Raw genomic sequence first — 57,671 nt, 5'->3', positions numbered from 1 at the left:
TTGCGTAGACAAGTTATATTGATAAAATACTACAAGGAAAGAACGGAAAAGCGCATTGAAGAAGTAAATGCTGACATTGATAAGCTTAAGTTAGTTAAAGACCTGGCTGAGCAGGGGAGTGTTTATTTTTTATCAAAATTCAAAAGCCTGCATCCTTATTTTTGTGACAGGTTGGTTGAAATTCAGCCGACTATAGTTGCAAGTGAAATGGAATTCTGTGCATATATAAAATTAGGATTTTCGACAAAGGAAATTGCCGTAGCCACCCGTAGCAGTGTGAGGAGTGTTGAAGGTAAAAAATACAGGATTCGGAAAAAATATAATATAAGTGAAAAAATAGATATTTATGTATGGATGACCAATTTATAAAAGGTAGCAGGAGCCTACAAAATCATTTACTTTCTGTTGCAACCCTACAACCAACAAAGTAGTTTTTTATGGTTCTGTCGCATCTAAGAATAAGTTTTACCCTTAGTATTCTAAATTCTTAATGAACACCAAAAGTTGGCATAAATAAAGAAACGTAAACTAAGAGTTAGCAATAGTTGGAGAATAGATGAAACGTATATTCAAATTAAAAGATAGTGGGGTTATTTGTATAGAGCAGTTGATAAACTGGGAAACACTATTGATTTTTTGCTGACAAAAAGGAGACTGAGGATAAGACCATAATTTGCTGTTGCAGGATTTTAAGATTTTAGGGTGGTTAAAATAGCTTTTTTAACAAAAATTCTACCAAAGTATTAATATTCGTCGAAAAATGTAATATTTGGATACTCGTTTACTACTTAAAAAGGTAATAATTCTGTATTCATTTTATATATAAAATATTTTTAACAGCCTAATTGTTTTTTTTAAGTAATTAAAAATCAAGTATTTGAAAATTTTAGATATACACATGTATATGTGCGTATATCAATTTGTTTTTCATTTTCAACTAAATCCTTCTTTTGTTTCATCAAATAGTTTAAGACTATACCCGGTCAAAACTAATATCCATTTATCCGTTTTCCTAGTAAAATGTTTTTAAAAGTTTGCAGCACATAAAAATGCTTAATGGCTTTTTCCCAATGCTTTGTAATAGTGTGGATTGTATGAATATATTTTCTAGATGTTATAAATTATACTGTATAACAGTATTGCAAGTAGTGTATAGTACTAAAATTTAAAAAAGAAAAGATGAAAAACAAGTTGATCCCATTAATTGTTGCCTTGGGGGCAAGCTATGGTGTATATGGACAGGTGGGGATAGGCACACCAAATCCGAACAATTCCTCACAGTTGGAGATTGTTGCGAGTGACAGGGGTATTCTCATCCCAAATGTTTCCTTGACCAGTACAGTTGATGTTGCTACTATAACAAACGGTAATATTAATAGTTTGCTGGTATTCAATATTTCTACTATAGCTGATATTAAGCCAGGCTATTACTACTGGTATGTGGATAGATGGCATAGGATTATTACCTCGACAGATCTAGATAATACAGGAGGAAATGTAACTTACAATCCTATAACCAACCAGTTTACTTATATCGATAATGATGGCAATGTTCAGGTTATTAATTTTGAAGAGATAGTTCAGAATAACGAGACCATTACAACTTTTGTTGACAATGGGGATGGAACTGTTACCTATACGAATGAAGCAGGAGTAGCTGTAACTGTTAATATGGGACAAGGTTTGCAAGGACCGGCAGGTCCTGCGGGACCCCAAGGTCCAGCAGGAACAGTTGGAGTCGAGGGCCAGCCTGGCCAGAGCGGTACCCCGGGAATCCCGGGATCGGGTACTCCTGGTGCACCAGGCGATGGCGTTACAATAGTTACCAACGACAGCGGTACATGGGTATACAACCCTACAACCAATACATGGACAAATATAAATGGACCAGCGGGACCACAGGGTCCAGCGGGAACAGTTGGAGTTGAGGGTCAGCCTGGCCAGAGCGGTACCCCGGGAATCCCGGGATCGGGTACTCCTGGCGCACCAGGGGATGGCGTTACAATAGTTACCAACGACAGTGGTACATGGGTATTCAACCCTACAACCAATACATGGACAAACATCAACGGACCGGCGGGACCACAGGGTCCAGCGGGAACAGTTGGAGTTGAGGGCCAGCCTGGCCAGAGCGGTACCCCGGGAATCCCAGGATCGGGTACTCCGGGTGCACCAGGGGATGGCGTTACAATAGTTACCAACGACAGCGGTACATGGGTATTCAACCCAACGACCAATACATGGACGAACATCAACGGACCGGCGGGACCACAGGGCCCAGCAGGAACAGTTGGAGTCGAGGGCCAGCCTGGCCAGAGCGGTACTCCTGGAATCCCGGGATCGGGTACTCCGGGTGCACCAGGGGATGGCGTTACAATAGTTACCAACGACAGTGGTACGTGGGTATTCAACCCAACGACCAATACATGGACGAACATCAACGGACCGGCGGGACCACAGGGCCCAGCAGGAACTGTTGGAGTTGAGGGCCAGCCTGGCCAGAGCGGTACCCCAGGAATCCCAGGATCGGGTACTCCGGGTGCACCAGGGGATGGCGTTACAATAGTTACCAACGACAGTGGTACATGGGTATTCAACCCTACAACCAATACATGGACAAACATCAACGGTCCCGCAGGGGCAACGGGACCACAGGGTCCAGCGGGAACAGTTGGAGTCGAGGGCCAGCCTGGCCAGAGCGGTACCCCTGGAATCCCGGGATCGGGTACTCCGGGTGCACCAGGGGATGGCGTTACGATAGTTACGAATGACAGCGGTACATGGGTATACAACCCTACAACCAATACATGGACGAACATCAACGGACCGGTAGGTCCTGCAGGGGCAACAGGACCACAAGGACCTCAAGGATTAGCTGGGGCTGATGGAACCGACGGTATTGACGGAGCAACTGGTCCACAGGGACCAGCAGGACTTCAAGGACCAGCAGGTGCCGATGGGCAAGGTGGTGTAACTACTGCAGGAACTGGAATTTCAGTTACAGGAGCAGGAACATCAGGAGATCCTTATGTAGTAGCTACTACCGTTACCGATACAGATGATCAGCAAATTGAAGTGTTTGATTTTGATACAGCTACAAAGGAGTTGACACTTACTTTGGAAGATGGCGGTTCGGGAACAGTTGACCTTTCAGTACTGGCGGCAACAGCTTCAAACGGTACAGATATCGACGATACATTAGGTGATGTGAAATTGGGAGGCCCATTGACAGAAGTTACCACAATAACAGCTTCTGTAGCGAATACGCTTGCAATAGCTGGACTTCAGGATGCAACGGCAACCGATAAGATTGTGATGGCAGATGCTGTAACGGGTGTACTAAGGGTCAAGGATGCAAATGCAAGCAAGGTAGTGAAAGTTACTGCTGCTTACAGCGCCCTGGCGAATGATGCTACTATTTTAGCGGATGCTTCAGGAGCACCGTTTACGCTGACCCTACCAACTGCGGCAAGCAGTACAGGGAGGACCATAGTAATCAGTAAGGTAGATGACACGGCAAACCTGCTCACTTTTAGCGAAAGCATTAAATTGAATGAGATTGACACCTTTACGGGGATTAACTATAACACAACAATCCGTATCCAGAGTGATGGTACTGATTGGTATATGATTGACTAAAGAAGTTATAAGTTACGGGTTGCCCTTTATGTTAATCAAGGCAATCAGTGATACATAACTTATAACTCCTAAAATCTTTTTAAAAAATCAATTGGTTCATAAATAAACAGGAACGATGAAAAAAAATACGATAAGAACAGCACTATTTATAGCCCTATTGTCAATGGGAGGCTATAGTGTAAACGCACAGAATAAGGAATTAAAGGTGGGAACCAACCCTACCATCAAACAGCCATCTGCTGTATTGGAAGTAGAAAGTGCAAACAAAGGAGTGTTGATGCCACGTGTGGCTTTGACAGATATTGAAGATACTGTTACCATAGCCTCTCCGGCAAATGCCTTAACCGTATTCAATACAGTCACGGCAGGAACTACACCAAATGATGTAACGCCAGGTTACTACTATTGGAGTACGGCAGAAAGCAAGTGGATCAGGCTTTTAAATCAAAATGATGCAGTAGAGCCTTGGCAAGTGGAAGGGACTGCGAATAAAGCAACTAACAATACGCAAAACATCTACCAAATGGGTAATGTAGGTATCGGCACAGCCACGCCTGAGGGCAGGCTGCATGTCTACGCTAATTCATTAGCTACCACACCTATATTTGAAAAGGCAACAACTAATGTTCCTGCAACAAATTTTGGCTTGGGGATAGTGAGTGTTAGACATTTGGCAAATTTGACTTCTGCTAGCCTGGCAGGTTACACAGGACATGGTTCCTGGGTTGCAGGAGGTGTCACTTTGGGACAGAATTACTCGTTTAAGAGCGGTACCGACGCACAAATAGATATTGCAGGTATTTCTGCTGGCCTGATAGATTATAATAACAAGAAAGGGCAACTAAACTTTTTTGTAAATAGCGGTATATCAGGATTTAAAAGCGCTCCACTTTCTGGTTTAAACCCACCAGAAATGGTATTGTCAACTGATGGCTATTTGGGTCTGGGCACTGCCACTGCTAATAATTTTGCCACTTACTTGCCACCTACTAATAAATTGCACGTAAAAACGACAGGCACAGTAAATCCTGTACGCTTCGAAAACTTGCAGGCAAGTGTGACACCAGGCACAGATAAAATTGTAGTAGCCGATGCGACAGGTGTTTTGAAGACAGTAACAGCAGCCGATATCGCCGCCCCTGAGACCAATACCACTTTATCTATTGCAGCAGGAGAGCTGGTGTATGCGAATGAACAGGCCAACAATGTAAACGTAAACCTTATATCGGCAGATGCAGATAATGCTTTGATAGCAGGTACAGATGGTCGTCTTTTTACTCCTGTCATTGAAAATATTTATACTGCTGATGGCTTACTTACATCAGATCGTACGCTTGGTATAAATAATCATCAACTTACTTTTAACGGTACCGAGCAGCAAACTTTTTGGAGTGCCGATGGTAGCATGAATCAATCTGGTTCTGGCGGAAGAGCTTCGCTATCGATCTATGGCGGGGACGACAGTAATTTGTTTATCCAGCAATTCCAAAACTCTAATGCGCAGATCACTACGGGAGGCAATAGTACCAGTTTATATTTAGGTACAGCTGATACTAATGTTTCTGCACCAATCATCTTTAGTACGTCTGCAGGTGGTGGTGCTAATGGTATAGAAAAAATGCGCATTACGGGAGAAGGAAACATAGGGATTGACCAAAATTTTCCTACTGAAAGATTGGATATCGGTACCGGAAATGTTCGTGTTCGTGGTATTAATGCCAATGCAGGAACAGCAGGAGACAAGATTGTAGTGGCAGATGCAAATGGAATTTTAAAAACCATAGCTGCTCCAACAACTACGGCCATCAGAACCGAATCAGCCAATTATGCGGCTGCAGCTGCGGACGAAACCATCCTGGTAAATGCTGCTGGGGGAACCGTAATCGTAACGCTTCCTTCAGCGCCAACTGTAGGAAAAAAATACAACGTAAAAAAAGTTGACAGTACAGCCAATACCGTTACGGTAAATGGTAACGGACATAACATTGATGGTACGGCAACTATTTCGGGCACCTTGCCTTACCAAGGATGGGTAATGCAATATGACGGAAGCAACTGGTTTATCATCAGTAGGATATAATAAGCTTAAAAGCAGTTCTGAACCCTGTTGATTCAGATTCAGAACTGCTATAATGATTAGTTGAAGTGCTTTTAAAACTAAAAAAGGATTTAGTAAACAAGTTGGATAAAGCCCTTCTACTTTATTCCCCACATTAGTTGGCCATCAGAAGGTGCTGACTTAATAAAAAGAAAATAGCAGAATACTTCCGGCTGTAAGTTCTGGACTGATTTTGAGTAAGAAAAACAATAATTTGTAATGTTAAATACAAAAGCAATGAAAAATAAAAATCTACTTTTTGTAACGATTATGGCTTTGTTTGGCACCGTTAGAGCAAACGCACAAGAAGGTTTTGGAACAAATAGTCCGGCACCGTCGTCCGTTATAGACATGACGGCAACAAATAAGGGCGCTTTATTACCTAGGGTTGCTTTGACCAGTACCATTGCCGCCGCACCAGTAACTGCACCAGCAGATGCCCTGACGGTATTTAATACTGCTACGGCTGGAGTGGCACCCAACGATGTAACCCCTGGCTACTACTATTGGAGCACGGCAGGCAGCCAATGGATCAGGCTTTTGAACCAGAATGATGCCGTTAGCCTTGAACCATGGCAGATACAGGCGGGTACTGCCAAGGCGGGTACCAATGCCCAAAGCATCTATCAAACGGGTAGTGTTGCGGTGGGGGATTTTAGCGGTGCGGCATCCACGAAAAAAATGGAGGTGAAAGGAACTTTCAAATCAGAAGTTGCGGACGGGAACATCACTTACGGGACAGAGATGGACCATCCTATCTTACCTGCCCAATCCATCCTTAATTACCGGATCGACAACTCAACAGGAGATTACAAGATGATGGCTGTTCATCCTTTTGCTTCGGTGATGCAAGCCAAAACTTCTACGACGGAATCTACAATGGCTGTGAATGACGTGCAGTCGGAAATGTCCTCCCGGCTGGTAACGGGTGCTATTGAAACGGCAAGATCTACTGTAAGGACGGCAAGCTCAGGTAACTTTTTTATGGAAACCTATAATGTTACCAATGATTATGGATCTACCATATCCCTGCAAAACGACGGTCTCCGTTTGGTACACTCTACAACCGATGCACCTACGACCTTTCTAAGTGAAAACGACCGATCTGAGATTATGGTACAAAAGGCAGAGGGTGTACGCTTTGACTTTAAGGATGCGGTGGGGGTTTCCAAGGGACAATACTGGTTTCCTGTGACATCTGGTACTGCTGGACAAGTAATGACGCAAAGTGTGGGTAATAAGATAGTTTGGACAACCCCATCGGGTTTTGCTTTGGCCAACAACGGTCTGACCAAGAATGCAACAACGAATGAAATTGAATTGGGCGGTACGCTAAACAGGACAACTGTAATAACTACCCGAAATGGGGCTACTGACCACCCCTTTAGGTTTTCAGGAAATGGCAATACTGTATCTGTGTCTAATGCAGGAACAGAAGGCAGGATTACAGCCACAGGTACAGGAAGGGGATCAATAGCAGTTACTGGTGGGAATTCAATAGTGGATATTTATGCAGATAATAATGCTGTTGGACAGATAGCAAGTCGCGGAACGGGAAGTACAGGATTGATAGTGAGAACAGAGACGGCAACTCCTTTATCTTTTCAAACGGCGAATTCAGAAAGGATGAGGATTTCGGGTGCAGGAACCGTGGGCATTGGAATAATTTCCCCTGCAACCAATACAAGGCTCCATATCGTGAAAGATGCGGCCGATCTTACTCCAGCAATTATTGTAGGCTGTAATACGTATGCAGATAATGCTGCCGCCGTAACAGCAGGACTTCCTGTGGGGGGATTATACAGAAAAGCCGATGGTACTTTGATGGTAAGATATTGATAACAGTTATTGGAAACATAGAATAGAAGTATCTACAATACTAAGAGTGAGGTACATTAAAAAATCCCGAAAGTAATACTGTTTTTTTTATATGGGTAAAAAAACTAGGCATAGAGAGCAGATGAAATTTATGATAGGGATCGAGTCCTACAAATACCGTTAATTCTTTGCGGGTACTACTGAATGTCATCCTCTTTAATTTAAGAAACAAATAAGATAAAAAGTAAAATGATATGAATAAGTTGTTGACACATAGGATAATACTTGGGGTATCTCTGATAGTAGGCGTATGCCAGGGACAAACGGTAAACACGGGTATCATGGCCGTGAAGCCGGGTACCATTGTGAGCACTTTGTTTGATTTTGACAATAAGCCTACGGGTGATTTTGTCAACGACGGAGAGTTCTACGTGTATGCCAACTTCAATAACGACGGCTTGGTGACTTTCACGCCTGGACCGATGACAGATGGATATACCCGTTTCCAAGGAAGCAGCATTCAGAAAATATCAGGAGCCATGCCCAGTGAATTTCTGGATGTGCTTTTCTATAATGAAAGTACCCAACCCGCTTTTCAGTTGTCCGGCGATATCAGCATCTATGGAAATTCTGAATTCAATCAAGGAGTGGTGGACAATGACGGCTTTGGAGGTACAATTTCATTCGAACAGGATGCCGCACACACGGGGACTTGGAATGGCAGCCATGTTGATGGTGAAGTGATCAAGAATGGAAGCACGGATTTTATCTACCCGATTGGAGACAAGAATCTTTACCGCTATGCAAGGATTTCAGCTCCAGCCGAAGTGGCTTCAACTTTTACAGGAAAATACTTTTTTGAAAACTCAAACGGACTGTATCCGCATACCAGCAAACAACCAGAGATAGAACTGATCAATAACAAAGAATACTGGACACTGACAAAGGATGGCGGCACCTCAGATATCCTCTTGACCCTAAGTTGGGATGAACTTACCACTACACCGGCAGATGTTATCGCTTCTCCAGAAAGTGACATCCATATAGTGAGGTGGGACGAAGTGCAGAACAGGTGGGTAGATGAAGGCGGAATAGCCGATGCCGCTTCGAGAACAGTGTCAACTCCGGTTGAAGTGTCGGGTTATGGAGTATTTACACTTGCAAGAGTGAAAACAATTACTCCAGACTGTATTACCATTTATAATGCTGTTACACCAGATACACCAGATGGTTTGAATGATTATTTCTTTATAGAATGTTTGGAGAATTATCCGGACAATACTATAGAGATATATAATCGTTGGGGTGTTAAAGTATTTGAAACAGAACATTATGATACCAAAGGAAATGTATTTCGTGGTTATTCAGATGGAAGGGTAACAATCGACGGTAGTAAGAAATTACCTTCAGGAACATATTTCTATATACTTACCTATAAAGTCCCGCAAGGTAACGATACCCATACCAGACGAAAAGCCGGTTATTTATACCTACAGACCAAATAAGAGACTAATCAAAAAAGAAATATATAATGAGAACAAATAAAAAGATGAGATCTATTTTTTCTTTATGGTTAATGCTAGCTGTAGGAATAAGTTTTGCCCAGCAGGATTCACAATTTACACAATATATGTATAACCCTGTAAATTTCAATCCCGCCTATGCCGGTTCAAGGGAAGTGTTGAGTATTTTTGGGATGCACAGAACACAATGGGTTGGTCTTGACGGGGCACCTGTTACCAACACTGTATCTGTTCACACGCCTATAGAAAACAGTAATGTAGGTATAGGGTTGTCTTTTATCAATGATAGGATAGGGCCTTCTGATGAAAACACCATTTCTGTAGATTTTTCCTATACGATATATACGTCAGATTATTATAAGCTTGCTTTTGGATTAAAAGCCACTGCAAACTTACTGAATGTTGATTTTACAAAACTGACACAACAACCAGGTGATCCGGAATTACAGTACAATATTGATAACAGGTTTTCACCCAACATAGGAGCAGGTATTTTTTGGTATTCTGATCGTTCCTATTTTGGATTGTCTGTTCCTAATTTTTTAGAAACCAAACATTTTGATGGTGGAGACAACTCTGTTGCGAAGGAAAAAATGCATTATTATCTTATAGGAGGTTATGTTTTTGACTTAAGTCCAGAACTGAAATTTAAGCCATCAGTGCTTACAAAATTAGTAAAGCAAGCTCCTTTGCAAGTGGATTTTTCAGCCAATTTTTTATTCAACGAAAAACTGACTTTGGGAGTTGCCTACAGGTGGAGTGCGGCGCTTAGTGCAATGGTAGGCTTCCAGATTACAGATGGGCTGTTGGCAGGCTATTCCTATGATGCAGAAACGACAAAACTGGCCAACTATAATTCAGGATCCCATGAAATCTTTCTAAGATTTGAATTGTTCAAGAATTATGATAAGATTATTTCTCCAAGATTTTTCTAAATAAAAAAGTATGAAACACAAATACCTATTCATAGCACTATTGAGCATAACTTCTTTTGTATTGAATGCCCAACAGGCTAAAATCAAAAGGGCAGACAAGGATTATGATAATTTTGCCTATATCGATGCGATAAAAACCTACGAACGTGTAGCCGAAAAGGGCTATAAGGATGTCGAAATGTTCAAAAAACTGGGCAATGCCTATTATTTCAATGCCGAATTTGACAAGGCAGAGAAATGGTATGCCGAACTTTTTGCGATGGTACTGGAAGTAGAGCCGGAATACTATTACCGCTATTCCCAGTCCTTAAAGGCAATAGGAAAGTACGATCAAGCCAATACGATGCTTGATGCGTTCAATGAGAAGAGCGGTAATGATTTAAGGGCAAGATTGTACAACCAGCAAAAGGATTATCTCAAGGTAATTGAAGAAAACTCGGGTAGATTTGTTATAGAAAATGCAGGAATCAATTCAGGATACCAGGACTACGGGACAGCCTTTTTTAAAAACCAGTTGGTTTTTGCCAGCTCCAGAACATCAAAGGGTGTGAGTATGAAAATCCATAAGTGGAACAACCAGCCATTTACAAGTATGTTTGCTTCGAATGTGGATGGTGGTGGTAATCTGCAAGAACCGGAAAGATTTCAGCCAAACATTGATACAAAATTTGACGAGGCCACACCTGTTTTTACCAATGATGGCACTACCCTATATTTTACGAGAAGCAATTATACCGATGGCAAGAAACGAAAAAGCGATGACAGGGTAACAAAGTTGAAATTATACAAGGCTACCTTGAACGAAAACGGAAATTTTACCAATGTAAAGGAACTCCCTTTCAACAGCGATCAATACAGTACGGCACATCCCGCTTTGAGCCCTGATGAAAAGACGCTTTATTTTGCTTCCGATATGCCGGGAACTTATGGACAGTCAGATCTGTATAAGGTAAGCATCAACGAGGATGGAAGTTTTGGTACGCCTGAAAACCTCGGAACAGGAATTAATACGGAAGGGAAGGAAACATTCCCGTTTATCTCTAATGACCATGAACTGTATTTTTCATCTGATGGACATCCGGGGCTGGGAGGTTTGGATGTATTTGTTTCAAAGATTGGGGATAGCTTTAAGGAAGTAATCAATATTGGAGCACCTATAAACTGCCCTATGGATGATTTCGCTTTTTTGATTGATACCAAAACGCAAGTTGGTTTTTTCTCATCAAATAGAGAAGGAGGCTTAGGCTATGATGATATATACAAATTCAAGGAGCTTAAAAAATTGAGCTGTGAACAATTATTGACAGGTATTGTAACAGATGTAAAGACTGGGGCAATTTTGACAGACACAAAGGTTACCCTGTTTGATGAAAAAATGAACAAGATTACTGAAGTCTACAGTGATGCGAAAGGAACCTATACTTTTGATGTAGTGGAATGCAAGAAAGTATACTATGTAAGGGCCAATAAGAAAGACTATAATCCGGTTGAACAAACGGTTGTCATTGGCAGTGAGACAGGAGAGACCAAGTTGCCGTTTGAAATGGAACCTTATGTAATTCCTGTAAAAGTTGGAGATGATTTGGCAAAGGTGTTCAAAATCAAGATCATTTATTTTGATTTGGACAAATGGAACATCAGACCGGATGCCGCATTTGATCTTGCAAAGATTGTTGACGTAATGAAGGAACATCCGACAATGAAGATTGATGTGCGTTCGCATACGGACAGCCAACAGTCACACAGATACAATGAAAAATTATCAGACAGGAGGGCAAAATCTACTATTGCTTGGATGATAGGACAAGGCATTGAAGCCAATAGACTTACGGGAAGAGGATACGGTGAAACACAGCTCATAAATAAATGCAGCGATAATGTAGAATGCACTGAGGATGAACACCAAGCCAATAGGAGGAGTGAGTTTATTATAATGTCCTTATAATATTGAGGGGTTCTGTCGCATCTAAGAATAAGTTTTACCTTTAGTTTTCTAAATTCTATAATGAACACCAAAGGTCATTGTGATCCTAAATCTATAATTCTTCAGGCAGTATATTTAAAGCTTAGGTTTACTTTAAGCTATCGGGATGTTGAAGAAATAATGAAGATGTATGGCTTTCGGGTAGACCATGTTACAATCCAAAGATGGATATATAATTTACGCCTTTTACTGTGACAAAGATGAAAAAAGCAACCTCAGAGTTGGAGTAGTTGGAGAAGGGATGAAACTTATATAAAAGTTAAAAGGCAGTGGTGTCATCTCTGTAGAGCAGCTGATAAACTGGGAAATAGTGTTGATTTATTCTGATAAAAAGCAGTGAGAAGATTGAGTTCCTAGTGTTTTCTAATAAAGGTAATCAATAATAATTATAAGTCTAGAGTAATTACTATTCATAAAAGTGGTTCTAATACTGGAGCTATTTATGTTTACAATAATCGTTTTTTCAAAGATAGATTCGACCATGTAATATCTAAATAATATATTTATATAACCAGCTACAGGAAAACTATTTTATTATTAATATTGTGCTTATTTTCTTATATTTTAAATAAAAAAATGTACACTAATAGGTGCACTTAGGTTTTGATAATTTGTATGTTGTGATAAAAGAAAGACAAAAGAAAAATTTGGGAAGTCCCATTTTTACTGGATTTTTAAAAAGAAAGACTTTTTTTGATTAGAAGGTTCCGGAGTTTTAGGCTCCGGCCAAAAACACTGCGAGCACTAATGTTTATTAGTGCTCGCGTTTTAAGCGGAGAAAGAGGCTCCGAAACCTTTATATTTTTCCCAGCAAAATAGGGCTTTCACAATCTTCTCTAAAAACAGGGTCACCTATAGGTTCACTTAACTTTCAGCTTATTAAATAATAATAACGTAAAGATAACTAATATCTGTTTAAACTTGTAATTTTGGTCTTATTTTCACATAGATACGTTGGGAGAAATATTTCACATGACTTATGATGTTTAACTCATTTTAGATCCAACAGATTTGACATAATGATGGGTAATTAAATTTTAATGTTAAGTTTGTCGATGTATAATAATAAAAGATTCTGATCTAAATCAAGGATATGGGGATATTATTCGTTAAAAACATGGTCTGCAGCCGTTGTATAATGGTAGTTCAAAATGAACTCGAAAAACTTGGTTTTGAGTTTACAAATATTAAGCTGGGGGAAGTTACCCTTACAAGGGAGCTAAACTTAGATGAAAGAAATTCATTGGAAGCAGTACTAATTCCTTTAGGTTTTGAAGTGATTGATGATAAAAAGAGTAGAATAATTGAAAAGATAAAAAATATAATCATTGATTTAGTGCATCATCAAGATAATGATGTAAAAAACAATCTATCTGACATATTAGGTGAAAAACTCAATCATGATTACAATTACCTTTCTAATCTGTTCTCTGAGGTAGAGGGTACTACAATAGAAAAATATTTTATAGCTCAAAAGATCGAAAAGATAAAAGAGCTTTTAGTTTATGATGAATTATCATTAAGCGAAATTGCTATCCGTTTAAATTATTCAAGTGTTGCTTATCTCAGTAATCAGTTTAAAAAAGTAACTGGTTTAACACCAAGTCATTTCAAACAAATTCGCGAAGAGAAAAGAAAGCCACTGGATAAGGTGTAAGTAAATATTACAAATCAAATCCATAATTCCACAATTCAATTCATAGGTATTGTTGCCAACTTTGCATGTATAATACAACAAGCGAATTATGGCGACAAATAAGACTAAGGAAATAATTTACATCCCGCTGGAAGATGTAGAAAGCGAACACTGTGCATTGATCGTAGAAAAAGGATTAGCAGAGGTTAAAGGCGTTGAAACCCAAAAAGTAGAACTGAATAATCGCAGGGTAGCCATTACTGTTACTGATAATGAAATAGTAGGCAAAGCCGTAAAGGTTGTTAAAGATCTGGGGTATGGCATTCCAACAGTTAAAGGCACTTTTCCGGTTCTTGGAATGACTTGTGCATCTTGTGCAGGCAGCGCGGAAAGTATTGTAACTTATGAGCCTGGAGTAGTTGACGCTTCTGTAAACTTTGCGACGGGAAATTTAACCGTGGAGTACCTTTCTAATCTTACAAATGCTTCTAAGCTGCAAAAAGCTGTTCAGGCCGTTGGTTATGATTTACTTATTGTAGACGAAACGAAACAGCAGGAATCTTTAGAGGCCATCCATGCAGAGAAATTCAAAAAATTAAAAAATAAAACCATTTGGGCCGTTATACTGTCTTTACCCGTAGTAGCCATTGGTATGTTTTTTATGGATATTCCTTATGCCAATGAGATCATGTGGTTCTTTTCCACACCTGTAATCCTTTGGCTGGGTAAAGATTTCTTTATAAATGCATGGAAGCAAACCAAATATCGTTCTGCCAATATGGATACATTGGTAGCTTTGAGTACGGGAATTGCTTATCTGTTTAGTGTATTCAATATGTTATTTATGGATTTTTGGCATCAACGTGGATTACATGCCCACGTTTATTTTGAAGCCGCCGCCGTAGTTATCGCATTCATTCTCCTTGGTAAATTGTTAGAAGAAAAGGCTAAAGGCAATACCTCTTCAGCCATTAAAAAATTAATGGGTCTGCAACCCAAAACAGTGATGGTTATTCAACCGGATGGCACAGAAAAACAGGTAGCTATTGAAGATGTTAATGTTGGAGCTGTTATCCTGGTAAAGCCTGGTGAAAAAATTGCTGTGGATGGAATGGTTATTTCCGGTAATTCTTATGTAGATGAAAGTATGTTGAGTGGAGAGCCCGTTCCTGTACTGAAAACAGAAAACGAAAAAGTATTTGCCGGCACGATTAACCAAAAAGGAAGTTTCCATTTCAAGGCGGTTAAAGTAGGTAAAGAAACTATGCTTGCCCAGATTATAAAGATGGTGCAGGATGCTCAGGGAAGTAAAGCCCCAGTACAAAAATTAGTAGATAAAATTGCTGGTATTTTTGTTCCTGTAGTTATCAGTATTGCTATTGTTACTTTTGCGCTTTGGTTAATCCTGGGTGGTGATAATGCTGTAGCGCAAGCATTGTTGGCAGCTGTTACTGTATTGGTTATTGCATGTCCTTGTGCTTTGGGTCTAGCTACACCTACAGCGATTATGGTAGGTGTAGGTAAAGGTGCCGAAAATGGAATATTAATAAAGGATGCCGAAAGTTTAGAACTATCAAGAAAGGTGACTGCTATTGTTTTGGATAAAACTGGAACCATTACCGAAGGTAGACCACAAGTTACCGGTATTAAATGGCTAAACGATGATGACGCAACCAAAGGCGTTTTATTGAGCATTGAAAAGCAATCAGAACATCCATTGGCGGAAGCCGTAGTGAAAAACCTGGAAGGTGTGTCAAGTATTATTTTGTCTGATTTTGAAAGTATTACGGGCAAAGGTGCTAAAGGAGATTACAATGGAAAAACTTATTTTGTAGGTAATAAGAAATTGTTAGCCGAGAATAATATTGCTATTCCAAATTCATTATTGAATCAAGCGGATGAATGGGGCAAAGAGTCTAAGACTGTAATTTGGTTTGCCGATAGTAAACAGGCACTTTCTGTAATCGCAATTTCCGATAAGATTAAAGATACATCAGTTCAAGCGATTAAAGAAATGCAGGATATGGGCATTGAACTGTATATGCTTACCGGGGATAATGAAGCTACCGCAAAAGCTATCGCTTCGCAAACTGGGATCAAACATTATAAAGCAGAGGTATTACCACAACACAAAGCAGATTTTGTAAAAGAGTTACAACAGCAAGGTAAAGTTGTAGCAATGGTAGGTGATGGTATTAATGACAGTACTGCACTGGCAACGGCAGATGTAAGTATAGCAATGGGTAAGGGAAGTGACATCGCAATGGATGTAGCTAAAATGACCATTATTTCATCAGATCTTACCAAGATCCCTCAAGCTATTCGTTTGTCCAAACAAACGGTATCAACAATCAAGCAAAATTTATTCTGGGCATTTATTTATAATCTTATTGGTATTCCTCTTGCTGCAGGTATATTGTATCCGATTAATGGATTCTTGCTAAACCCTATGATAGCCGGAGCTGCTATGGCTTTGAGTAGTGTAAGCGTGGTAAGTAACAGTTTGCGCTTGAAGTGGAAAAAATAATCTAACAACTGGAAGTGATGGAGAAAACTTTGAAGCTATTAATCAAAGGGATGGTATGTAACAGGTGTATTTATGTTCTATCTGAAGAGTTCTCCAAGCTTGATCTGGAAATTTCAGAAATTCGCCTAGGTGAGGTAATTCTAAAAATGACCGATAAAACGATCTTTGAAGAAGGTATTGTGAGAGCGATGCTGGAAAAAAATGGATTTGATCTGTTATACGATAAGAATCAAAAAATAATCGATCAGATTAAAAATGCTGTTGAAAAAGGTATTCAGGAACAATTGGACAACGGTGAGCCTGTCAAGTTTTCAACGCTTATCAGTAATGAATTAAACAAAGATTATGATTCGGTAAGTTCTTTGTTTTCATCTTCGGAGGGATATACTCTTGAAAAGTTTATTATATCAAGAAAGGTTGAAAAAATAAAAGAGCTTTTAGTTTATACAGATCAATCTATGTCGGAAATTGCGTATTCTTTAGGCTACAGCAGTCCGGCACATCTATCCAATCAATTAAAAAAACATACTGGCTTTACTTCGTCCTATTATAAACGAGTAAGATTTGATAAGATGGCTATTGCGCAGGAACAACCACATACAAATAATCCTTCCTGAAAATTGAGGTAGATTTCTCATAAACAAAAGCCCCTAACAAGTAAAGTGATTTAGCGAAACCCCGTTTGTTTATACGAACGGGGTTTCGCTTTTTTATTCCGTACATCCATTTACAGTTGGTAAAGGCATAAAGTAAATCTCACAACTCTTAGCCGTAATTGTGTAGAAAACACGATGGCATCTGTGCATAATTTTGACAGTACAATTTAATAGTTAGTTGGATAATTAAAAAAAAGACCATGTTATACAAACATACCACACAAAGGTTAGGGATTTTAATTCCTTTATTGGGCATCTTATTGATTTCTTGTGAAATCAAAACTGATAAATCGCCAGAAACAACAACAGCTAATGCAGATGCCAGCAAACTGCCGGTAGACATTATCATCGCACTGGAAGAGCAGCTCAACCAAGAAGAAGCTGTGGTAGGAACAATGATGCCTTATCGTGAAGTTTCTATCGTGAGTGAATTGCCTCAAAAAATTACACAGGTAGCTTTTAAAGAAGGTAGTTACGTTGACCAGGGAGCTGTGCTTTACAGATTGTATGATGCCGACATCCGATCCCGCTTAAAACAGGTTGGTGCCGAATTGGAGCTGGCTCGGCTGAATAAAGAGAGGATGGGCAATCTCTTAAAGACCGAAACGGTTAGGCCTCAGGAAAATGACGAGGCGGTCATGCGTTTCCAATCCTTAGTTGCACAGCAAGAACTACTTCTTGTAGATCTAAGTAAGACTGTAATCCGGGCTCCATTTTCAGGAAAAATCGGTATTTCAAAAGTGCATTTGGGTGCTTATGTATCGCCTGGCGTAGAGCTGGTGATGCTGCAGGATCAAAGCAGGATCAAAGCAGGATCAAAATTAATTTCTCTGTTCCGGAAAAATATATACCACTGATACAGGCAGGGAATACTGTCAGGTTTACTTCCGAATTGTCCGGCCAAGAGTATTCGGCAACCATAAGTGCTACCGAACCGGGTCTGGACGTTCAAGGCAGGAGCTTGCAGGTACAAGCTATTGCAAATAATGCTGATGGACAATTTAGGGCAGGTTTGTCTGCTAAAGTCCATTTCCGTGTTACCAATAAGGGAGCAAAAGGCATAATGGTGCCAACAGAAGCCTTAGCACCCGGCGAGAAAGGATATACTGTTTTTGTGATAAAAAACGGCATGGCTAAACCTTTGGGCGTAACCATAAGCAACAGGACAGAAACGGATGCAGTTATCACATCGGGTATCACGACTGGCGATAGTATCATTGTATCTAACATGCTACGTCTAGGTGAAGGAACTCCTGTAAAAGCTGTTGTATCCAAATAATTTATTTCAAATCTTAGTATTATGAGTATATCATCTTTAAGTATAAAAAAACCGGTTTTAGCCGGGGTGTTTTCCCTCCTGCTTATTATTTTAGGAATAGTAGGATGGAAACAATTAGGCGTTCGGGAATTTCCCTTAACAGAACCGCCTGTGATTTCGGTAATTACTTTCTATCCCGGTGCAAGCCCGGATGTGATTGCATCCAAACTTACCCGCCCAATGGAAGAATCTATTGCAGAAGCGAACGGAATACGTACCATTTCTTCGGAATCCAGAGAACAGGTAAGTGTTATTTCGATAGAATTTGACCGTGAAGTGGACATTGAGGATGCGCTGAATGATGTCCGGGACAAAGTTGCAAAATCTCGCAAACAACTCCCTACGGATGTGGATCCGCCAATTGTGCAAAAAGCGTCTTCACCAGACAATCTGGTGGCATTCCTGGAAGTGGAAAGTGACACCAAAGACATAAAAGAAGTAAGTCATCTCGCATCTACTACGATCAAGGATAAAATGCAATCTATCCCCGGAATCAGTAACGTAGCTATTGTGGGAGAACATAAATACGCAATGCGTCTTCGATTTGATCCTGCAAAGCTTGCCGCCTATCAGCTTACTCCCGCAGATATTCGCAAAGCCTTGATGAGGGAGAATATTGATTTGCCTGCCGGGCGTATAGAAGGAAGCAACAGTGAGCTGAGCATCCGTACAATGGGTCGTCTTACTTCGGTAAAAGATTTTGAAGAAATGCTCATCAAGCAAGTGGGCAATACGGTAATTCATCTCAAGGATATTGGCTCGGCCGAGTTGGGTGAAGTGAACGAACGTACCGCTATCATCAACGAAACTGGAAACCTTAACCGTGTTGGTATCGGAGTGGCTATTCAGATACAGCGTGGTGCGAATGCTATTGAAGTGGTGGATGAATTTTACAAGCGGTTAGATCAGCTGCGCAAGGAAGTCCCGTCTGAATACCGTTTGATTATCGGCTTCGACTATACCCGTTCTGTGCGGGAATCTATCAAAGAAGTAGAAGAAACCCTGTTCATCGCCTTCGGACTGGTGGTATTGATTATTTTTCTATTCCTAAGGGATTGGCGATCTACCATTATTCCGGTATTGGCTATTCCAGTATCCATACTCTCTGCCTTTTTCATAATGTATGTAGCTGGTTTTTCTATCAATATATTGACCCTTTTGGGATTGGTGCTTGCCATAGGACTGGTGGTGGATGATGCCATTGTTGTACTTGAAAATATCTATAAAAAGATAGAAGAGGGAATGACGCCCATACAGGCTGCATTTAAAGGTTCCAAAGAAATTTATTTTGCGGTTATTTCCACTACGATTACATTGGCAGCCGTTTTTCTTCCAATTGTTTTCATGGGAGGAATCAGCGGGCAGCTTTTCAAAGAGTTTGCTATTGTGGTATCGGGTTCCGTAATGATATCGGCTTTTGTAGCATTGACACTTACACCGATGTTAAGTGCTTATTTTTTAAAAAAGAAAGTAAGGCCAAGTTGGTTTTACCGTGTTACCGAGCCCTTTTTCGTCCGTTTAAATAATGGATATGCTCGTTTGCTTACCACATTTATGAAAGCCAGGTGGTTAGCTTGGGTATTCTTGGGAGGCACTACCGCACTTATTTATTTTGTAGGCAAAGGGCTTCCTTCAGAATTGGCACCAATAGAAGATCGTTCTAATATGAATCTTATTGCCGTAGCCCCTGAGGGAGTTTCTTTCGACTATATGAAAAAACATATGATCGAAGTTGGGAAATATGTGAATGATTCTACCGATGGACTATATCAAACCTATTCGATGGTCGCTATTTCTTTCATTCCCGCTCCGGCACCAGTGAATGTGGCTGTGCAAAGTATCTATCTTAAAGATCCAAAAGACAGAAAGCACAGTGTTCAGGACTTATACAATCAATATGGTGCTGCCTCTGGGCAATTCAGGGGATTTCTTTTGTTTCCTTATCTGCCACCAACTATCGGAAGCCGTTATGGAGGAGGTATGCCTATACAATTTGTATTGCAATCACAAAACCTCGATACCCTGACAGCTGTACTTCCTAAATTTTTGGCAGAGGCACGCAAAAGTAAAAAACTTATGTTTATTGATGCCGATCTTAAAATAAATAAACCAGAGGTAAAAATAAATATAGATCGTCAGAAAGCCGCGTTAATGGGCGTATCAATGGAGGAAGTAGCTCACACATTGCAGCTCTCTTTCTCTGGTCAGCGATATGGGTATTTCCTGCGAGATGATCGTCAATATGAAGTAATAGGGCAGCTAGACCGTAAATATAGAAATGATAAAAGTGATTTAAGCGCGATCTATGTTCGTTCGGCAACAGGTAAAATGATCCCTTTGAACAACCTGATAACAACAGAAGAATCCGTAAGTCCTGCCGCCATTTACCGTTATGATCAATATACATCTGCTACCGTTTCGGCAGCAATGGCTCCAGGAGTGAGCCTTGCCGAAGGTATACAGGAAATTGAGATGATAAAGAAAAAGGTATTGGGTGAAAATTTCAAGGCTACACTAGCCGGCCAGTCACGAGATTATACAGAAAGCCAGGGAAATATAACCTTTACCCTAATCCTGGCTTTGCTGCTTATTTATATGATTCTGGCAGCCCAGTTTGGAAACCTTCGTGATCCACTTACCATTATGCTTACTGTACCAATGGCAATAACAGGAGCTATTCTCAGCCTGTCGTGGTTTGGGCAGAGTTTAAATGTATTCAGCCAGATCGGGATTATTACATTGATAGGTTTAATTACCAAAAATGGGATATTGATCGTTGAATTTGCCAACCATCTTAAGAATACAGGGCTTTCAAAACGAGAGGCAGCCATACAGGCAGCTGAGCAGCGTTTCCGTCCTATTTTGATGACATCGTTAGCGATGATATTCGGAGCATTGCCTATTGCACTTACAGTTAACAGCCGTCAGTCATTAGGGATCGTTATTGTCGGAGGACTTGTCTTTTCAGGAATATTAACCTTGTTCATTATCCCGGCTGTTTACTCTTATTTGTCAAGCAAAAAAGGTGAAAAAGTTATTATGGAAGAAGATGACGAGAAGGTGAGCAGACCTGTTGTAGAATTATGATTTTAAATATCAAAGAAGATAAAATGAAAACAAAAATCTTATATATAGTTACAGTATTGCTATTGACAAGCAGCGTTAATGTACTATATGCACAAAAAAGAACGCTGGCTCTTACCGATGCATTGGAAATGGCAAAGCAAGGAAATAAAACACTGCAGATACAGGTTTTAGAAGAAATAAATGCCAAAGAAATGACACGGGAAACAAAAGGTGGCTTGCTACCTAGTATTTCGGCAAACGCTGGTTATTCCCATTACTTTGACAGGCAGGTTATATTTCTTCCGGGATCATTTGCAGGTACAAGTAAGCCAGTGCAGGACATAACCGTTGGCGGAAAAAATACGTACAATGCTTTTGTATCGTTATATCAGCCTGTTTTTGCACCAACCAAGTACCAACTCACAAAAGCCTCAAAAATTAATGAGAAGATTCAGAATGAAAAAACGGCTGATCTTAAAAGCCGTGTAGCACTTCAGGTTTCTACCCGCTATCTTGATATACTGATGATGAACCGACAGCTTGGTTTACTAGAACAAAGCCTTGAACGGAATATCAAAGCACTGCAAGATTCCCGGTCGCTATTGGCACAGGGGAGAGGATTGAAATCTGATACATTGAGGAGCTTTATTGCTGTTGCAAATTTAAAATCCTCTGTTTCCTATTTAAAAAACAATATAGAGGTATCCGGCATTGGACTTAAAAAGCTTATAGGCCTGGAAGATGTAGGCGAAATTGAACTGACTGACCAACTGGATTTTGATGTTACAACAAACAGCAGTGCGTTTTATCAAGTTGAGGAAGCATTGCAGATTGCTGAAGTGAATAGAAAAGATCTGAATATCCAAAAATTGACTATTGATCTTCAGCAAAAAAGGTTAAAGGCAGCTCAGGCAGAACTGTTGCCACAGTTGGCATTGATAGGACAGTATCAGATGCAGGCACAAGACGATGAAATGAAATTTAGCGAATACGCCTGGCCAAGAACCTCTTTCTTGGGCTTGCAGCTTAGCGTACCTATTTTTAATGGTAACCATACCAGATCTCAGATAAACCAAGCTAAAATTAAAACACAACAGGAAGAGATACGGTTAAATGATTTAAAAGATGAGGTTAAGACTGAATTGGCCACCATTATAAGCAAATGGAAAGAAGCCATTTCACAATTGGATATACAAAAAACAACAGTGAAGTCTGCAGAACTGAACCATCAGATGATCGATAATCGTTTTAAAAACAGTTTAGGTTCAAGGCTTGAACTTACAGATGCTGAGTTGGCATTGACACAAGCCAAGATAAATTATCTGAATGCTGTATACAATTTGCGAATGCTTCATGTTGAGTTACAACATGCTCTCGGGCTTTTAAGCCTATAACTACTCACCGATAATTAAATAAAAAAACATGAATAAAATTAATAAACAACCCATGGACAATCCTGCTCCATACAGCAAACGCTGGTCGGCACTTTTTTTACTATGTACAGCTCAATTTGTAGTGATTATGGACACCTCTATTATTGGGGTAGCCCTGCCGGCAATACAAGCGGACCTTGGTTATTCACAGAGTGGCCTGCAATGGATTTTTAACGCATACGTTATTTTACTTGGCGGCTTTTTGCTGCTGGGCGGTCGCTTGTCGGATCTGTTTGGTGCCCGTAAGGTTTTTATGTGGGGTTTTGCCATACTTTCTGGCGCATCACTTTTGGCAGGCGTAGCTTGGTCTGAAGCAGTACTCAATACAGGAAGAGGTTTGCAAGGCTTAGGATCAGCGCTTATTGCTCCGGCTGCACTTACTTTAGTGTTATCTAAGTTTACAGATCCTAAAGAGCTCAATAAAGCATTGGGCTTTTGGGGTGCTTCTGCCGCAGCGGGAGGTTCTGCCGGAGTTTTTCTAGGTGGGGCAATTACCGAATGGCTTTCTTGGCATTGGGTATTTCTTATTAACATTCCAATAGGACTCGCAGTGTTGTTTTATAGCCGAAGCCTGCTGTTTAAAGGTACTACCCAAAAAGGGAAAGTGGATATTGCAGGTGCAATTTTGGCAACAGCGGCATTGGTGTTGGCGGTATATGCTATCGTATCTGCAGAGGGGGCTGGATGGAAATCGCCGCAAACTATAGGATTACTTGGTCTCTCTTTACTGTTGTTTATTATCTTCTTTGTTATCCAAAAGCAGAAAAAGGAACCATTGGTACCTATGACTATTTTTAAAGTTCCCAATCTTTCAGGAGGCAATTTGGTGATGGCTTTAATGGCTGCGGCCTGGATACCGTTATGGTTCTTTCTAAATCTCTACTTACAACAAACCTTGAATTATTCTGCCTTCAATAGTGGGTTAGCGCTGCTACCTATGACTCTTGCTATCATGTTTTTGATGGTTGGTGTTACAGGAAAGCTGGTAGCCAAATTTGGTTTTAAAACAAATCTAATAGTCGGATTAATAGCGCTTACTGGTTCGCTTCTTTTGTTTAGTGCTATTCCGCCTGACGGAACATTTCTTATCAATGTATTGCCAGCATCTCTATTGGGAGCGATCGGAATGTCATTAGCTTATATTCCGGGAACTATTGCTTCAATGTCGGGTGCCAAACCTGAAGAAATGGGTTTGGCTTCGGGATTGGTCAATACCAGCTATCAAGTTGGCTCGGCTTTAGGTTTGGCCATTGTAGTAGCCATCGCTGCAGCAAAAACCAATGCTGTTAAAACGGATGGCGCTACTGATATTATTGCACTTAACGCAGGTTTTCAAACCGCCTTTTTCTCGGCAGCTATTGTATGTGCCATCGCTGTAGTCGTTGCATCTTTTTCTATAAAAACGCTTAAACAGTAATTAGTACCATTTATTAATTAATATTATGAAAGAATTTACTGCTCAATATGGAACAGGAATGGTGATGATTCCGGATATATCCGGTTTTACAGATTTTGTTATAAATACAAATATGACTATTGGGAAATACATAACTGAAAACCTCCTGAAGTCAATAATAGACAGTAATAAACTTTCACTCGAAGTTTCTGAGATTGAAGGAGATGCCGTATTGTTTTACAAGTATGATAAAATACCCTCGTTTGATGATACAATAGCTCAAATAGTAGAAATGTATAACAATTTTAAAGAAGAGGTGGACAGGCTATCAATAGTGCTTGCTATGGAAATCCCCTTGTCATTGAAAATTATCGTACACTATGGTGCTTTTATCCAATATAAAATTGGCAGATTTGAGAAACTTTATGGTGCGCCTGTGGTGGAAGCTCATAAAATGCTCAAAAATCATATTGCAAAGTTTCCGCCATATGCTTTATTTTCTGAAACCTTTTTAAAAGCTAATTTTGAACAACCTGCTAAATCTACTATTGAATATGATAACTGCGACAACTGTATGTACCTGGCTGAAATTGGTTACATACATTACCTGTAACTAGCAATGTCAGTCTCGTATAATACCTTTCATTGGATTGGCAGCAACAGCCATTTACAGTACGCTTTTCTTAGATATGTTATGGAAGTATAAATAAAGTATAAAGATGGAAAGTTTGGAAGAAAAATTATCAAACAGGAATATAAAGCCCACATCGGTAAGATTGTTGATATTCAGGACAATGTCTGAGTTTGAAAAAGCATTTAGCTTAACCGATCTAGAAACCAAATTAGAGACTGTCAGCAAATCAACTATTTTCAGGACCTTAGCCTTGTTTCATGAAAATTTGCTTATCCACAGCATTGACGACGGTTCCGGTTCAATGAAATATTCTATTTGTGTTGAAACATGTATGTGTACGCTTGGCGAGCTGCACATACATTTCAATTGTAATCGATGCCACAACACCTACTGCCTTGAAAGTATTTCTATACCAACTATTCAACTTCCTGAAAAATTCTTACTGGAAAGCATCAATTTTGTTATGAAAGGAATTTGCGAAAATTGTTCCAGGTTCTTTTAGATCCTGCTAACGAAAACGCTACTCTTTATTTTGAGCAATCAGTTACTAAAGACTACATAAAATCTGTTTTGTATTTGCAACCAGGTTCCCAATACAGACTGATAATTTTGCTTTAGAATTAAAACCATTATGTATGTCAAAGCAATGCTGCAGTATAGATGATCATTTAAAACCTCAAAAAAATGAGGCGCACCAACATAAGTACGATGCCCTAGGAGGCCAGTTGTGTTGTTTAAGAACGGAGAAAATTTATGGAAAAGAACATGGACAGAATGAACACCATGAGCACAAGAATCATGATCATAGCCATGGACACGATCATGATCATGATCATAGCCATGATATTGAAGGCAAAACTGTATTTGAATTATTTTTGCCAGCGGCAGTTTCACTAATTTTATTGTTAACCGCCATTAGCTTGGATAATTATTTCCCACAGGATTGGTTTTCCGGAGGGTTAAGATTGGGATGGTTTATAGTGGCATATATTCCGGTTGGATTGCCCGTAATTAAAGAAGCTATTGAGAGTATCCGTTACAAAGATTTCTTTTCGGAATTCTTCCTTATGGTTATTGCCACAATGGGTGCTTTTGCCATAGGTGAATATCCCGAAGCAGTAGCCGTTATGTTATTTTATGCAGTAGGTGAAGTGTTTCAAACACTTGCCGTATCGAGAGCTAAAGGAAATATTAAATCATTATTAGATCAACGCCCGGATGAAGTTACCGTACTCAAAGAGAGAAGACCAGTAGTTATAAAGGCTGAAGATGCAAAAATAGGAGATATTATTCAATTAAAACCGGGTGAAAAATTAGGACTTGATGGTGAACTGATTTCTGAAAGTGCCTCATATAATACTTCCGCACTTACCGGAGAAAGTAAACCTGACACTAAATTGAAAGGTGACGCTGTATTGGCGGGTATGATTAATCTTACTACTGTAAGCCAAATAAGAGTAACTGCTGCTTACTCTGATAGTAAGCTAAGTAAAATATTGGAACTGGTACAGGATGCAGCCGCTCAAAAAGCACCAACGGAATTGTTCATTCGCAAGTTTGCCAAGGTATATACGCCTATTATAGTATTTCTTTCTATCGGCATTACGCTTCTACCGGCTCTCTTTGTAGATAACTATCTGTTTAACGACTGGTTGTATAGAGCATTGGTGTTTTTGGTTATTTCTTGCCCTTGTGCTTTAGTAATCTCTATTCCTTTAGGATATTTTGGGGGTATAGGAGCGGCAAGCCATAATGGTATCCTTTTTAAAGGTTCTAATTTTTTGGATATTCTTGCTAATGTTCAGAATGTGGTAATCGATAAAACCGGAACAATGACGGAAGGCGTTTTCAAAGTTCAGGAAGTGATAATAAACCCCGGATTTGACAAAGATGAAATTCTTAAAATAGTCAATGCTTTAGAAAGTCAGAGTACACATCCGGTGGCAACTGCGATTCACAATTATGTAGGCGAAGTAGATGACACTATCAAGCTGGTGGGGACGGAGGAAATAGCCGGACATGGGCTGAAAACTACTGTGAATGGAAATGAACTGCTGGTTGGCAATTTCAAGTTACTTGACAAATTCAATATCAGTCATGATACTGACACTTCGAACATAGTGTATACAGTAATCGCTATTTCTTACAATGGAAAATTTGCGGGTTATCTCACAATCTCGGATAGCATTAAAGTTGATGCAAAAGCTGCTGTGGATAAGTTACACAGAATGAACATTAGAGTTACTATGCTAAGCGGTGATAAAAGTGCCGTTGTAGATCATGTTGCCAGGCAATTAGGAATAGATAATGCTTATGGGGATTTACTGCCTGAAGATAAAGTTAAAAAAGTAAAAGAAATCAGAGACCGTAATGGTAGCGTGGCATTTGTGGGAGATGGAGTGAACGATGCACCAGTAATTGCTTTAAGTGATGCAGGTATTGCGATGGGTGGTCTTGGTAGTGATGCTGTAATTGAAACAGCCAATATTGTAATACAAGACGATATGCCTTCAAAAATACCTATGGCAATAAATATTAGTAAGCAAACTAAAAAAATTGTTTGGCAAAATATTGTACTGGCATTTTCTATAAAAGCCATCGTACTTATACTTGGTGCAGGTGGTCTTGCCAATATGTGGGAAGCTGTGTTTGCTGATGTAGGTGTAGCTTTACTGGCTATACTGAATGCTGTTCGGATACAAAGAATGAAATTTTAAAGTTAATAAGAAACTGAGGGTTTAATCAGTAAATCTCACAAATCTGTCAAGGAATAATGTAAACAAGTTTGGATGCAATCGTCGGAAATTTGCTGAATAAAATAACGACAAAAGCATCAATAAAATGGAAAAGCAAGATCTTCTATTCAAAACAAATCTTAATTGTAGTGGTTGTGTAGCGAAAGTAACATCTGATTTGGATAATGCCGAAGGTATCGGCAAATGGAATGTAGACACAGACAATAATGACAAAATCCTCACTGTTCAATCAGAGGGCGCTACAGAGGACGAAATAATTGCCATCATCAAAAGAAAAGGCTTTAAAGCTGAGCCTTTATCTGTTTAATTCCCCAACTAAACACACCTTTGATCTAAAAAGGTCAAAAATGAAGATGCCTGTATCGGCATTGGCAGTTATACAATTTGGAATAAGCCCGATAATATATCGGGCTTATTCTTTTTAGATGGGTTTGATGGCAATCAGTAAAATTCGCAAATTAATTATGTAAAACTGTAATAATCAGGTACAAGAAAATGTAGAATTTTGTACAAGGAATTATTAAGAAATAGGTAAACGAATTAATCACAAAATTTTGTCCGCCAGAGAGCCTTTAAAATAATTGAATTATGAATAAGTTAAAAAAAATACTGATTGGAGCAAGCGCATGCATCGCACTGTTGTCGGCCTGCAATAATTCAGATAACAAACAAAAATCATTAGATATGAGTACACATCAGCACAAGAATGGAGGCGCAAATTATGTTTGTCCTATGCATAGCGAAGTAACAGGGGAAAAAGGGGAAAAATGTTCCAAATGCGGTATGGAATTAGAGCCTGTAGCATCAAATAAGGCTAGGAATTTTGAATTCCAGTTAGCTACTACTCCTGAAGTAATTGAGGCGGGTAAACCGGCAAACCTTTCTATTTCAATTACTGAAGACCATAAAAATGTAGTATTGGAGCAAGTACACGAAATGAAAATGCATCTTTTAGTTATGGATGAAGAATTAACTTGGTTTGACCATATTCATCCGGAAGAGCAAACTGATGGTACTTTTAAGGTTTCTGAAACATTTCCGGGAGCTGGTAAATATCTTCTGTTTACCGATTATAAACCGGTTGGCGCTTCAGGTGAAGTGAAATTGCAGATAGTTGATGTAAAAGGAACTCCTTTGAATACCCCAAAAACACTAACGGAAAAGCTTGTTTCTAAAATTGATAGTTATACTGTTACCCTTACTAATGGAAACGATTTAAAAACTAACACGGGACAGGTATTAAAGTTTACTGTTGAAAAAGGCGGTAAAAAACTCGAAGAGAAAGATATTCAGCAGTATCTTGGAGCAAATGCTCATATTGTAATGGTTGCAAAAGAGACAAAAGACTTTCTTCATATCCATCCTGTATCAGATAAAAACTTCCCTATTTATGCTCAGACTCAAGTTAAAAAAGCAGGACTTTACAGAATGTGGGTACAGTTTAAAATAGATGGAATAGTTCATACTGCTGATTTTACAGTTAATGTATCAGAAGGATCTAAGTCTGCCGAGGATACCAATCATAATCACCATAACCATTAAAAACGGTTATGGTTTTGTCTAGAATTATAATCTCTTTCGCCGAATGAATTTGATCCCTGTTGGCCAGGGCAAAATGACCCTTCTCAGCCAATTTAAAATGCCTTCCTTAAAAGAGTTTGGGAAGTTGTACAGACAGTTTTTTGGAACAAGGGTTTTGTTTAACCTTTAGATAAACTTAAACCTGTAATTACAATTATAATAGGTGCATTTAGGTTTTGAGAATTTGTATGTTGTTTTCAGAACAAGATAAAATAAAAATTTGTGAAGGCCTATTTTTACTGGGTTTTTAAAAAGAAGCGCTTTATTAAATGAGTGGGTTCCGGAGTTTTTGGCCTCCTCTAAAAACACTGCGAGCCCCAATGTTTATTGGGGCTCGCGTTTTCAGCGGAGAAAGAGGGATTCGAACCCCCGGACCTGTTACAGTCAACAGTTTTCAAGACTGCCGCAATCGACCACTCTGCCATTTCTCCAATAAAGTCTGCAATATGTTCCTTATTGCGGTTGCAAATATAGTAAACCTTTTTTTACTTTCCCCAGTAAATTGAGGGTTTTCTGCTCTTTTTAGCTATTGATAAGCTTAGTTGTTGATTATCAGTATTTATTTTCGAACATTTTTTTATTGAAAGCAATAAAATTTAGGAATTTAAACATTATTTAACATAAGCTATAAGATGCTTTTCTTAATTTGAACAAGGTTTTAGTTGAATGCAGTATATTATCAACAGTTTTTCGAATAGAAACATTAAAATTTTAAACTGGCACAATTAATGTAAAAGGAAGCCGTGATTATGCTTTTATATTGAATGTCCTTTATAGAAGAAGGGCAAATCTACCTTTGCTAATAATTAATAATCCTATAAATTTAAGATAATGAAAAGATTAAAAAGTATGTATGTTTTTATGTTGATAATGTTATTATCAACATTTACATATGGACAGGAGACTTTAAAAATGAGTATAAAAGAAAGTAAAGTACCTTGTCAGGGTGTAGCTCCAATGGAGTGTCTGCAGGTAAAATATGATAATCAAAAAGACTGGCAGCTTTTTTATGATCATATAGAAGGCTTTAATTTTGAAAAAGGCAACCGATATGAGGTCTCAGTTATTAGGACAAAGAGGACAGGAAATATTCCGGCTGATGTTTCTTCATATGAATACAAGCTAAAAAGTATCATTTCAAAAACACATGTCACAAAGGATAAGGGAGTTTATGATACAAAAATGGTGTTAACTCGTTTAAATGGTAAAACAATAAGTAACGGTGAAGTATATATAACTCTTAACTCAGATACAGGTATGATTGGCGGAAAAAGCGGTTGCAATACTTTTAGCGCAAAATACACACAGCTTCCTTCGAAAAATCAGATTAAGATTGATGCTCCTTTTGGTACTTTAATGGCATGTAATGATGAGAATATGAAATTAGAGCAGGATTTTACAAATGCTATAAAAGATAAAAAATTTAAAATCACGAAAAAACAAAATACAGTACACTTTAAAAATTCAAAAGACAAAACTATTTTAGAATTTACTATACCTACCCAAAATGATATTTGGGCTTATATTGGTAAAAATAACTGGAAACTAATCATGCTTGAAAATGTAGGACAGGATTATGGTAAAGCTTCGATTAAGTTTGATATAGCAACAAACAAAGTAAGTGGAAATACAGGATGCAATAATTTTTTTGGAGCATATACTGTTAGTGGTACTGACCATATCCAGTTTGATGGGATTGGGTCTACGAGAATGGCATGTCTTGATGGAGAGGCAAATAAAAGAGAGCAAAAAATGTTATCATTTTTAAATAACAAAAAACTGCGTTTTGATGTAGCCGATCAAACCCTCAATTTTTATCTTGATGACAAGCTTGTAATGATGTTTGGTATCGTAAGATAAAAGTATAGTACTCATATAAGCAAAGCCCAACTTAATTGTTGGGCTTTGCTTTTTTCAAGTTTAATTTTTAGGATACCAAGAGATGAATATTTAATGGTCCATTTTTGTCTTTCTACAAGAAATTAAAAAGAAGGGGGGAGTTTTCATTAATTTCTATGATCTCAAATACCCCTGCCTGTTATTATTCTTTTGGGTATACTTTTTCCTGACCATTTTGATAAATTCGTTTAATTCCCGTCACCGATTTTTTTTCTACAATTATTTTAATGCGGAAGTCATCTATTCCATTAATTAAAAATAAATCTTGCTGCAAAGGGGTAAGTAAAAAACTGACGGTATTATTCCATTTGAAGTATAAATTAGAATTTTCGTATACCAGTTGACCTTTACCATATTTGCCCTCATATGATTTTAAAATTTTACTATCTATACTTGCTGGTTTTTGTCTGTTTTTAATAACAGGAATTATCCAATCAATATCGCTTGATGAGTCTTTATTTTTTAATGATAATTTTTGTAAAGCTAAAAGATGGGCAATATTCTCTGCATCCTCACTTTTACACACCACATCCGGAGTAACACCATGTCCTTCAAAATCTAATTTCGTAATGGGGTCTTTCACTTCTCCAATAGGGATATTCACAGAGAAACCTTTGGTTAATATTTTTCGATCTACTGGATGGGCGCCACCTGCGGTTTGCTCTCCTATAATAGTTACACGTTTTAGGTTTTGAAGAGAATAGCTCATCCATTCAGCCGCAGAAAAAGTAATGCCGCTTGTTAATATATAGATATCAATATCAGCTAATCGATTTCCGGGGACAGAAGGCAATAACCACATTTCCCGATCAATTTTTTTTCTTCCGCTTTCATAATAATAGTATTTATAAAGAGGTAAATCTTTGTTGTAAAAGAAATAACTACTAAGAAATTGACCCATTTCCATTGCACCGCCATTATTCTTTCTTAAATCTATAATTAAAGCATCTGTGTTACTTAAAAATTGCAACGCTGTTGTAGCTGTTTCACTTCCCTCAACAGGGTCGTGGAAATAAGTAAATTCTAAATAACCTACGTTTCCTTCCAATATTCGCGTTTGCTGAAAGCCAAAATTCCTTTTTTTTGCCTCTGCTAATTCTTTGGCTTTAATTGTCTTTTTAAATTCGGCATCTTTACTTTTTAATTGGTCATCTACCCATTGTTGATTATAGATTACACTAAAATGTAAATCCTTACTAATTTCTAAAAGATCAGCTGTGAGTAGTGATGCAAACTCATTTGGATTTGAGCTCTTTTTATACTTACCATTTTTATAGTTTTCATCAATTTTTGTTTTAATATTTTGTATGGTGTTTTCCCGTATATAAAATTCTTCAAGTTTTTTACCAAGGGAGTCAATAATCTCTTTTTTATCTGTTTCAGTAATATTAACTTCTGTTTGCGCAAGTATTTTTTTTTGCGAGTAAGAAGAAATTGTAAGCGTTAATAATAGTAAAGTTATAATATGTTTCATTCTATTTGGTTTTACAATTAGTGATAATTTTATTAAGGACTTTGTCAAGTAATTCAATTTCATTGGCAGATAAACCATCTAGGGCTGTTGTGCGGTTTTGTTTTATAACGGGGGATAATAATTCAATTGTACTGATCCCTTTTTCGGTTATTTCAAGGTTAAATTTTCTTCTGTCTAATTCATTTATTTTTCTTATCAGATACTCTTTTTTAACCATTAATTCAATTATTCTGGTAATAGATGCGTTGTCTTTAAAAATTAAAGTGGCTATTTCTTTTTGAGAATAATTTAAATTTTCATTAAGTATTAATAGTACTAAACATTGGTCTACAGTTATATCACTTACAATTTCCCCAATGTTTTTCTGCGAAATTTTTCTATACTCTTTTATTGTTTGCTCAATAGTATAAAGAACAGTTCCTGTTGGATTTTTTTGCTTCATTTTAATTTATTTGATACAAATATAATTGATATATCAATTAAAATATAAAATAATTTTATTTTTTTTATTGAGTAAATTAATTCCTGTGAGTATATAGCTGGATTTGTAGTAGGAGGCAGCTTTTATGAATGCATTCCTAAAGTTCTGCCAATTGTATTTTTTTTGTATTTCACCTGTTATTCAATTTGTAATTTACAGTATATTAATTAAATACACGTAATTATGAAAAATTCAGATTCAAACGAAGTTGCTCAAAAAGTCAAGCCAAAATCAACTGCTGCAGATGGTTTAAGGGAATTATTTATTGATGAATTAAAAGATATTATATGGGCAGAACGTGCTTTAGTAAAAGCGCTCCCGAAAATGGCAAAGAATTCATCTTCGAAAAATCTTATTACTGCCATTGAAGATCATATTGGCGTAACAGAAACTCACGTAGAGCGATTAGTAAAAGTACTTGAGATTTTAGGAGAATCAGACAGAGGGAAAAAATGTGATGCGATGGAAGGCCTAATTAAGGAAGGTGAAAGTATTTTGGAAGACACTGAACCGGGACCGGTGCGTGATGCAGGAATAATATCTGCTTCACAAAAGATTGAACATTATGAAATTGCTTCTTATGGAACTTTATGCGCATTTGCGAAAACATTAGGGGAAACAGAAGTTGCAGCACTTTTAGAAATGACTTTGAAAGAAGAAAAAGAGGCTGATAGTAAATTGACAGAGTCGGCTTATAATACTATAAACTTTGATGCAGCTGAGCACGACATGAAATAATTTTAAACATTCAACAAAACAACTACCATGAGACAGCCTGATAAAAAGAATATTCCTGAGAACTTAAAACAAAATGATTTAGAGAAAAATAAATCAGACGGAACCGATCAATTTCTTACAACCGATCAGGGAGTTAAAATTAATGATGATAATAATTCATTAAAAGCAGGAGAAAGAGGGCCTTCACTATTGGAAGACTTTATCTTAAGGGAAAAAATCACGCATTTTGATCATGAGCGTATTCCTGAACGCATTGTTCACGCAAGAGGTTCTGCCGCACATGGGTATTTTGAAGCCTATTCTAACGCAGCAAAATATACAAAGACTGGATTTTTACAGGATTCTAATGTGAAAACTCCTGTCTTTGTACGTTTCTCAACCGTTGCCGGATTTAGAGGTTCTACAGATCTTGCAAGGGATGTGCGTGGTTTTGCTGTAAAATTTTATACTCAGGAAGGAATTTTTGATCTTGTGGGTAATAATATTCCAATTTTCTTTATACAAGATGCTTCAAAATTTCCTGATCTTGTACATGCTGTAAAACCTGAGCCTCATAATGAAATGCCGCAGGCAGCTTCTGCACATGATACTTTTTGGGATTTTATATCATTAATGCCAGAATCTATGCATATGATAATGTGGACTATGTCAGACCGGGCAATACCAAGAAGTTATAGAATGATGGAAGGATTTGGTGTTCATACCTTCAGGTTTATTGATAAATCTAATAAATCTACTTTTGTAAAATTCCATTGGAAACCCAAATTGGGAACCCATGCCGTTGTTTGGGATGAGGCTATAAAAATTTCAGGGAATGATCCCGATTTTCATCGACGTGATTTATGGGAAGCTATTGAGAGCGGAAATTTTCCGGAATGGGAGCTGGGCGTTCAGCTTATTCCGGAAGCTGATGAGCATAAGTTTGATTTTGATCTTTTAGATCCTACCAAGCTAGTTCCCGAAGAATTAGTCCCAGTGACATTAATAGGGAAGATGGTACTTAACAGAAATCCGGACAACTTTTTTGCAGAAACAGAACAAGTAGCTTTTCATCCGGGACATGTATTACCTGGAATAGATTTTACAAATGATCCTTTATTACAAGGAAGGTTATTTTCCTATACTGACACCCAGCTTTCGCGCCTGGGAGGTTCTAATTTTCATGAAATACCAATAAACCGCACTCTTGCTCCGATGCATAATAATCAACGCGATGGGCATATGAGACAGGAAATTAATACTGGAAGGGTAAGCTATTTTCCTAATTCTTTGGGAGGAGGCTGTCCTTATCAGGCAAAAATAGAAGAAGGTGGTTTTGCAAGTTTTAATGAACGGGTTGATGCGCAAAAAGTACGCGAAAGAAGTAAAAGCTTTTCGGATCATTTCAGCCAGGCAAAATTATTTTTTGACAGCCAGACAGAAATAGAACAGAATCATATTATTAATGCATTACGTTTCGAATTAGGTAAAGTAGAAACTCCGGCCATACGGGAAAGAATGGTAGGATTATTGTCTTTAGTGGATATGAAACTGGCGCAGGAAGTTGCTAATGGATTAGGAATATTGGTGCCTACTCCGGAAAAGCCAATTAATCATGGTATAGGTGCAGATGCAGATAAAAATAAACATGAGCCAGACAAAGTTCAGGTTAAAACCTTGATTTCTGATGCATTGAGTATGATTAAGAACAAAAACAATTCGAATACAATACAGACGCGTAACATTGCCTTTTTGTGCTCTGATGGTGTCGATGCGATTTCAATTAATGCAATGAAAAAAGTCTTAGAAGCAAAAGGTGCAACGGTAAAAATTATAGGGACTAATGCTACAGCAATAAAAAGCAGTACTAATACTGAAATTAAGGTCGATCATAGCTTATTAACGGTTTCTTCAGTATTGTTTGATGCTGTGTTTGTCCCATCTGGGAAGAAAAGTGTAAATGCACTGCAACAGCAGGAAAAAGCGATAGAGTTCCTTAATGATGCTTATAAACACTGCAAAGTGATAGGAGCAGATAAAGAAGGAATTGAGTTATTGAATGCTACAAATTTTAGTTTTAAATTATCAAATAAGATGATATTTGAAGATGGTATAATTACAAGTGATGCATTCAGTGATAACTTTGAGCAGACTTTTATTGATATTTTAGGTAAACATCGAATATGGAGTCGTGAAAAGCACGTTGCTAAATAATATGTACTTTTTACATTCTAATAAAATAACTTTTAGTTTTTATACAGATCTGTGTAAGTGGTTTTTGGACAGTTTAAAATAGAGTAAATACAAAATTAAAAGCCTTAAATATTTCTACTTAAGGCTTTTAATTTTTAAATACGTTTCAATTTTCTGATAGAGATATGATTACATCTAAAAGATAGATGGTCTCCAAATATTACCATGCAATTGGTCTATAATCTTTCAGAAATTTTCCACACCAATGCTTTCCGGTATTAATGCCGTCAAACAAAGGATCCATGACTCTGGCGGCTCCATCAACAATATCCAATGGTGGCTGGAAATCTTCTTCTTCTTGTTTTCTTTTAGCTAATTCTGCAGGATCTTCATCTGTAACCCAACCTGTATCTACAGCATTCATAAAAACACCATCTTTTGCTAAAGTAGCTGCAGCAGTATGTGTTAACATGTTTAATGCTGCTTTTGCCATGTTGGTATGCGGGTGGCGGTCGTCTTTAAAACCATAGTAAAATTTACCTTCCATAGCAGAAACATTTATAATATGTTTTTGCCCCGTATTATCTTTCTTCATTACTTCTGCAAGGCGGTTACATAATACAAAAGGAGCAACAGAATTTACCAATTGGACTTCTATCATTTCAGTCGTTTCAATCTGGCCTAATTTTAAGCGCCAGCTATTTGTTTTTCTTAAATCAACCTGTTGTAAATCAGCATCTAGTTCACCTTCAGGGAAAACTTCCTGTGCAACCAGCGTATTATCAAAAGAATAAGGTATCTGTGATAATTTGGCTGAAGCTCGTAATCCAATCCCCGGTTCGGGTCCATGCCATGTTACCGGCATATTTTGATTGGGCGAAGCACCTATGGTTAATACTTTAAGCTGCTCCAAACAACCGGTATGATCAAATAATAAATCCTGTACCTGTTTAGGTAAAGAATCAACCGGGCGTTCTTCATTTTCCATTAAATGTGTATAGAATCCAGCTGGTCGTCTTACGGTTTGGGCAGCATTATTAATAAGTATATCTAATCGGCCATATTTTTGTTCTATAAAATTGCAGAAAATTTCTACGCTTGGAATATGTCGTAAATCTAATCCATGAATTTTTAAACGGTGTCCCCATTCCATAAAATCATGTTCTTTAGCAAAACGTATTGCTGAATCTACAGGAAAACGAGTAGTAGCTACGACTGTAGCGCCGCCTCTCAAAAGCATAAGGGTAATATGATAACCTATTTTTAAACGTGAACCTGTTACAACTGCTATTTGTCCTTCAACGTCAGCTGTTTGAAAGCGTTTAGCATAATTAAAGTCGCCACAATCGGTACACATTGTATCATAAAAGTGATGCATTTTTGTAAACTGCGTTTTGCATACATAACAATTTCTTGGTGTTTGTAATTCTAATTGCTCTTTATTGGACAAATCATTAAAACTTAATAATTTGGGTGCATTAAAGACAATGGCTTCACGAGCCTCGCGTATTCCGGTTACTTTACGGGCTGTTCTGTCTTTCTTCTCCATTTTTCGCTTTAAAGCTAATTTCCCGTCTTTTTTTCTACGGACTAGCTCATCACGATCAGGTCTTGAAAATTGGCCTGCGGCTTTAATCAAGGCTGTTCGCTGCTCTTTTGGAATATCAAATATCTGGTCGGTATTATTATTTAATTCGGTCAAGAGAGCAATGCATTGCTCTATTTGTTCAGAGCTTATAGTGTTTGGAGTTATAGGTTCATCCTTCGTAATCATATAAATCAGATTCAATTATAGCAAAACTGCCAAGGCTGCAAATATAGTTCTTATTATCTCTGATACAATTCCTTTAACGGCTCTGTTGTATAGATTAAGTATCCTTTTAATTAGTTCTGTTTTTCAAAATTTTCTCAATATCTTCTAAATTATATTTTTTTGCTTTAAGAAGAATGAGAAATTGAAATAAAAGATCAGCGGCTTCATTCTTGAATAAGCATTCATCATTATCTTTTGTCTCAATTATTAGTTTTACAGCTTCTTTACCAACTTTTCAAGCTTTATCCCGCATTCTCTAAGAAGTTCAAGTGATTTATTACTTAACCTGCCGCTTTTGTGTACGGCAATTTTAATTTACTCATTGTTATTTGAAATAGTGCCTAAATAAAAATAGAAGGAGGGAGCTGGATTAAATAAAAAACCCGTCTGATTTTACTCAAACGGGTTTAGAAATTATTTTAGATTACTACATATCATTTCCTTCTCGCATTTGAGCCAGTGTGAAAATGATGCTGATATAGTTGATTGAATCTCATTTTGTATATAGTATAATAGTATTTTTACATGATTAATCTATAAAAAAAAATAAGAAGCAATTAGTATTCTCAATAATTATTTATTTAAATAATTTTTAAACGTTTTATTCGTTTTTGAATTTTTCTTCCAGTCATACATGTTTATTTTTCCGGATGCTTTTTTCATTTTAGAAGATTTTGAGGTTCTATCTCCACTATTAATAAAAGTCAATTCACCAGAATAATTTGCTTTGATCGTGTTTTGTCTGTCATCCATTCCTTGTAAATTAATGGTATAAACTCCATTATTTTTATTAATAATTACATTTCCGGTTTTAATCGGTGCGTAATTAGTGAAATCATCATTTTTCATTTCAAAAAACCAAGTTCCAAATTCAAGACCGATTTCGGATCCCGCACCTATACCTGCATTTCCTGCATTTTCATCTCCAATCGGATATGTACCGGCTGGAATTTCTGTGGATACTTCTGTAGGAGTGTAAATACTTATACGCATGAAATCGCCTGTTCCTTCACTAGCCCAATAATATTCTGGATAAGTTGTTACATTTTGATTTAATATGTAAATATCCCATCTATTGTTTTCCTTACCTGCAATTGGTGATTTTCCTTTATATTCAATATAACCGTGATCCAATTGACCAACTTGTCTGTCGGCTTTTAATGTGGTTACTGTATATTCGTCTCCCTGTCTTACTTTTCCAATGTATTTACCAACATGTCTTGAACCGTCCTGCAGCTCAAAGTTAAAACGAACTTCCTGAACGTCTTTGTTGTCCATTACCTTGATCGAACCGTCTGTAATAAACACTTCTTTTGCAATACCTTCTTTACTATTGTTATGTTTAAATGATGCAAAAGCATAATATTGAGCGCCATCTTCTATATCTTCTTGGGTAGCAATACGAAATGATCCTACTTTATATTCAGATGAAGCTTTGTAAGTTTGATTTGGAATCTTTGCTTCCCACGCTTTTGGTGCCATATTATTATAAAATGACAAAGAAATATAATAACCGTCTCCTTTTAATTCACCGTAATTATCGGTTTCTCCCTGCGCAAAATACGCCATATATTCAGCTATATTTGGATGATCATATTCTTGATCTCCCCAATACCATCCGTTTTGTTTATCATATTGAATATCGTATACTGGTTCAATATCGATTGGTCCCTTAAAGTCAACTTTATAAGAAATGTTTAGTTCATTGGTTAAAGTTCCTTTAATAGTGTATATTTCTTCTGATCTGTCTACGGTTAGTTCACCAGAAACAATTTTAGATTGTACGTTTTCTTTAGTTAAGTAACTGTCTGTCGTGATAGAATACAATGCCGCTATTTGTGCTACGCTATATTTAGTTGATTTTAACTCAGCTTCTAATAAATTGCTGTTTGCTACAGGATCTGAAACGAAATTCAATTGAAAGTCACCCTCAGCAGCATGTAATGTAATTTTAAATTTACCAGTGTTGTTTTCGGTTTCTAAATATGTTCCTTGTGCACTTTCGATTGGAGTTGATATTTCTGGCCGATTTGACGAATCATCGTCGCTGCAAGAAATCAATGCCCCATTTACAAAAATAAAAATCCCCAAAATTCTCATTAATTTTTTCATAATTGAATGTGTGTTTAATTATTAAAATTAAGTAGCAGCTAAATTATTATTCAGTATAAAATTGTTGTGCCTAATAAATATTACAACGAGTTTTTTCATTCTTTATTGAGATCTTATACTTTTTATCAGCTATTCTTAACTTTAATTAAATTGTGTGTAAAAAAGAAGTTAATCTGCTAATGTAGCTATGTTACCTATTAAAATCTAAGAAATATGTAATTTTAACTTCTTAAAACGGCGTAAATTTATAGAATTAACAATTTAATTTAAAAGAGGAGTGAAGGGAGGATATTTTTTAAAATGCAGGTATTCAAGGACATTGTTATCCTAAACTACTATTACTCAAAGAGTATATTTGAGATTTAATTATATGGTCTGTACACCAAAAATATAGCCTACCAATGCCGAAATGCACATGGCAACTGTACCCCAAAGACAAATACGCAGTATTGACTTTATTGTATTAGATCCACCTGCTTTAGCTGCTAATGACCCAGAAACAGCCAGGAACAAAATGGCAAATACATATTGGAAAATTACCATATACTTGATTGGCGCCAAGATAGCCACTGCAAGCGGCAGCACACCACCGGCAATAAAAGCAATTGCTGAAGCCATGGCGGCTTGAAATGGTTTTGCTCGTGTCATCTCATTTATGCCTAATTCGTCATGAGCATGAGTTTTTAAGGCATTATAATTTGTCAATTGTATTGCAACCTGATGAGCCATTTCAGGTTGGAGCCCTTTTGCGATGTAAATCTCAGTTAATTCCCGTAATTCTGCTTCAGGCATTTCTTCCAGCTCTTTCTTTTCTCTTTCTAAATCAAAATATTCAATATCACTCTGTGAGCTTACAGATACATATTCCCCTGCAGCCATAGAAAGTGCACCAGCTGTTAAGCCAGCTACTGCAGCTAAAACAATTGGGTTTCTGGAATCGCTGGCAGCAGCAATTCCAATAACGAGGCTTGTTGTAGAAAGGATGCCATCATTAGCACCCAAAACAGCTGCCCGTAGCCAGCCACTTCGGTTAATAAAATGTGTTTCAGGCTTTGTGTTTGGTTTCATTTTTTTGAAATAAATATACACATCAAGACAAATGCTCTAGTAAAGTTAGTTGATAATCAGATTGAAATTGCCAGTCTTTTATGATTATATTTTTTGATTGATAGTTTTAATTTATTCCAAGTCTGAATTAGATATATTTAGCAGGCAAAGGATGATAATCCTCTATCTTTGAGTTTGGTAATATAAACACTAAAAGTACTATGCTGCATTTTAAAGACAAGAGGTTGGTGAAATTTGGAAAGCATGTACATGAATTTAGGCTTAAACTTGGTTTGGAACCGAATGACATAGCTGAAAATAGTTCTATAACACGTAGAGATCTTCAGGCAATCGAAGAAGGGAGCAAGAATTTTGGTTTTACAACTTTTCTTGAACTTGCTAAAGGTATGGGTATAAGCCCTAGTGATTTATTGAATGTAAATCTCGATGATTAATTTTTTTTAGTGATATTTAGTGTTTTTTTTGTTCTCTTAATAAGTTAATACCATAATGCGTATAATCCATTCCTAACTCCTAAGAGGTAAAAGATTATATTATTTCAATAATAAATTTCTGCATGGCTTCATCGCGAAGTTTCACTTCAGCATAGGCAACCAGTCTTTTTCCTGATCGATTAAAGACCTATATCTCCAAAAAGCATTTAAAACTCCATAATCAATAAACATACTATTGCTTATTGACTATGAATAGTATATACCTACATCAGCCAAACTGACTACAATTATTATGTATTATTGAATATGTTTATTGTATTTAAATATACTAAATATTAAATATAATAGTATATTTGTATACTAAATAGTAATTTTATCTATTCCATTATGGACTATAACCTTATCAAAGAAGTTATTCAACTTATTGAAAAATTTGATACAAGTATTGATTCGAAGTTGTATTCGAAGGATTTAGCCGGTTTTAGGCGTTGGATTTTTGATGGTGAAAAAATGAACCAAAATGTTGTTGATGAACCTGGTTGGGAAGGAAAAGAAAACGGCAGAACTCCTGATAGTGTAATAAATACTTTAATCGTACAAATGAACAGGTATGCAAAAACGTATTCAAAATCGGCTATATATAATTCAAAATTCACTACGCAGGAAGATTTTATATATCTGATTAATTTAAAAGCTTTTGGTGCAATGACAAAAACAGATCTGATTAAAAAAAATATCCAAGAGAAACCTGTTGGTATGCAAATAATTAATCGTCTCATTGCGCAGGGCTGGATTGAACAGAAGGACTCATTAGAAGATAGACGTAGTAAGATCATAATGATTACTTCAATGGGAATTGAGGCCCTAGAACAAAATATGATAAAAATTAAGCAGGCGACAGAAATTGTAACCGGCGGCCTTAGTTATGCTGAGAAAATAGAACTAATAAAGCTGCTTAAAAAATTAGAACATTTTCATCAACCCATATATGCTGAAAACATTGACCCTTCACAACTAATTGATGTCGTTTATAATAAATATTTAATCCATAATAATTAACTGAATAGTTACTATATCCATGCAAAATAAACCAGGTTCTAAAAAGACTATAGCTATAATAGGCGCAGGTATTTCCGGTCTTTCAGCTGCTGCTTATGCTGCACAGGCTGGTAATAAGGTGCATGTTTATGAAAAGCATCCTCAGCCCGGGGGAAGAGCGAGACAGTTTAAAACAGAAAACGGTTATGTTTTCGATATGGGACCCAGCTGGTATTGGATGCCGGATATTATTAATGGATTTTTTTCAGATTTTGGTTATAACGCTACTGACTTTTATCATTTGGTATCATTAAACCCACAATTTGAAATGATTTTTCAAGATGGAATAGTTAAGGTTCCGGAATCTTATGAAGATCTCAAAGCATTGTTTGAAACTTTAGAAACAGGGGCAGGTAATAAACTAGATTCCTTCATGAAATCTGCAAAGTACAAATACGAAGTAGGAATGCAGGATTTTGTGAACAAACCATGCTATAGTTGGTCGGAATTTTTCTCTCCAAAGATCGCGGTAAGTGCTTTTAAACTGGATTTACTCTCAAATTTTAGAGCTTATGTCAGCAAATATTTTTCTCATCCGAAATTGAAAGCGCTGATGGAATTCCCTGTTATTTTCCTAGGCGCTTCACCTAAAAATATTCCGGCGCTTTACAGCCTGATGAATTATGGTGGGTATGTTTTAGGGACTTGGTATCCAATGGGAGGATTTTATCAATTGGTATTAGGAATGAAAAAGGTCGCTGAAGAGCAGGGTGCAGTTTTTCATTTTAATCAGAATGTTGAAAAAATAATTACAGAAGAAGGTGTGGCCAAAGGAATAATGGTAAACGGCGAGTTTAAGGAATTTGATGCCATTATTGCCTCTTCTGATTATCATCATACCGAGACATTACTAAGTAGTGAATTACGAAATTATGGAGAAAAGTATTGGGAAAGCCGCACATTTGCACCTTCCTGCCTGATTTACTATTTAGGATTTAAAGAAAAGCTTCCCAATCTGAAACATCATACATTATTTTTCGAAAATGATATGGATGATCATATCGATACAATTTATAAAGATAAAAAATGGCCGGATAAACCATTGTTCTATGTTTGCTGTCCATCCAAAACTGATCCTTATGTAGCTCCTTTAGGGCATGAAAATGTTTTTCTATTGATGCCTTTGGCAACGGGGCTTCCTGATAATGAAAATATTCGGGAGTACTATTTACATGATATGATTAAACGCTTAGAACAACATACAGGGATAAATGATTTGATATCAAAACTGGATTATAAAAGAAGCTATTGTGTTGATGATTTTATAAACGATTACAATGCTTATCAAGGCAATGCTTATGGGCTGGCAAATACATTATCGCAAACAGCAGTATTAAAACCCTCTATAAAAAATAAGCATTTGCCCAATCTATTTTACACAGGGCAGCTTACAGTGCCTGGACCAGGTGTACCTCCGTCTATTATTTCGGGTAAAATTGTTGCAAAAGAAGTAAATAACCTTACATAAAACAGGTATGAAAAAATTATTTGATGAGTTGGCTTATAAAGTAAGTAAGATGGTCACTGAAAAATACAGTACCAGTTTTTCATTAGGAATTTTGGCTCTCAAGCCATCTATACGCCCGTCGATTTATGCGATCTATGGTTATGTACGTTTGGCTGATGAAATTGTAGATAGCTTTCATGATTACGACAAAGCGCTTCTTTTACAACGATTTAAAGCTGAGACCTGGAATGCTTTAGACGAAGGTATTTCCCTGAATCCTATTTTACAATCTTTTCAGGAAACGGTTCATAAATTTGCAATTGACAAACCCTTGATCGAACAATTTTTGCATAGTATGGAAATGGATTTACATCAGATGGATTATAATTCTGATCTTTATAAAGAGTACATTTTGGGTTCGGCTGAAGTAGTAGGGTTGATGTGTCTTCAGATATTTACAGAAGGTAATAAGGAAATATTTGAAAATTTAAAACCTTATGCAATGAAGTTGGGTTCTGCTTTTCAAAAGGTGAATTTTTTACGTGACCTAAAAGAGGATTATGATATTTTAGGACGTACATACTTCCCGAATATCGACATGAAAATTTTTAATAACAAAATTAAATGTCAAATTGAAAATGAGATTGAAGCAGAATTCAAAGAAGCATTGGTTGGTATAAAAAAACTGCCATCTTCTTCAAAATTTGGTGTATACCTGGCCTACAAATACTATTTATCGTTATTTAAAAAAATAAAAAATACACCAGCCGACAAAATAATGAACCAGCGGGTACGTATTCCTAATGGACAAAAACTTTCTTTGGCGATGAGTAGCTATGTACAATATAGAATGGCTATACTATGAAATTTATAAGAATTATTTTAGTTTTTTATACCTTACTTGGTGTTGCTATTAATTCGTATAGCATGGATTTAGAAACAGTAAGATTTAATTATGAAAAAGCTGTTTCAGACAAAATGATTTGTCAATCGATGATCAAAGAATTGAGTACTGGTACTGAAAGTGCAGTACACTTGGCTTATTTAGGAGCATTTCAAACAATATGGGCAAAACATAGTAGTAATCCTATTTCAAAGCTTCGAACATTCAAAAAGGGTAAAAAAAATATTGAAGATGCCGTGATGTCAAAACCGTACAATATAGAAATTAGACTTCTTAGGTTATCCGTTCAGAGTAATTGTCCATCATTTTTAGGATACAGAAAAAACATTGAAGAAGATAAAAAATTTATTCGATCCAATAATAAGAATATAACATGTACTTTTTTGAAAGAATTAATAGCGGTTCTTACTTAAAAAATATAAAATGACTTATCAACTAAAAAGAACGCAGCAGCTTTATTGTGATAATGCAAGTGCGTGGAATTTCTTTTCGTCGCCACACAATCTTTCCAGGATTACTCCCAAAGACATGGGCTTTATTGTAGTAAGCGACCTACCCGATGGAAATATTTATGAAGGAATGATTATTAATTATACGGTGTCGCCTTTGTTAGGCATTCCATTAAAATGGCAGACAGAAATTATACAGGTAGATAACGAAAAGAGTTTTACAGATTTTCAGAAAAAAGGACCTTACAAACTGTGGCATCATCATCATGAGTTCTTTCCGAATGCTGATGGTGTTTTAATGATAGATACAGTGAATTATGAATTGCCATTTGGTATAATCGGCAACATAGTACATGATCTTTTCATAAAGAAAAAATTAAATAATATTTTTAACTACCGTTACAGAGTGTTGGAAGAGTTGTTCAACAAGTAAAAGAACTAAGTATGAACTTTATTATAATATTCATAATATTTATGCTGATGGAATGTGCCACCTGGTTCATTCATAAGTATATAATGCATGGTTTTTTATGGATTTTACATCGTGATCATCATGATCACAGTAGTGAAGGCGCTTTCGAAAAAAATGACTATTTTTTTGTGATTTTTGCAATACCCGCAATTGTATTAATGTACTTTGGCTCATTAAACCATTTTAATTATTTATTTTATATTGGAGTAGGCGTTACTCTTTATGGAATGACCTACTTTTTTGTACACGATATATTTATTCATCAACGAATTGAATTTTTAAAAAATACACAAAATCCTTATCTGTTGTCTATTCGTAGGGCACACAAGCAACATCATAAACATTTAGGAAAGAAAGAAGGTGAATGTTTTGGATTTTTATGGGTACCAATAAAATATTTCAGAATGTATTTTAATAAAGAGAAATAATGAAACCTTATACATATTTGTTAATTAATTTTTTAACCGTTATCATTTGTTTTATTTTTTCTTTTGATAAAAGAATTCAGTTCAACAAGCATTTTTTAGCGTTTTTAAAAGCTGGTGTATTAACTGCTATTCCTTTTATTGCGTGGGATGTATGGTTTACTGCTCATGGAGTGTGGTGGTTTAATAAAGCATATACAACCGGATCAGTTTTTCTAGGATTACCTATAGAAGAGTGGCTGTTTTTTTTCTGTATCCCATTTTCATGTGTGTTTACTTATTACTGTCTCGATAAATTTTTCAATCTTAAATGGGCTAATGCGTTTAACAATATTATTGTTTTCGTTACTGTCATTGTTTGTGTAGTTATAGCCTTGCTGCATTACGATAAAATATACACTTTTGTAACAGCGGTAATAACAGTTGTAACGCTAATTTATCTTCATTTTGCAGCCCGTGTACCCTGGATAGGGCAAGCCTCTTTAGTATACACGATTTTGATGCTAGGTTTTTTCCCTGTTAATGGTGTGTTGACCGGTACCGGTTTAGAGTCACCGATCGTTAATTACAACCCAAATGAATTCCTGAATTTTCGTTTACTTACTATCCCTGTAGAAGATGCTGTTTACGGTTATACACAGTTTTTACTCAATGTTTATTTATTTAAAATATTTAAAAAACCTGAAGATCCAGCCAAACTTTAGGCATGGTATATCAGGCCTGTATCGAGCTTCCAGCGGTAGGCTTAGACGGTTTTGGGATTTTACTGTGTTATTTTTTTGGGAAAAGGCCCGGATCAGTAAATGGAAAAGTATAAACGGAAATATCGAAAACAGCATCTAATCCCAACAAGAGAGGCTGCCTGATTAGGCAGCCTCTCCACTATAGCTCGAGTATAGTACCCATTACCTTCAGTAGTCCAAATAGAGGACAGACATCAAAACAAATATTGCCTTCAGATAAGTAGGGTACAGAAACTGAAGCCCACATTTTTTATGGTCCAGGCTTTACTCTTTAAAATTTGTATACTTTATCTTGATTTTAATCCTGGAGTCTAATGTTATCATCAGGTCTTCTGTCGATCAGGTAATTATACGGATCAATCCCTGAAGAATAAGGTTTCTCACTTGTAAAGAGGGTGTAGGTATTGCCTTTTTTTGTAACCTTTATCCTTTTATAGGCAAGTACCTTTCCTAAAGTGTTACCATTTTCCGGTTCAGCAAATACTGCTATATCAATATAGTTATTAATAGGAATCGCGGTTTCGTTGCCCAAGCCATCTGCCCTGAATTTTTCAGAAACGGTTGTAAATGTAACCTCATATACGCTTCCCACCTTTTTATAGCTTGTTTTTTCTACCTTATTGGAGAACACCGTAATGTTTTCAAACATGTCTGTAATCACATACTGCAGCTCGGGTGGGGTTACATTCCTGAACTCGTTAACGGCATCAATAGATGTTGGGTATGGCGCGTTTTTATATCCGTAGCGAAGCAGTAGATTTTTAAGTGCCTCATCCACTTTTTCCTGACCTATCATTTCTTTAAGGTAATACATTACTACGCTCGCTTTGTTATAATGGATATATTGCTGCCCCTGAGTTTTCATCAGTGGCTGCTCTTCGTCTGTTTCCTGACTTCGTCCGCCCAGGTAGCGGTCCATTTCATACTCCAGGAATTTTTTCATTTTATCTTTCCCATATTCCTTTTCCATAACCATAAGGGCAGAGTACTGCGCAAATCCTTCGCTGAGCAGTTCACTTCCCTGCATATTTGCACCTACAACCTGATGGGCCCAGTACTGGTGTGCCATCTCATGGGCAACAACGTAAAATACCTGGTCAATATCATGTGCGGTAGGGTCACTGAGATCAAGTATAAAACCAATGCCTTCACTGAACGGTATTGTTCCTGGGAAAGCCTGCGCAAAACTGCTATAACGTGGGAATTCTATAATCCTGGCCTGTTTATGCGGATATGGGCCAAAATGGGTTGTGTAATACTCCAATGACTTTTTCATGCTATTAAGCATGTTTGCAACGTTATAGGCATGTTTTTTATCAAAATAGACCTCAAGGTCAATACCTTTCCATTTTGTGCGGGCAACTTCAAATTTAGCAGAGGTAAAAGAATAGAAATTAACCGACTGATGGTCCAGTTTGTAGTTAAAATAGTTTCTTCCTCTTTTCTTCCACGACCTTACTAAAGAACCGGGTGCAATGGCGGTTTGGTCGCCAGAGGTGCTTATAACCGTATTAACCTGTACCCAGTCGGAATCATTACTTAAATAGCTATTCATCCTGGCTTTTACATTCTTATTATCCAGCTTCGCGATAATCTCACGCTTTGGCAACTTATGCTTTTCACGCATTTTTTTATCTGACATCTCAAAATTGCTGTTATATCCAAGTGTCGGCATCAGGTCCGTGTTATTAAAAAAGCTGCCGTTCTGGGTAACTTCCGTAAAACTCACGCTGTTCTCAAATCCCTGCGTAGCCTTTGAAACCTCAACATTTATCATTACAGAATCATTAGCTGCCAATGGTTTGTCAAGCGCATATATCCTATAGTACAATTCATCACTATCCAGGATTAATTTTGCATTTGGAATAGTGATCTTCACGCTGTCAGGCACCAATGGCATAGTGAAATGCAGCTCACGTATGGGTGTGCCGGACCTATTAATTGCCCATGAGGTTATCTTAGCCTTGAAGCTCCTGTCCTCCGGACGCAGGTCAATACTAAAATCAAGGCTGCGGAACCGTGGTTGTGCGAGGTTTTCATATTTCTTGAAGGATTTTTCATACTTAGCTACAATATCTTCCATTTCCTCTGCTGAAGCATAATCATTAAGCACCAAGGTATTGTAATAGATAAAGGCACCAACTGCCATGTAGGCCAATGCACTGACCGCGATGGCAATCCTGTTGTTCCTTATCCTTTTCCATGCTAAATTCAATCGGTAGCCAAAGGTATTTTCATTGCCCTGGTGTAAAATGCAATACACACAAAGGATAGCAGGATTGTAAAAAGGATTCAATAGATGGTAAACCAGACTGTCCCCGGAACAAATGGACCAAAGCCGTTCATATCCGAGTATACAATCGATGGGGTATTTCCGAAAGAAACCATCAGCGAATCTATTTTAAATAGGCTCCATATATAGCCGTTGAATAGGATGAAAACGATAAAAGCGACATAGCCGATATACCTGTTATTGATGGTATAATGCAGCAAAAGCGACAAGATGACAAGGTAAGAGAAATGTAACAGGCGTAGCACTAACAGTGACTTAACGTACAATCCAATCTCATAGTTCGTATAACCGTGAAATGTCTGTGCCAACATCCCGATCAGGATCGTAAAGACAAAAACGATAGCCATCGAAAAAATCACGGCTAAAGCTTTGGAAGCAAAGACTACACCCGTTTTTACAGGCGTCGCATCTTCAATCTCATTGAGCTTTGCATCGCGTTCCTTCCAGACGAGGACCCCGGTGTAAAAAATGACAAAACCAAGCATAAAGGTATTGAAAGAAGTATCTATAACATCAATTACCGTATAGGTAACCGGATATTGCGATGTCCCATAGCTTCCTGTAAAACTGCTCAATGATGTAATAAGCTTGATCAATCCTATAGCCACTACGATCTTGAATACCGGATTAGCTACTATCGACCGTATCTCAAAACGGACCAGGCTGTAAAAGATCTTAAATGAGAAACCTGCTGTAATCTTTGGATAGAAGGTTTCAGTTGCAATCGCAGGTACCGGTAACGTATGTTTTTCTTTTCTTTTTTCGGTACGCTCTTTTTTAAGATGAAAAGAAAAGAAATAGTATACCAGCCAGAGTACAGCCAAACTTACAACAAGCCACACAATCCTGTTTATAAGCAAATCACCTTCCAGACCTATACTGGTCGTGTTTTGGTCTGCAATGGTAAAATACTGTGTCATCCGGCCAAAGGGGTTTCTTCCAAAGGGGTCTATGATACTGGCTATCCATTCTTTTTTAATATCCGTGGCCATTCCATTAGCCATATTAGCAATTACGATAAGAAAAATGACACTTATAAAAGAGACAATGTTGCTCCTGAACAAAAGTGCTAAAGTGTATAGCAATACACCAGCAATAATAACATTCGGTACACCGAACATGATGATCCCATTGATATGCCCTGACCATACCACTTCACCGAAACGTTCGGGTGGTGCCATATTAAAGCCATCCGGAAGCAGTGGGGCAAGCACTGGTGCGAGAAAGGCACCTAATGATATCCCCAGCATCGGGATAACCGAAATAATCGAAGCCCCAAAGAATTTCCCGAAAAAATAATCCTGTTTTTTAATGGGTGAAGAGAAAATGAGTTGGTAAGTATTGTATTGGAAGTCCCGTATTGCGGTCGCATTCATAAAGGCAGTTACCATTACTAAAAAGAATACGGAAAAAATAGCATAGAACCCTTCAATTAGGAAAGGCGCGTTTTTATGCAGGCCTGGAACAGCTCCTCCAAAGTTAACATCTTGCGAGCCGAAAAGGAATACTGACAGAAGGGTAGTGATGAAAAGAAATATCCACACCATTGGCCTTTTTATCCAGTATAGTACTTCGTATTTAATAAATTTCCACATAATTATTGGCTATTGGATTAGACTAATTCTTTAAGTTTTGCAAAAAATACATCTTCCAGGTTTTCCTCAGCAATTGTAAAATTGTTTTGGGGATTTGTATCTGAATAAATATGAATGAGCGGTCGCCCGGCAACCAGTTTGCTCGACAAAACCTGGTACTTTTCATTATAGTCCGATATTTCTGCTTTCTCCACTTTCTGCGCCCATATTTTTCCTTTCACAGCAAGCAGCGCGTCATCGGTAGAACCGCTAAATAGCACTTTTCCCTTATCCATGATTGCCATATTATTGCAAAGCTCACGTACATCCTGTACGATATGAGTAGAAAGTATTACGATTATATTCTCACCTATCTCGCTCAGGATATTGTAAAACCTGTTACGCTCTCCCGGATCAAGGCCTGCTGTTGGTTCATCCACAATAACAAGCTTTGGATTCCCAATAAGAGACTGTGCAATACCAAAGCGCTGCCGCATGCCGCCACTGAAATTGCTAACGGCTTTTTTGCGCTGCTCCCAAAGGTTTACTTTGATTAACAGTTGGTCAACGATATATTTCCTGTCCGTTTTTGAGGCTATACCTTTCAGCAGTGCTAGATGGTTAAGGAGCTCTTCAGCCGAGGTCCTTGGATAAACCCCAAACTCCTGCGGAAGGTAACCAAGGACCTGTCGTAAGGCATCTTTATCGTTAAGTAGATCGATCGCCCCTAAGGTAATAGTGCCTTTATCTACATCCTGCAAGGTAGCTAATGTTCTCATTAACGTTGATTTGCCTGCACCGTTCGGTCCCAAAAGCCCAAACATTCCCTTACCTATTTCAAGAGATACGTTATCCAGGGCCTGAACACCATTACTATACTTTTTCTCTAAATTTTTAATTAGTAGTTCCATATTTTTTCCTATTTTATTCTTGTAATTTTTTTTTCTTTTGTAGCAGTTTCTCCTTAACTTAAGTATAGTTGCCCTGCTAGTGCAGGTAACTTCATATTTCTAAAAGCTGGTTTATAAACACCTGAGTGTTTGCTCTTAAGTTATTTACCGTGGTAAAATAACGACAATTGAAAAGTGCAATAGGTTAATTTAGGTTAACGTGTGTTAACCGGGTTTTTTCTTCGTGAATTGTATCTATTTTTGTATTATGGAAAGAAAGCCCCAGAATAGAATAATCTACACTATTGCAGCCACAGTGCTATTAACGATCTGTATACAGGTATATTGGAACATCAAAAATTACGGCACTAACAAATTGCAGGTGCTTAATGATGTCCAGACAGCCCTGGATAACAGTGTGGATTTCTATTATACCGACCTTGCCAAAACCACGGTCAAGACAATAGATACGCAAAATGAGATCTTTAACGAGGTAGGAAACAATTCGGAGGTACAGGTGATGGTAGACAGCATTATAAAATCGACGATCAATGAGGCAAAAGACTCTATTCAGAATAGTACAGATGCCGACAGCCCCCCGGGTTCACATTCCATAACCCGGACCTTTGGCATAACCCCGGGCTTACCACCCGAAGACCGTAACAATGTTGAGGCCCTGGCTACTAAAATTGTAATTTCATTAATTAATGGTGAAATAGATTTTAAAAAATTCTCAACAGACCTTACAACTGAACTGACCAAAAGAGGCTTTGATTTTAAATATGTAATCACACACTCCAGAAATGGTAAAGTGTTAGCCCACTATGGTAACACCAGCGAAAAAAAATTACCACTTTCGGTACAGTCTCAATCTGCTTATCTGCCAGAAGGAACGATACTTAAACTGCAATTCCCTGATATTACATCGCTGGCCCTTCAAAAAGGCTTCCTTAGCATTCTATTATCATTCCTGCTCTCTGCCAGCATAATTGCAAGTTTACTGTACTTGCTCAGGGTTATTAACCGTCAAAAGCAGGTAGCCGAAATCAAGAATGACTTTATGAGTAATATATCGCATGAGCTCAAAACACCAATAACAATATCTTTAAGTGCAAATGAAGCTATATTAAGGTTTAATAAAGATGCCGACACTACAAGAACGGAAAAATTCATTGATATCTCTAACCAGCAGCTGCATAAGCTTAACCTTATTGTTGAAAAAATACTGGAAACGGCCGTACTGGATACCGACCAGCTTACAATAAAAAAAGAGAAGACTGATCTTGTAAAATTATTACGTGATATTGTTGAGAAGCAACAGATGAATACACCGAAAAAAATTGATTTTTCCTCTACCTATAATGCTATCGATGCCCATATAGACCGTTTCCATTTTGAAAATGTTGTAGCTAACGTTATTGAAAATGCAATTAAATATGGAGGTGATATAATTGAAGTTGCCCTAAGCCAGACTTCTTACACTGTTAGTATAACCATAGCTGACAATGGCACCCCGATTGAAAAGGGCCAGAGGGAAAAAATATTCGATAAGTTCTACAGGATACCTAAAAAAAACATACACGATACTAAAGGTTTTGGAATTGGCCTTTATTACGCCAGGGAAATTATGCAAAAACATCTTGGAAACCTTGAAATCGTTCCCGACCTTAATAAGACTATCTTTAAAATTACAATGCCATGGCTGATAAAATAAGAGTATTGCTTGCAGAAGATGAACCTTCATTGGCATTTATCATTAAGGAAAGTCTTGAAACCAGGGACTTTTTGGTTTCCATTTATGGTGATGGTGAGGAAGCGCTTGCGGGCTACCGAAAGGACAGTCCCCAAATACTGATACTGGATGTAATGATGCCAAAAAAAGACGGCTTTACCCTTGCAAAGGAGATACGCCTGTCAGACCGAAACACCCCTATCATATTCCTTACGGCAAAATCGCAGACCAGCGATGTTGTTGAAGGATTTCAGCATGGTGGCAACGACTATCTCAAAAAACCCTTCAGCATGGAAGAACTTATTGTAAGGGTGCATGCATTACTGAACAGGTTAGAGCTTCCGGTAAATCATAAAGAAGGGATTGCCATTGGGCAGTATGTTTTTAATTATACCAGGCAGTCCCTTAAATTTAACGAGGAGGAGGAGCAACTAACGCACAGAGAGGCCGAAGTGCTTTTGCATCTTTATAAAAGCCGGAATGAAGTTGTTGATAAATCTGTCCTTTTGAAAGAACTATGGGGCGACGATGATTTTTTTAGTGGGCGCAGCCTGGACGTTTTTATTACAAAACTGCGAAAAAAGCTAACTAAAGATGATAAAGTCCTGATAGTAAACAGTCGTGGTTATGGCTATAAACTACTATGTTAAGACACTTTGACTGCATCTGTGAAATCTCTAAAAGCTCACCTCACTTCGTTAACATATATTAACATACGATAAGTCTTAATAACTATTTACTGGCAAACGTTAATTTAAATTTGCATCATATTAATTTTTAATAACATATATGATGACAACTAATTTTTTTTATGCGTTGCATTCTTTATATCACTGGCGGGATTGGCGCAAACGGACAATATGTTTGCATGACAGCTAGATATTCTCCTCAAGGCATTTAATACTAAAGCTCAAACCCTTATTGAGCCGTTGCTCAACGAAGCTTATACCATTGCAGGAGTAACGCGAGGCGCTGAAGATCTGGTGCTGCCGCAAGTACTACCACAACTAACTGCCTTAGACTCTTGCACGATCGAGAAAACGAGCCAGGAACAACACGGAACAAGGGTGGCAACGGTGTTTTTTGATTCTTTGACACGTTTTGGTTATCAGGGCAATTTTTTGTTTAGCAGCGAATCTAAAATCAGGGAATTGAATATCGTAGACACAGCGGAAATACAAACCGTTATAAAAAGAGTATTACACAACAAAGTTGAAACATACCGGAAACAATAATACAGTCATTAATTAAAAATCATAAAAACGTAAAAACATGAAAATTTCATCTCAAAAAAACAAAATTAGAAAAACGGTTTTAACAGCAATACTATTAATTCCAATTTTATCATTTGCACAAAAGGAAGACTATAAAAAAGAACTCGATATTATTTTCGAGACCTTTAAGACAGACAATTATGAATTAATAGAACCTCTAATTATTCCGGAGGTATGGATATCCGACAACATACCCACAGGATTAAATGACCAGGTAATACCTTTGGTGCTTGAACAGATTCCCAGTCCGGATAGTTATAAAATACTACGATCTGAAGCTATAGGATCGAAACAGTTAATTACCACTGAATACCATTACAGCGATGGTAAAACAAGATTGCAATACTTCACATTCAATGCCAATAAAAAAATAATAAAACTGGATATACTTAGAGATGCCAAGAAAGTAGAAACTACTTACGGAGGCCAAAATTGAAAATATCCTGCCGATATTAATGCTTGATTGATTGGTTGAAAGATAGTTGTGCTGACTTTTCATTTAGTTTGCACAGCTATCGCATTATAACTGTTGGTGATTACATTCAAAGAAGAAATGACGAACATTCAGGAGTATATCGATTTTCTTCAAAAACTAGAAACTCTCAGCACTGCTGAGAGTTTCTAGTTTTAAATAAAAATAAATTTTCAGAATGACTCATTAGTTTTTAAATTAATTAAGAATAATAAAACAGTCAGGGAATTTTAGGGAATTCATGGGGATTTTTTTTTCACTTATATTGTAATCAAATATGTATGTTTTAAGCAAAAAAAAGTACACTGATAGGTGTACTTAGGTTTTGAGAATTTGTATGTTGTGATCAGAGAAAGATAAAAGAAAAATTTGTGAAGACCCGTTTTTCCGGGGATTTTTAAAATTAACGCTTTCTTAGATGAGTAGCTCTAAAGCCTATTTTTTGATGTTTTTTGGAAGGTGCGCCACGAATATGCCATGCTTACTCTAAAACTACCTTAAGTCATCAACCTACTTCTCCTTAATTCACAATAACCTGTCGTAAATTTATTTTTTAATCTATCTTATTGAGCTCCTGCACGAAGCCGACTTATTTTAAAGAACATTATCATTCGATTTGAATAGATATAAATTTACTGAAATATAATATTCCAAAAAAAAAAACGCAATATTTTTTCTTTTTTGAACTTCAGAGGTCTGTTCTATTAATAAGAGGCATCACTTTTTTAAACCGTATACTACCAGTCGATATCGGTGTGTGATGCGAACCAATATGTTTGGGTAAACTTATTTTCCATTTCTCTGTGTTCCTCTGCCAGAGCCCTTAAAGCAAACCTTTCTTCGCTGTCCTTCGTGCCGCTGTATTTTGCGGCAATGCTATCATAATTTAGTCAAAGCTTTTTTCTTGGAAAGACTGAAAGAAAACAGTTTACTCAGGTGCTCTTCCCAAGCATGCCACTGGCCAACTTCCAACTCAACTCTATTGGTCATTATTTGATTTTCCATGCTTCATTATTTTTGCAGACAGTTTTTGAGAAGACCTAAACCAATTGCTCTTTTTTTTGTAGCTGCCTTTTGGATATCCGGCATTTCATTTGTGGTAACCTGGTTTTCTTTCTCTCCTTTTTTATTGGTGAGATTTTCACTTTCACTTTGCTTTTCAGATTTTGAAAGACCTTTTCCTGTTTCTCGCTGTTTTGAGAATGCACTTTAATTTTTTTTTTGCATGGCATTGTAAACTTTGGGGTATATTGCGTGGAATAAGTACATCAGTCTCGCCCCAAACCTCGCCAAGCCTGGCGAACGTTGAACAATATATTATTCAGACCGAAACAAATATTATGAAACATACATTTTTGCTGGCCTTTTTATTTTTGACCACTTTTAGTTTTGGACAAAAAACCACTTTCAATATCAAATATTCTGAACAATTGGCTGTGTTTGTCTTTATGCAAAATATTTCTGAAAGCTACCCTCAGAATGTCTTCAAAACTGAATTTCAAAAATCAAGATACAACAATGACCATTATAAAGATATCGTCTCAAAATTTGACAAATTAGCCATTGACTACAGCTATTCTTTTGACGGGTTTCCCTATGGTTCAAAAATTCCAATGCAAACTAGGGATATTTTGAAGAAAAATTTAATAGAAACCAAGAATTTGAACGACTTTAAGCTTCGTTCCGTTGGTATTCTTCCTAACAAAACGGTGTGTGATTTGGCAGAAATGATTACACTATTTACACCAATTTATAACGAATTAATTTATAACCCAAACAAGGAACAATTTGAAAAACAACTGGTAGAAATTACAAGATATTCCAAAGAGCATCGAATTGAAGTTTTTTTTGAAATAGGCCTATTGTTTTATAATTCCAGTTGGGACAATTCTATTCCTTTTGAAATTGCATTCTACCCTTTACCAAATTCTCCAGGATTTACAGCACAAGCATTTTACAATAATTTCATTAGTGCCATTCAAACCAATCTAAAAGATTACAAGGACTTGTTTAGTGTTATGCTTCACGAAACTTTCCACATCATTTATGACGAGCAATCACTTGAAGTGAAAAAAGATATTGACAAATTTTTCAAAGAAAATAAGTCGAAAAGCAGCAATTACTCCTATCAGATTTTGAATGAAGTTTTGGCAACGGCTTTGGGTAACGGATACGTCTATGAAAAATTAGATGGGAAAATAGACTCAAATGATTGGTATTACCACAAGTACATTAATCTGTTGGCAAGAAAGATATATCCCATCATAACAGATTACATTGCCCAAAAAAAGCCAATGGATAAAGATTTCATTGACAATTATATCAGGATCTATGATGAAAATTTCCCGGATTGGATCAATAAACTTGATAACATTATGGCCTATAGATACATAATTTCAGAGAATCAAGATGACTTTAATTCAATCAGAGAAATGTTTTGGTACCGTTCAAGTGAAGAAAATGACACTGAAATCAGTGAAGCTAGCATAGATAAAATGCAAAAAACTCCATTGACAAAGATAATTATCGTGTCAAAGAACAATAAAGAGAAACTAAAACTTATAAGGAAGCAATTTACTGAACTCAAAAAGTGGCATTTTAACGCCGACAAAGATTTTAGCTATAAAATCCTTTTGGAAGACAAGAGCCAGCTAATACTATTAAATCAAAAGACAGCAACAATTGAAACACTTATCAAAACACTAAA

At 37.2% G+C, this 57,671-nt stretch carries 44 protein-coding genes, 1 tRNA gene and 3 pseudogenes (2 of these 48 cut by a window edge); 38 read left to right on the top strand and 10 right to left on the bottom strand.

Translation table 11 applies throughout. From position 1 onward, the window contains the following. From EPI11_RS14310 to EPI11_RS14210, 22 genes and pseudogenes are all read left to right on the top strand, one after another. Positions 1-369, top strand: partial view of a helix-turn-helix transcriptional regulator gene (locus EPI11_RS14310; protein WP_128390658.1) — the end only. It extends 552 nt beyond the left edge of the window; only the last 369 of its 921 coding nucleotides appear in the window; its start codon lies off the left edge, out of view; its stop codon occupies positions 367-369. A gap of 171 nt (positions 370-540) precedes the next feature. Beyond that, positions 541-654 (top strand): annotated as a pseudogene (locus tag EPI11_RS14305) (DDE-type integrase/transposase/recombinase); the annotation flags it as partial. A 525-nt stretch (positions 655-1,179) separates the two neighbouring features. Beyond that, positions 1,180-3,639, top strand: a complete 2,460-nt coding sequence (locus tag EPI11_RS19180) for a collagen-like protein (RefSeq protein WP_128390657.1) — start codon at positions 1,180-1,182, stop codon at positions 3,637-3,639. Between the two features lie 115 nt (positions 3,640-3,754). Beyond that, positions 3,755-5,719: an autotransporter outer membrane beta-barrel domain-containing protein gene (locus EPI11_RS14295; protein ID WP_128390656.1), complete on the top strand. Its 1,965-nt coding sequence runs from the start codon at positions 3,755-3,757 to the stop codon at positions 5,717-5,719. A 255-nt stretch (positions 5,720-5,974) separates the two neighbouring features. Continuing rightward, positions 5,975-7,576: a hypothetical protein gene (locus tag EPI11_RS14290; protein WP_128390655.1), complete on the top strand. Its 1,602-nt coding sequence runs from the start codon at positions 5,975-5,977 to the stop codon at positions 7,574-7,576. Between the two features lie 233 nt (positions 7,577-7,809). Further along, on the top strand, positions 7,810-9,060 hold the full coding sequence (locus EPI11_RS14285) for a gliding motility-associated C-terminal domain-containing protein (protein ID WP_128390654.1): 1,251 nt from the start codon (positions 7,810-7,812) through the stop codon (positions 9,058-9,060). 44 nt (positions 9,061-9,104) lie between these two features. Next, positions 9,105-10,013, top strand: coding sequence for a PorP/SprF family type IX secretion system membrane protein (locus EPI11_RS14280; protein WP_128390672.1), 909 nt, complete (start codon positions 9,105-9,107; stop codon positions 10,011-10,013). Positions 10,014-10,023: 10 nt separating this feature from the next. Then, positions 10,024-11,958: an OmpA family protein gene (locus tag EPI11_RS14275; protein ID WP_128390653.1), complete on the top strand. Its 1,935-nt coding sequence runs from the start codon at positions 10,024-10,026 to the stop codon at positions 11,956-11,958. A 276-nt stretch (positions 11,959-12,234) separates the two neighbouring features. Then, a pseudogene (locus EPI11_RS19280) lies at positions 12,235-12,324 on the top strand (DDE-type integrase/transposase/recombinase); the annotation flags it as partial. A 766-nt stretch (positions 12,325-13,090) separates the two neighbouring features. After that, positions 13,091-13,654, top strand: coding sequence for a helix-turn-helix domain-containing protein (locus EPI11_RS14265; protein ID WP_128390652.1), 564 nt, complete (start codon positions 13,091-13,093; stop codon positions 13,652-13,654). Positions 13,655-13,742: 88 nt separating this feature from the next. Next, complete coding sequence (locus EPI11_RS14260) at positions 13,743-16,160, top strand: heavy metal translocating P-type ATPase (protein WP_128390651.1); 2,418 nt, start codon at positions 13,743-13,745, stop codon at positions 16,158-16,160. A 17-nt stretch (positions 16,161-16,177) separates the two neighbouring features. Then, positions 16,178-16,777 carry a helix-turn-helix domain-containing protein gene (locus tag EPI11_RS14255; RefSeq protein ID WP_164879179.1) on the top strand — a complete coding sequence of 200 codons (600 nt, stop codon included), beginning with the start codon at positions 16,178-16,180 and terminating at the stop codon, positions 16,775-16,777. 299 nt (positions 16,778-17,076) lie between these two features. Further along, positions 17,077-17,673 (top strand): efflux RND transporter periplasmic adaptor subunit, encoded by a 597-nt coding sequence (locus EPI11_RS19175; protein WP_241657636.1) that lies wholly within the window; start codon positions 17,077-17,079, stop codon positions 17,671-17,673. Further along, positions 17,577-18,095 (top strand): efflux RND transporter periplasmic adaptor subunit, encoded by a 519-nt coding sequence (locus tag EPI11_RS19170; RefSeq protein WP_317125646.1) that lies wholly within the window; start codon positions 17,577-17,579, stop codon positions 18,093-18,095. Before EPI11_RS19175 ends, EPI11_RS19170 begins: the two co-directional genes overlap by 97 nt. 21 nt (positions 18,096-18,116) lie before the next feature. Further along, complete coding sequence (locus tag EPI11_RS14245) at positions 18,117-21,221, top strand: efflux RND transporter permease subunit (RefSeq protein ID WP_128390650.1); 3,105 nt, start codon at positions 18,117-18,119, stop codon at positions 21,219-21,221. 23 nt (positions 21,222-21,244) lie between these two features. Further along, complete coding sequence (locus tag EPI11_RS14240) at positions 21,245-22,594, top strand: TolC family protein (protein WP_128390649.1); 1,350 nt, start codon at positions 21,245-21,247, stop codon at positions 22,592-22,594. A 28-nt stretch (positions 22,595-22,622) separates the two neighbouring features. Next, the gene (locus EPI11_RS14235) at positions 22,623-24,050 is read left to right on the top strand and encodes an MFS transporter (RefSeq protein ID WP_241657635.1); all 1,428 of its coding nucleotides are present in this window, start codon (positions 22,623-22,625) and stop codon (positions 24,048-24,050) included. 25 nt (positions 24,051-24,075) lie between these two features. Further along, positions 24,076-24,642 (top strand): DUF2652 domain-containing protein, encoded by a 567-nt coding sequence (locus tag EPI11_RS14230; protein ID WP_128390648.1) that lies wholly within the window; start codon positions 24,076-24,078, stop codon positions 24,640-24,642. Between the two features lie 106 nt (positions 24,643-24,748). Then, positions 24,749-25,165, top strand: coding sequence for a Fur family transcriptional regulator (locus EPI11_RS14225; protein WP_128390647.1), 417 nt, complete (start codon positions 24,749-24,751; stop codon positions 25,163-25,165). A gap of 133 nt (positions 25,166-25,298) precedes the next feature. Then, on the top strand, positions 25,299-27,380 hold the full coding sequence (locus EPI11_RS14220; protein WP_128390646.1) for a heavy metal translocating P-type ATPase: 2,082 nt from the start codon (positions 25,299-25,301) through the stop codon (positions 27,378-27,380). Between the two features lie 124 nt (positions 27,381-27,504). Next, the gene (locus EPI11_RS14215) at positions 27,505-27,726 is read left to right on the top strand and encodes a heavy-metal-associated domain-containing protein (RefSeq protein WP_128390645.1); all 222 of its coding nucleotides are present in this window, start codon (positions 27,505-27,507) and stop codon (positions 27,724-27,726) included. 281 nt (positions 27,727-28,007) lie between these two features. Then, positions 28,008-28,961 carry a heavy metal-binding domain-containing protein gene (locus tag EPI11_RS14210; RefSeq protein WP_241657634.1) on the top strand — a complete coding sequence of 318 codons (954 nt, stop codon included), beginning with the start codon at positions 28,008-28,010 and terminating at the stop codon, positions 28,959-28,961. A 385-nt stretch (positions 28,962-29,346) separates the two neighbouring features. Here the strand turns inward: EPI11_RS14210 and EPI11_RS14205 are convergent. Further along, positions 29,347-29,431: transfer RNA gene (locus EPI11_RS14205), tRNA-Ser, on the bottom strand. Between the two features lie 400 nt (positions 29,432-29,831). On the opposite strand from EPI11_RS14205, the gene EPI11_RS14200 reads away from it, so the two are divergent. Then, the gene (locus EPI11_RS14200) at positions 29,832-30,860 is read left to right on the top strand and encodes an META domain-containing protein (RefSeq protein WP_128390644.1); all 1,029 of its coding nucleotides are present in this window, start codon (positions 29,832-29,834) and stop codon (positions 30,858-30,860) included. Positions 30,861-31,041: 181 nt separating this feature from the next. Here EPI11_RS14200 and EPI11_RS14195 read toward each other — a convergent pair whose 3' ends face one another. Then, the gene (locus EPI11_RS14195; protein ID WP_164879178.1) at positions 31,042-32,373 is read right to left on the bottom strand and encodes a S41 family peptidase; all 1,332 of its coding nucleotides are present in this window, start codon (positions 32,371-32,373) and stop codon (positions 31,042-31,044) included. A 1-nt stretch (position 32,374) separates the two neighbouring features. After that, positions 32,375-32,815 (bottom strand): MarR family winged helix-turn-helix transcriptional regulator, encoded by a 441-nt coding sequence (locus tag EPI11_RS14190; RefSeq protein ID WP_128390642.1) that lies wholly within the window; start codon positions 32,813-32,815, stop codon positions 32,375-32,377. A gap of 222 nt (positions 32,816-33,037) precedes the next feature. Between EPI11_RS14190 and EPI11_RS14185 the strand changes: the two genes are divergently transcribed. Continuing rightward, entirely contained in the window at positions 33,038-33,592 is a 555-nt protein-coding gene (locus EPI11_RS14185; protein WP_128390641.1) for a YciE/YciF ferroxidase family protein, read from the top strand. A 27-nt stretch (positions 33,593-33,619) separates the two neighbouring features. Then, a complete protein-coding gene (locus EPI11_RS14180; protein ID WP_128390640.1) occupies positions 33,620-35,785 on the top strand; it encodes a catalase in 2,166 nt (721 codons plus the stop codon). A 199-nt stretch (positions 35,786-35,984) separates the two neighbouring features. Here the strand turns inward: EPI11_RS14180 and EPI11_RS14175 are convergent, their stop codons facing one another. The 4 genes and pseudogenes from EPI11_RS14175 to EPI11_RS14160 all read right to left on the bottom strand — a co-directional run bounded on the left by EPI11_RS14175 (position 35,985) and on the right by EPI11_RS14160 (position 40,757). Beyond that, positions 35,985-37,538, bottom strand: a complete 1,554-nt coding sequence (locus EPI11_RS14175) for an SDR family NAD(P)-dependent oxidoreductase (RefSeq protein ID WP_128390639.1) — start codon at positions 37,536-37,538, stop codon at positions 35,985-35,987. Between the two features lie 106 nt (positions 37,539-37,644). Beyond that, positions 37,645-37,812 (bottom strand): annotated as a pseudogene (locus EPI11_RS19165) (pyrophosphohydrolase domain-containing protein); the annotation flags it as partial. Between the two features lie 338 nt (positions 37,813-38,150). Continuing rightward, positions 38,151-39,689 (bottom strand): hypothetical protein, encoded by a 1,539-nt coding sequence (locus tag EPI11_RS14165; RefSeq protein WP_128390638.1) that lies wholly within the window; start codon positions 39,687-39,689, stop codon positions 38,151-38,153. Positions 39,690-40,055: 366 nt separating this feature from the next. Next, on the bottom strand, positions 40,056-40,757 hold the full coding sequence (locus EPI11_RS14160) for a VIT1/CCC1 transporter family protein (protein WP_128390637.1): 702 nt from the start codon (positions 40,755-40,757) through the stop codon (positions 40,056-40,058). A gap of 200 nt (positions 40,758-40,957) precedes the next feature. Here EPI11_RS14160 and EPI11_RS14155 point away from each other — a divergent pair, with 200 nt between their 5' ends. The 8 genes from EPI11_RS14155 (at position 40,958) to EPI11_RS14120 (ending at position 46,690) form a co-directional block, all read left to right on the top strand. Beyond that, the gene (locus tag EPI11_RS14155; protein WP_128390636.1) at positions 40,958-41,191 is read left to right on the top strand and encodes a helix-turn-helix domain-containing protein; all 234 of its coding nucleotides are present in this window, start codon (positions 40,958-40,960) and stop codon (positions 41,189-41,191) included. Positions 41,192-41,578: 387 nt separating this feature from the next. Continuing rightward, complete coding sequence (locus EPI11_RS14150; RefSeq protein WP_128390635.1) at positions 41,579-42,250, top strand: MarR family winged helix-turn-helix transcriptional regulator; 672 nt, start codon at positions 41,579-41,581, stop codon at positions 42,248-42,250. Between the two features lie 19 nt (positions 42,251-42,269). Continuing rightward, positions 42,270-43,757, top strand: coding sequence for a phytoene desaturase family protein (locus tag EPI11_RS14145; RefSeq protein ID WP_128390634.1), 1,488 nt, complete (start codon positions 42,270-42,272; stop codon positions 43,755-43,757). Between the two features lie 7 nt (positions 43,758-43,764). After that, complete coding sequence (locus EPI11_RS14140) at positions 43,765-44,601, top strand: phytoene/squalene synthase family protein (RefSeq protein ID WP_128390633.1); 837 nt, start codon at positions 43,765-43,767, stop codon at positions 44,599-44,601. Further along, positions 44,598-45,053 carry a hypothetical protein gene (locus EPI11_RS14135; RefSeq protein WP_241657633.1) on the top strand — a complete coding sequence of 152 codons (456 nt, stop codon included), beginning with the start codon at positions 44,598-44,600 and terminating at the stop codon, positions 45,051-45,053. Before EPI11_RS14140 ends, EPI11_RS14135 begins: the two co-directional genes overlap by 4 nt. Positions 45,054-45,063: 10 nt before the next feature. Continuing rightward, on the top strand, positions 45,064-45,522 hold the full coding sequence (locus EPI11_RS14130) for an SRPBCC family protein (protein ID WP_128390631.1): 459 nt from the start codon (positions 45,064-45,066) through the stop codon (positions 45,520-45,522). Positions 45,523-45,533: 11 nt separating this feature from the next. Further along, positions 45,534-45,989 (top strand): sterol desaturase family protein, encoded by a 456-nt coding sequence (locus EPI11_RS14125; RefSeq protein WP_128390630.1) that lies wholly within the window; start codon positions 45,534-45,536, stop codon positions 45,987-45,989. After that, positions 45,989-46,690 (top strand): lycopene cyclase domain-containing protein, encoded by a 702-nt coding sequence (locus EPI11_RS14120; protein ID WP_128390629.1) that lies wholly within the window; start codon positions 45,989-45,991, stop codon positions 46,688-46,690. Before EPI11_RS14125 ends, EPI11_RS14120 begins: the two co-directional genes overlap by 1 nt. 337 nt (positions 46,691-47,027) lie before the next feature. On the opposite strand, the gene EPI11_RS14115 is transcribed toward EPI11_RS14120, so the two are convergent. From EPI11_RS14115 to EPI11_RS14105, 3 genes are read right to left on the bottom strand one after another with little or no spacing between them, the layout of a single operon-like run. Next, positions 47,028-49,025, bottom strand: a complete 1,998-nt coding sequence (locus EPI11_RS14115) for a M1 family aminopeptidase (protein ID WP_206619127.1) — start codon at positions 49,023-49,025, stop codon at positions 47,028-47,030. Beyond that, on the bottom strand, positions 49,022-50,617 hold the full coding sequence (locus EPI11_RS14110) for an ABC transporter permease (RefSeq protein WP_128390627.1): 1,596 nt from the start codon (positions 50,615-50,617) through the stop codon (positions 49,022-49,024). The genes EPI11_RS14115 and EPI11_RS14110 overlap by 4 nt, the downstream gene beginning before the upstream one ends. 17 nt (positions 50,618-50,634) lie before the next feature. Continuing rightward, positions 50,635-51,507, bottom strand: a complete 873-nt coding sequence (locus tag EPI11_RS14105) for an ABC transporter ATP-binding protein (RefSeq protein WP_128390626.1) — start codon at positions 51,505-51,507, stop codon at positions 50,635-50,637. 247 nt (positions 51,508-51,754) lie between these two features. Between EPI11_RS14105 and EPI11_RS14100 the strand changes: the two genes are divergently transcribed. From EPI11_RS14100 to EPI11_RS14080, 5 genes are all read left to right on the top strand, one after another. Next, entirely contained in the window at positions 51,755-53,200 is a 1,446-nt protein-coding gene (locus tag EPI11_RS14100) for a sensor histidine kinase (RefSeq protein ID WP_128390625.1), read from the top strand. Beyond that, complete coding sequence (locus EPI11_RS14095) at positions 53,185-53,868, top strand: response regulator transcription factor (protein WP_128390624.1); 684 nt, start codon at positions 53,185-53,187, stop codon at positions 53,866-53,868. Before EPI11_RS14100 ends, EPI11_RS14095 begins: the two co-directional genes overlap by 16 nt. Before the next feature lie 279 nt (positions 53,869-54,147). Continuing rightward, a complete protein-coding gene (locus EPI11_RS14090; RefSeq protein ID WP_128390623.1) occupies positions 54,148-54,453 on the top strand; it encodes a hypothetical protein in 306 nt (101 codons plus the stop codon). A 37-nt stretch (positions 54,454-54,490) separates the two neighbouring features. Continuing rightward, positions 54,491-54,928, top strand: coding sequence for a hypothetical protein (locus tag EPI11_RS14085; protein ID WP_128390622.1), 438 nt, complete (start codon positions 54,491-54,493; stop codon positions 54,926-54,928). A 1,376-nt stretch (positions 54,929-56,304) separates the two neighbouring features. Then, on the top strand, positions 56,305-57,671 hold the 5' portion of the coding sequence (locus EPI11_RS14080; RefSeq protein ID WP_128390621.1) for a hypothetical protein. 4 nt of this gene lie beyond the right edge of the window; the window shows 1,367 of its 1,371 coding nt (coding positions 1-1,367); its start codon is at positions 56,305-56,307; the stop codon falls past the right edge of the window.

Source organism: Flavobacterium cerinum (genome assembly GCF_004028155.1).
In the GTDB taxonomy this organism is placed as follows: Bacteria; Bacteroidota; Bacteroidia; order Flavobacteriales; family Flavobacteriaceae; genus Flavobacterium; species Flavobacterium cerinum.
This window is presented reverse-complemented; position numbering and strand designations above follow the sequence as displayed.

Coding starts and splice junctions, on each gene's coding strand:
- EPI11_RS19180 (WP_128390657.1), top strand. CDS start 1,180: ATGAAAAACAAGTTGATCCCATTAATTGTTGCCTTGGGGGCAAGCTAT.
- EPI11_RS14295 (WP_128390656.1), top strand. CDS start 3,755: ATGAAAAAAAATACGATAAGAACAGCACTATTTATAGCCCTATTGTCA.
- EPI11_RS14290 (WP_128390655.1), top strand. CDS start 5,975: ATGAAAAATAAAAATCTACTTTTTGTAACGATTATGGCTTTGTTTGGC.
- EPI11_RS14285 (WP_128390654.1), top strand. CDS start 7,810: ATGAATAAGTTGTTGACACATAGGATAATACTTGGGGTATCTCTGATA.
- EPI11_RS14280 (WP_128390672.1), top strand. CDS start 9,105: ATGAGATCTATTTTTTCTTTATGGTTAATGCTAGCTGTAGGAATAAGT.
- EPI11_RS14275 (WP_128390653.1), top strand. CDS start 10,024: ATGAAACACAAATACCTATTCATAGCACTATTGAGCATAACTTCTTTT.
- EPI11_RS14265 (WP_128390652.1), top strand. CDS start 13,091: ATGGGGATATTATTCGTTAAAAACATGGTCTGCAGCCGTTGTATAATG.
- EPI11_RS14260 (WP_128390651.1), top strand. CDS start 13,743: ATGGCGACAAATAAGACTAAGGAAATAATTTACATCCCGCTGGAAGAT.
- EPI11_RS14255 (WP_164879179.1), top strand. CDS start 16,178: ATGGAGAAAACTTTGAAGCTATTAATCAAAGGGATGGTATGTAACAGG.
- EPI11_RS14245 (WP_128390650.1), top strand. CDS start 18,117: ATGAGTATATCATCTTTAAGTATAAAAAAACCGGTTTTAGCCGGGGTG.
- EPI11_RS14240 (WP_128390649.1), top strand. CDS start 21,245: ATGAAAACAAAAATCTTATATATAGTTACAGTATTGCTATTGACAAGC.
- EPI11_RS14235 (WP_241657635.1), top strand. CDS start 22,623: ATGAATAAAATTAATAAACAACCCATGGACAATCCTGCTCCATACAGC.
- EPI11_RS14230 (WP_128390648.1), top strand. CDS start 24,076: ATGAAAGAATTTACTGCTCAATATGGAACAGGAATGGTGATGATTCCG.
- EPI11_RS14225 (WP_128390647.1), top strand. CDS start 24,749: ATGGAAAGTTTGGAAGAAAAATTATCAAACAGGAATATAAAGCCCACA.
- EPI11_RS14220 (WP_128390646.1), top strand. CDS start 25,299: ATGTCAAAGCAATGCTGCAGTATAGATGATCATTTAAAACCTCAAAAA.
- EPI11_RS14215 (WP_128390645.1), top strand. CDS start 27,505: ATGGAAAAGCAAGATCTTCTATTCAAAACAAATCTTAATTGTAGTGGT.
- EPI11_RS14210 (WP_241657634.1), top strand. CDS start 28,008: ATGAATAAGTTAAAAAAAATACTGATTGGAGCAAGCGCATGCATCGCA.
- EPI11_RS14200 (WP_128390644.1), top strand. CDS start 29,832: ATGAAAAGATTAAAAAGTATGTATGTTTTTATGTTGATAATGTTATTA.
- EPI11_RS14195 (WP_164879178.1), bottom strand. CDS start 32,373: ATGAAACATATTATAACTTTACTATTATTAACGCTTACAATTTCTTCT.
- EPI11_RS14190 (WP_128390642.1), bottom strand. CDS start 32,815: ATGAAGCAAAAAAATCCAACAGGAACTGTTCTTTATACTATTGAGCAA.
- EPI11_RS14185 (WP_128390641.1), top strand. CDS start 33,038: ATGAAAAATTCAGATTCAAACGAAGTTGCTCAAAAAGTCAAGCCAAAA.
- EPI11_RS14180 (WP_128390640.1), top strand. CDS start 33,620: ATGAGACAGCCTGATAAAAAGAATATTCCTGAGAACTTAAAACAAAAT.
- EPI11_RS14175 (WP_128390639.1), bottom strand. CDS start 37,538: ATGATTACGAAGGATGAACCTATAACTCCAAACACTATAAGCTCTGAA.
- EPI11_RS14165 (WP_128390638.1), bottom strand. CDS start 39,689: ATGAAAAAATTAATGAGAATTTTGGGGATTTTTATTTTTGTAAATGGG.
- EPI11_RS14160 (WP_128390637.1), bottom strand. CDS start 40,757: ATGAAACCAAACACAAAGCCTGAAACACATTTTATTAACCGAAGTGGC.
- EPI11_RS14155 (WP_128390636.1), top strand. CDS start 40,958: ATGCTGCATTTTAAAGACAAGAGGTTGGTGAAATTTGGAAAGCATGTA.
- EPI11_RS14150 (WP_128390635.1), top strand. CDS start 41,579: ATGGACTATAACCTTATCAAAGAAGTTATTCAACTTATTGAAAAATTT.
- EPI11_RS14145 (WP_128390634.1), top strand. CDS start 42,270: ATGCAAAATAAACCAGGTTCTAAAAAGACTATAGCTATAATAGGCGCA.
- EPI11_RS14140 (WP_128390633.1), top strand. CDS start 43,765: ATGAAAAAATTATTTGATGAGTTGGCTTATAAAGTAAGTAAGATGGTC.
- EPI11_RS14135 (WP_241657633.1), top strand. CDS start 44,598: ATGAAATTTATAAGAATTATTTTAGTTTTTTATACCTTACTTGGTGTT.
- EPI11_RS14130 (WP_128390631.1), top strand. CDS start 45,064: ATGACTTATCAACTAAAAAGAACGCAGCAGCTTTATTGTGATAATGCA.
- EPI11_RS14125 (WP_128390630.1), top strand. CDS start 45,534: ATGAACTTTATTATAATATTCATAATATTTATGCTGATGGAATGTGCC.
- EPI11_RS14120 (WP_128390629.1), top strand. CDS start 45,989: ATGAAACCTTATACATATTTGTTAATTAATTTTTTAACCGTTATCATT.
- EPI11_RS14110 (WP_128390627.1), bottom strand. CDS start 50,617: ATGTGGAAATTTATTAAATACGAAGTACTATACTGGATAAAAAGGCCA.
- EPI11_RS14105 (WP_128390626.1), bottom strand. CDS start 51,507: ATGGAACTACTAATTAAAAATTTAGAGAAAAAGTATAGTAATGGTGTT.
- EPI11_RS14100 (WP_128390625.1), top strand. CDS start 51,755: ATGGAAAGAAAGCCCCAGAATAGAATAATCTACACTATTGCAGCCACA.
- EPI11_RS14095 (WP_128390624.1), top strand. CDS start 53,185: ATGGCTGATAAAATAAGAGTATTGCTTGCAGAAGATGAACCTTCATTG.
- EPI11_RS14085 (WP_128390622.1), top strand. CDS start 54,491: ATGAAAATTTCATCTCAAAAAAACAAAATTAGAAAAACGGTTTTAACA.